The sequence below is a fragment of the Nocardiopsis sp. JB363 genome (assembly GCF_900143625.1).
In the GTDB taxonomy this organism is placed as follows: Bacteria; Actinomycetota; Actinomycetes; order Streptosporangiales; family Streptosporangiaceae; genus Nocardiopsis.
Genome location: NZ_FRFF01000045.1, coordinates 56,785 through 114,455, shown reverse-complemented (window position 1 = coordinate 114,455; position 57,671 = coordinate 56,785). Strand labels below are relative to the sequence as shown.

The 57,671-nt window shown below is 69.9% G+C and carries 49 protein-coding genes and 1 pseudogene (2 of these 50 only partly in view); 31 read left to right on the top strand and 19 right to left on the bottom strand.

Annotation, left to right across the window (positions count from 1 at the left end; translation table 11 throughout):
* Positions 1-790, bottom strand: the 5' portion of a protein-coding gene (locus tag BQ8420_RS07410) for a helix-turn-helix transcriptional regulator (protein ID WP_160049277.1). The gene continues 77 nt to the left of window position 1, outside the view; only the first 790 of its 867 coding nucleotides appear in the window; it begins with the start codon at positions 788-790; its stop codon lies beyond the left edge, outside the window.
* A 294-nt stretch (positions 791-1,084) separates the two neighbouring features.
* On the opposite strand from BQ8420_RS07410, the gene BQ8420_RS07405 reads away from it, so the two are divergent.
* From BQ8420_RS07405 to BQ8420_RS07395, 3 genes are all read left to right on the top strand, one after another.
* Complete coding sequence (locus BQ8420_RS07405) at positions 1,085-1,516, top strand: ATP-binding protein (RefSeq protein WP_235005979.1); 432 nt, start codon at positions 1,085-1,087, stop codon at positions 1,514-1,516.
* Between the two features lie 92 nt (positions 1,517-1,608).
* Positions 1,609-1,947 (top strand): hypothetical protein, encoded by a 339-nt coding sequence (locus BQ8420_RS07400; protein ID WP_143847135.1) that lies wholly within the window; start codon positions 1,609-1,611, stop codon positions 1,945-1,947.
* A 202-nt stretch (positions 1,948-2,149) separates the two neighbouring features.
* Positions 2,150-3,070, top strand: a complete 921-nt coding sequence (locus tag BQ8420_RS07395; RefSeq protein WP_087097069.1) for an alpha/beta fold hydrolase — start codon at positions 2,150-2,152, stop codon at positions 3,068-3,070.
* A 22-nt stretch (positions 3,071-3,092) separates the two neighbouring features.
* Here BQ8420_RS07395 and BQ8420_RS07390 read toward each other — a convergent pair whose 3' ends face one another.
* Complete coding sequence (locus BQ8420_RS07390) at positions 3,093-4,319, bottom strand: FAD-dependent oxidoreductase (protein WP_087097068.1); 1,227 nt, start codon at positions 4,317-4,319, stop codon at positions 3,093-3,095.
* A gap of 126 nt (positions 4,320-4,445) precedes the next feature.
* On the opposite strand from BQ8420_RS07390, the gene BQ8420_RS07385 reads away from it, so the two are divergent.
* The 8 genes from BQ8420_RS07385 to BQ8420_RS07350 all read left to right on the top strand — a co-directional run bounded on the left by BQ8420_RS07385 (position 4,446) and on the right by BQ8420_RS07350 (position 11,757).
* Positions 4,446-4,970: an NUDIX domain-containing protein gene (locus BQ8420_RS07385; RefSeq protein WP_087097067.1), complete on the top strand. Its 525-nt coding sequence runs from the start codon at positions 4,446-4,448 to the stop codon at positions 4,968-4,970.
* A gap of 52 nt (positions 4,971-5,022) precedes the next feature.
* Positions 5,023-5,856, top strand: coding sequence for a bifunctional 2-polyprenyl-6-hydroxyphenol methylase/3-demethylubiquinol 3-O-methyltransferase UbiG (locus BQ8420_RS07380; RefSeq protein ID WP_087097066.1), 834 nt, complete (start codon positions 5,023-5,025; stop codon positions 5,854-5,856).
* A 492-nt stretch (positions 5,857-6,348) separates the two neighbouring features.
* Positions 6,349-7,866, top strand: a complete 1,518-nt coding sequence (locus BQ8420_RS07375) for an ATP-binding protein (RefSeq protein WP_087097065.1) — start codon at positions 6,349-6,351, stop codon at positions 7,864-7,866.
* Entirely contained in the window at positions 7,866-8,276 is a 411-nt protein-coding gene (locus BQ8420_RS07370; RefSeq protein ID WP_087097064.1) for a roadblock/LC7 domain-containing protein, read from the top strand. The genes BQ8420_RS07375 and BQ8420_RS07370 overlap by 1 nt, the downstream gene beginning before the upstream one ends.
* Positions 8,276-8,641, top strand: coding sequence for a DUF742 domain-containing protein (locus tag BQ8420_RS07365; RefSeq protein WP_235005985.1), 366 nt, complete (start codon positions 8,276-8,278; stop codon positions 8,639-8,641). Before BQ8420_RS07370 ends, BQ8420_RS07365 begins: the two co-directional genes overlap by 1 nt.
* Before the next feature lie 28 nt (positions 8,642-8,669).
* Positions 8,670-9,221: an ATP/GTP-binding protein gene (locus tag BQ8420_RS07360; RefSeq protein WP_235005978.1), complete on the top strand. Its 552-nt coding sequence runs from the start codon at positions 8,670-8,672 to the stop codon at positions 9,219-9,221.
* On the top strand, positions 9,218-10,522 hold the full coding sequence (locus BQ8420_RS07355; RefSeq protein WP_087097061.1) for a cytochrome P450: 1,305 nt from the start codon (positions 9,218-9,220) through the stop codon (positions 10,520-10,522). Before BQ8420_RS07360 ends, BQ8420_RS07355 begins: the two co-directional genes overlap by 4 nt.
* Entirely contained in the window at positions 10,513-11,757 is a 1,245-nt protein-coding gene (locus tag BQ8420_RS07350) for a cytochrome P450 (RefSeq protein ID WP_087097060.1), read from the top strand. Before BQ8420_RS07355 ends, BQ8420_RS07350 begins: the two co-directional genes overlap by 10 nt.
* A 43-nt stretch (positions 11,758-11,800) precedes the next feature.
* Here the strand turns inward: BQ8420_RS07350 and BQ8420_RS07345 are convergent, their stop codons facing one another.
* Both BQ8420_RS07345 and BQ8420_RS07340 read right to left on the bottom strand, forming a co-directional pair.
* On the bottom strand, positions 11,801-12,280 hold the full coding sequence (locus BQ8420_RS07345; RefSeq protein ID WP_087097059.1) for a hypothetical protein: 480 nt from the start codon (positions 12,278-12,280) through the stop codon (positions 11,801-11,803).
* Between the two features lie 97 nt (positions 12,281-12,377).
* On the bottom strand, positions 12,378-12,572 hold the full coding sequence (locus BQ8420_RS07340; RefSeq protein ID WP_087097058.1) for a DUF1918 domain-containing protein: 195 nt from the start codon (positions 12,570-12,572) through the stop codon (positions 12,378-12,380).
* 115 nt (positions 12,573-12,687) lie between these two features.
* Here BQ8420_RS07340 and BQ8420_RS07335 point away from each other — a divergent pair, with 115 nt between their 5' ends.
* Complete coding sequence (locus tag BQ8420_RS07335; protein ID WP_087097057.1) at positions 12,688-12,891, top strand: hypothetical protein; 204 nt, start codon at positions 12,688-12,690, stop codon at positions 12,889-12,891.
* Positions 12,892-12,913: 22 nt separating this feature from the next.
* Here the strand turns inward: BQ8420_RS07335 and fdhA are convergent, their stop codons facing one another.
* On the bottom strand, positions 12,914-14,134 hold the full coding sequence (gene fdhA / locus BQ8420_RS07330) for a formaldehyde dehydrogenase, glutathione-independent (protein ID WP_087097056.1): 1,221 nt from the start codon (positions 14,132-14,134) through the stop codon (positions 12,914-12,916).
* 166 nt (positions 14,135-14,300) lie between these two features.
* On the opposite strand from fdhA, the gene BQ8420_RS07325 reads away from it, so the two are divergent.
* Entirely contained in the window at positions 14,301-14,879 is a 579-nt protein-coding gene (locus BQ8420_RS07325; protein WP_087097055.1) for a TetR family transcriptional regulator, read from the top strand.
* Positions 14,880-14,947: 68 nt separating this feature from the next.
* Here the strand turns inward: BQ8420_RS07325 and BQ8420_RS07320 are convergent.
* Positions 14,948-15,070 (bottom strand): annotated as a pseudogene (locus tag BQ8420_RS07320) (GTP-binding protein); the annotation flags it as partial.
* A gap of 519 nt (positions 15,071-15,589) precedes the next feature.
* Between BQ8420_RS07320 and leuE the strand changes: the two are divergent.
* From leuE to BQ8420_RS07305, 3 genes are all read left to right on the top strand, one after another.
* Positions 15,590-16,252 (top strand): leucine efflux protein LeuE, encoded by a 663-nt coding sequence (leuE, locus tag BQ8420_RS07315; RefSeq protein WP_087097054.1) that lies wholly within the window; start codon positions 15,590-15,592, stop codon positions 16,250-16,252.
* A gap of 101 nt (positions 16,253-16,353) precedes the next feature.
* A complete protein-coding gene (locus BQ8420_RS07310) occupies positions 16,354-17,274 on the top strand; it encodes an ATP-binding cassette domain-containing protein (protein ID WP_087097053.1) in 921 nt (306 codons plus the stop codon).
* Positions 17,271-18,092 carry an ABC transporter permease gene (locus BQ8420_RS07305; RefSeq protein ID WP_087097052.1) on the top strand — a complete coding sequence of 274 codons (822 nt, stop codon included), beginning with the start codon at positions 17,271-17,273 and terminating at the stop codon, positions 18,090-18,092. Before BQ8420_RS07310 ends, BQ8420_RS07305 begins: the two co-directional genes overlap by 4 nt.
* Before the next feature lie 49 nt (positions 18,093-18,141).
* Here BQ8420_RS07305 and BQ8420_RS07300 read toward each other — a convergent pair whose 3' ends face one another.
* The 4 genes from BQ8420_RS07300 to BQ8420_RS07285 form a co-directional block, all read right to left on the bottom strand.
* On the bottom strand, positions 18,142-19,401 hold the full coding sequence (locus BQ8420_RS07300; RefSeq protein WP_087097051.1) for an alpha/beta hydrolase: 1,260 nt from the start codon (positions 19,399-19,401) through the stop codon (positions 18,142-18,144).
* 96 nt (positions 19,402-19,497) lie between these two features.
* A complete protein-coding gene (locus BQ8420_RS07295; protein WP_087097050.1) occupies positions 19,498-20,184 on the bottom strand; it encodes a response regulator transcription factor in 687 nt (228 codons plus the stop codon).
* A 19-nt stretch (positions 20,185-20,203) separates the two neighbouring features.
* On the bottom strand, positions 20,204-21,832 hold the full coding sequence (locus tag BQ8420_RS07290) for an ATP-binding protein (RefSeq protein ID WP_087097049.1): 1,629 nt from the start codon (positions 21,830-21,832) through the stop codon (positions 20,204-20,206).
* A gap of 19 nt (positions 21,833-21,851) precedes the next feature.
* Positions 21,852-22,436, bottom strand: coding sequence for a TetR/AcrR family transcriptional regulator (locus BQ8420_RS07285; RefSeq protein WP_087097086.1), 585 nt, complete (start codon positions 22,434-22,436; stop codon positions 21,852-21,854).
* Between the two features lie 82 nt (positions 22,437-22,518).
* Between BQ8420_RS07285 and BQ8420_RS07280 the strand changes: the two genes are divergently transcribed.
* Positions 22,519-23,391 carry an oxidoreductase gene (locus BQ8420_RS07280; protein ID WP_087097048.1) on the top strand — a complete coding sequence of 291 codons (873 nt, stop codon included), beginning with the start codon at positions 22,519-22,521 and terminating at the stop codon, positions 23,389-23,391.
* Between the two features lie 54 nt (positions 23,392-23,445).
* Here BQ8420_RS07280 and BQ8420_RS07275 read toward each other — a convergent pair whose 3' ends face one another.
* Positions 23,446-25,872, bottom strand: coding sequence for a penicillin acylase family protein (locus BQ8420_RS07275; protein WP_235005983.1), 2,427 nt, complete (start codon positions 25,870-25,872; stop codon positions 23,446-23,448).
* Between the two features lie 331 nt (positions 25,873-26,203).
* Here BQ8420_RS07275 and BQ8420_RS07270 point away from each other — a divergent pair, with 331 nt between their 5' ends.
* The 5 genes from BQ8420_RS07270 (at position 26,204) to BQ8420_RS07250 (ending at position 39,274) form a co-directional block, all read left to right on the top strand.
* Complete coding sequence (locus tag BQ8420_RS07270) at positions 26,204-26,413, top strand: hypothetical protein (RefSeq protein WP_087097046.1); 210 nt, start codon at positions 26,204-26,206, stop codon at positions 26,411-26,413.
* A 323-nt stretch (positions 26,414-26,736) separates the two neighbouring features.
* Positions 26,737-37,092 (top strand): non-ribosomal peptide synthetase, encoded by a 10,356-nt coding sequence (locus tag BQ8420_RS07265; RefSeq protein WP_087097045.1) that lies wholly within the window; start codon positions 26,737-26,739, stop codon positions 37,090-37,092.
* A 128-nt stretch (positions 37,093-37,220) separates the two neighbouring features.
* A complete protein-coding gene (locus tag BQ8420_RS07260; protein ID WP_087097044.1) occupies positions 37,221-37,430 on the top strand; it encodes an MbtH family protein in 210 nt (69 codons plus the stop codon).
* Positions 37,431-37,490: 60 nt separating this feature from the next.
* Entirely contained in the window at positions 37,491-38,477 is a 987-nt protein-coding gene (locus BQ8420_RS07255; RefSeq protein ID WP_087097043.1) for an ATP-binding cassette domain-containing protein, read from the top strand.
* A complete protein-coding gene (locus BQ8420_RS07250; RefSeq protein ID WP_087097042.1) occupies positions 38,474-39,274 on the top strand; it encodes an ABC transporter permease in 801 nt (266 codons plus the stop codon). The genes BQ8420_RS07255 and BQ8420_RS07250 overlap by 4 nt, the downstream gene beginning before the upstream one ends.
* Before the next feature lie 89 nt (positions 39,275-39,363).
* Here BQ8420_RS07250 and BQ8420_RS07245 read toward each other — a convergent pair whose 3' ends face one another.
* Positions 39,364-40,536: an MFS transporter gene (locus BQ8420_RS07245; protein WP_235005977.1), complete on the bottom strand. Its 1,173-nt coding sequence runs from the start codon at positions 40,534-40,536 to the stop codon at positions 39,364-39,366.
* A gap of 145 nt (positions 40,537-40,681) precedes the next feature.
* Positions 40,682-41,683 (bottom strand): Fe2+-enterobactin ABC transporter substrate-binding protein, encoded by a 1,002-nt coding sequence (fepB, locus tag BQ8420_RS07240; protein ID WP_087097040.1) that lies wholly within the window; start codon positions 41,681-41,683, stop codon positions 40,682-40,684.
* A gap of 35 nt (positions 41,684-41,718) precedes the next feature.
* On the opposite strand from fepB, the gene fes reads away from it, so the two are divergent.
* On the top strand, positions 41,719-43,098 hold the full coding sequence (gene fes / locus BQ8420_RS07235; protein ID WP_235005976.1) for an enterochelin esterase: 1,380 nt from the start codon (positions 41,719-41,721) through the stop codon (positions 43,096-43,098).
* Between the two features lie 45 nt (positions 43,099-43,143).
* Here fes and BQ8420_RS07230 read toward each other — a convergent pair whose 3' ends face one another.
* The 4 genes from BQ8420_RS07230 to BQ8420_RS07215 form a co-directional block, all read right to left on the bottom strand.
* A complete protein-coding gene (locus BQ8420_RS07230) occupies positions 43,144-44,187 on the bottom strand; it encodes a nitronate monooxygenase (protein WP_087097084.1) in 1,044 nt (347 codons plus the stop codon).
* A gap of 68 nt (positions 44,188-44,255) precedes the next feature.
* Entirely contained in the window at positions 44,256-45,509 is a 1,254-nt protein-coding gene (locus BQ8420_RS07225) for an MFS transporter (RefSeq protein ID WP_255404849.1), read from the bottom strand.
* A gap of 109 nt (positions 45,510-45,618) precedes the next feature.
* Entirely contained in the window at positions 45,619-46,326 is a 708-nt protein-coding gene (locus BQ8420_RS07220) for a TetR/AcrR family transcriptional regulator (protein WP_087097039.1), read from the bottom strand.
* 9 nt (positions 46,327-46,335) lie between these two features.
* Positions 46,336-48,933 (bottom strand): PEP/pyruvate-binding domain-containing protein, encoded by a 2,598-nt coding sequence (locus tag BQ8420_RS07215; RefSeq protein ID WP_087097038.1) that lies wholly within the window; start codon positions 48,931-48,933, stop codon positions 46,336-46,338.
* A gap of 315 nt (positions 48,934-49,248) precedes the next feature.
* Between BQ8420_RS07215 and BQ8420_RS07210 the strand changes: the two genes are divergently transcribed.
* Positions 49,249-50,004, top strand: a complete 756-nt coding sequence (locus BQ8420_RS07210; protein WP_087097037.1) for an SDR family NAD(P)-dependent oxidoreductase — start codon at positions 49,249-49,251, stop codon at positions 50,002-50,004.
* A gap of 173 nt (positions 50,005-50,177) precedes the next feature.
* On the top strand, positions 50,178-51,806 hold the full coding sequence (locus tag BQ8420_RS07205; protein ID WP_087097036.1) for an AMP-binding protein: 1,629 nt from the start codon (positions 50,178-50,180) through the stop codon (positions 51,804-51,806).
* Positions 51,807-51,846: 40 nt separating this feature from the next.
* On the opposite strand, the gene BQ8420_RS07200 is transcribed toward BQ8420_RS07205, so the two are convergent.
* Both BQ8420_RS07200 and pfkB read right to left on the bottom strand, forming a co-directional pair.
* Positions 51,847-52,116, bottom strand: coding sequence for an HPr family phosphocarrier protein (locus BQ8420_RS07200; RefSeq protein WP_087097035.1), 270 nt, complete (start codon positions 52,114-52,116; stop codon positions 51,847-51,849).
* Between the two features lie 67 nt (positions 52,117-52,183).
* Positions 52,184-53,125 carry a 1-phosphofructokinase gene (gene pfkB, locus BQ8420_RS07195; RefSeq protein ID WP_087097034.1) on the bottom strand — a complete coding sequence of 314 codons (942 nt, stop codon included), beginning with the start codon at positions 53,123-53,125 and terminating at the stop codon, positions 52,184-52,186.
* A 284-nt stretch (positions 53,126-53,409) separates the two neighbouring features.
* Between pfkB and BQ8420_RS07190 the strand changes: the two genes are divergently transcribed.
* From BQ8420_RS07190 to ptsP, 6 genes are all read left to right on the top strand, one after another.
* Positions 53,410-54,171 (top strand): DeoR/GlpR family DNA-binding transcription regulator, encoded by a 762-nt coding sequence (locus tag BQ8420_RS07190; RefSeq protein WP_087097033.1) that lies wholly within the window; start codon positions 53,410-53,412, stop codon positions 54,169-54,171.
* Between the two features lie 60 nt (positions 54,172-54,231).
* Positions 54,232-55,311: a PTS mannitol transporter subunit IICB gene (gene mtlA / locus BQ8420_RS07185; protein WP_087097032.1), complete on the top strand. Its 1,080-nt coding sequence runs from the start codon at positions 54,232-54,234 to the stop codon at positions 55,309-55,311.
* A gap of 62 nt (positions 55,312-55,373) precedes the next feature.
* Positions 55,374-55,682, top strand: coding sequence for a PTS lactose transporter subunit IIB (locus BQ8420_RS07180; RefSeq protein ID WP_087097031.1), 309 nt, complete (start codon positions 55,374-55,376; stop codon positions 55,680-55,682).
* Positions 55,672-56,112: a PTS sugar transporter subunit IIA gene (locus tag BQ8420_RS07175; RefSeq protein WP_087097030.1), complete on the top strand. Its 441-nt coding sequence runs from the start codon at positions 55,672-55,674 to the stop codon at positions 56,110-56,112. Before BQ8420_RS07180 ends, BQ8420_RS07175 begins: the two co-directional genes overlap by 11 nt.
* A 90-nt stretch (positions 56,113-56,202) precedes the next feature.
* Positions 56,203-57,243, top strand: coding sequence for a zinc-dependent dehydrogenase (locus BQ8420_RS07170; protein WP_087097029.1), 1,041 nt, complete (start codon positions 56,203-56,205; stop codon positions 57,241-57,243).
* 165 nt (positions 57,244-57,408) lie between these two features.
* On the top strand, positions 57,409-57,671 hold the beginning of the coding sequence (ptsP, locus tag BQ8420_RS07165) for a phosphoenolpyruvate--protein phosphotransferase (protein WP_087097028.1). It continues 1,468 nt past the right edge of the window; only the first 263 of its 1,731 coding nucleotides appear in the window; it begins with the start codon at positions 57,409-57,411; its stop codon lies beyond the right edge, outside the window.

Sequence of the window (57,671 nt, the reverse complement as noted above, 5' to 3'; positions counted from 1 at the left end):
GATTGTCGTACAGGAGCTTACAACGGCGCAGATCTCGGGTTTTCTCCAAGGTCAGATTGCCGCCGTGGCTGTCGACATAGACGACCTCGGGAGCTGAAGGCTCGAACTCCAGAATGCTGAACGAACCGGCCAGGCCAGCGTGTGCGCCGACAGAGGTGGGGATGATCTGGACGGTGACATGCGGCAATTCCGTGGCGAGGGTCAGCAGGTGCTCAAGTTGTGTTGCCAGGACCTGGCTTCCTCCGACGGGCCGGTTCAGGGAGCTTTCCTCCTGAACTACCCAGAAGTGCAGGGGGTCCTGTTCGCGGGTGAGAAGTTCCTGTCGGCGCATACGCAGGTCGACGAGTAGCGCGATGTCGTCGGGGTGTTCGGCGGGGTTACCCGCGGTCAGAACCGCGTGGGCATAGTCCTTGGTCTGGAGCAGCCCGTGGATCAGGCTGGGCTCGTAGGCACGCAGGGAGGCCGCATCGGACTCCAACCCGACGTAGGTTTCGAACTTGGGCGGCAGCACACTCTCGTAGGACTCATACCAACCCTTGCGCCGAGCTTCCTCCGCGAGTTGGAGCAGGATCTGCTGGTGCTCGTTGTTGACCTGGAAGAGGTCCATCATCTTGGAGAGTTCGGCTTGGGTGGGGACGACCTTGCCGCCTTCGACCCGGTAGATCTTCGGTGATCTGATTCGGAGTGACTTGGCGGCCTCTTCTCCAGTGAGGTTGTTGTCCTCACGAAGTTGGCGGAGCAGTATTCCCAACTTGCGACGACTGGCTGCTGGGGCATGGCGTTCGGTCATGTTCGTACCCCTTTGTGTCAGCTTGGACCGGCTGCTCGGCTTGGCTTGTCGGTCATTGTTCCCCATTGCTGCCACATCTTCTCAGAAATATTTTCTGGAATCTTCTTAAGAAGGTTGCGAAGAAGCTTTCGCCAGCTCACTATGAAGCTACAGCCGCAGCTGGGTCCCTTCAGGGTCCGGTTGCAGGGCTTCGTCTCACCGGCTCGTGGCTGTAGACGGAGGCTTGTGAACCTTGAGGAGGACGTTATGGGTGCTGTTCGGATACCGGGGCCGCGGCGGCCTGATGGTGGTGGGGTGGGTTGGCCGTCCGCGCGCTGGGCCTACTTCGGAGGAACGCTCTCCGACGTGCGCCGTCTGCGGGACTGGTGTGGGAGTGAACCGGGGCTACAAAACCACCGCGGGGACTGGGTGCGGCTGGTGGCCAGCGAACTCGCCACCAACGCCGTCCTGCACACCGCGACCGGGGAGAAATACGGACGGATGGGCGCTTCCATCGAGGTCCTCGACGACCGCGCCATCCTCTGTGTGCTGGACCAGGGGGCCAAAGCAGGCAAGCCCGTGTCGGTGCCGCGAGTGCGAGAACAGGGATCGAACGACCTCTGCGCCGGCGGCAGGGGGCTGTGGCTGGTGGATCGGATCGCCGAGCACTGGTGGTGGGAGGGCCAACACGGCTTCCCACTGGAGCTCTGGGCGACCATTCCGCTGGATCGGGATCCGAGCGCGTAACCACAACCCCCAGAAAAACGAACACCCCGGGCGGTGGGTGCAACCACCGCGCCGGGGCTGATCAACCACCTGACAACACCAGGAGGATGACTGTGCAGCACCCTATCGGCCGACACCACCGACGATGCCGGAGTCTCACCGAACACCTCTGGGCCCTCTTCGCCCTCACGTTGGCGGCGGCGCTGGCCTACGTGTTCATCCCGAAGAAGCGCGTCCAGGCGGCGATCGCTCCCGCCCCGAAAAGGGCCGAGCTTCCTACCCCGGAGCCGAGCCTGCCGGACGAGGACGACCACCGCCACCCTGACGAGTACGCGGGCGCACTGGTCCGCCCCTACCTGACCCCGCTGATCCCTCGACCTCGCGTGCCGGTGGGGACCTACTGGCCGAACCCGAACCGCCCCCCGCGCCCGAAGACGACCTTGCCGACCTAGCGGAAGTCATCCGCACCTACCTGCGGGTATGCGGCTGACCCTTGACCAACGAGGGGGCGAGCGGGGGTTCGTCCCCCGGAGGAGCCACAAGCAGGTGTCCACCACATGGTGACGACCGGAAACCGCCGAGTCCGTAGCGTTTTCCTCAGTCGCGAAGTTCCGCGCTCTCTCTCGACCCCCGCACCCCTTCCTGGAGATCGACATGTTCCGCACCGTCCGGACCGCCACCGTCACCGCCCTGATCGCCACCGTGGGCGTCGGGCTCACCGGATGCGGAGCGCTGTCCGACGTGCAGGACGGCCTCCAGGAAGCGGAGGGCGACCTGGAGTCCGCCGCCGAGGAGATCGCCAACGATGGAGAACTCTTCACCGGCACGAAGACGCTCGACGTCGACGGCGCCTCGGTGCACCTCTCCTGCTCCGGGGAACCCGCCGTCGACAGCCCGGTCATCCTCCTCATGGCCGGGATGGGCGACGGCCTCGACACCATGGCCGACCTCCAGGAGACCCTGAGCGAGCAGGACCGGGTCTGCTCCTACGACCGTCTCGGCGAGGGCGAGAGCGACCAGCCGGAAGGACCGCAGAGCGTCGCCGACAGCGGCGAGATCCTGTCGGCGGTCCTCGACGACGTCTCCGACGGACCGGTCGTCCTGGCCGGCCACTCGCTGGGCGGTCTGATCGCCGCCCGCTACGCCCCCGACGACACCGAACGCGTCAAGGGCCTGGTCCTGATGGACGCCACCTCGCCGACGATGCTCGACGACATCACCGAGGTCATCCCCGAATCCGCGACGGGCGACGGCGCCGAGGTGCGCGCGCAGAACATCGCCATGTTCGAGGGCGAGAACCCGGAGATGATCACCGTCGAGAGCGACGCGGAGGTCCGCTCGGCCGGTGACATCCCGACGGAGGTCATCCAGCACGGCGTCCCCTACCTGGGTGAGATCCCCGAGTACGGCGACGAGCTGGAGCGCGTGTGGAGCGAGGGCCAGGAGAAGTGGCTGGCGGTCTCCGGCGCCAGTGAGCTGAGCACCGCCGAGGAGGCCGGCCACTACATCCACGTCGACCAGCCCGAGATCGCCATCGAGGCCATCCAACGGGTGACCGACCAGGCCGCCGAATAACATCGGGGACCGAGCGCGGGGCTCAGCGCAGGGCGGCCTTCGGGGGCTTCTCGCGCAGGGCCCCGTAAGCCAACAGGTACGGCGGAATCCGCCTGGCCCACGGCACCTGCTCGACCACCCGCAACGGCAACGGCGGGGTCTCACGCCCCAGATCGATACGTCCCTCCAACGCGGGCAGGATCGCGCGGCGGTGGGCCAGGCGCTGGAGGTTCTGGGTCAGCACCGTGACGGGCATCCGGCGCCGCTGCACGGCCGCGACGTCGGACAGGGTCACCCGCTCACGGCGGAGCGGCCCCTCCAGGTAACGGGCGGCGGCCACCGCGTCCTGCACCGCCAGGTTGATGCCGATCCCGCCCACGGGCGACATCGCGTGCGCCGCGTCTCCGATGCACAACAGCCCCGGCGTGTGCCATCGGCGCATTCGGTCCACCCGCACGTCCAGCAGCTTCACGTCGTCCCACTCGGTCACCAGACGACGTCCCTCGAACCACGGGAACTGTCGTACCAACGCCTCGTTGAACTCCTCCAGCGGCCGATCCCGGTTCCGGGAGTCCGCACCCTTGGGGATGATCGCCGCCGCCTGGTAGTAGTCCCCGCGGTCGAGCAGGATGCTGAACCTGCCGTCACCGATCCGCCCGATCCCGCCCTCGGGGTCCTCAAAAGCGCGAGGCAGCCGGAACCACTGCACGTCCATCGGTGCGGAGAAGTCCCTCAGACCCAACCGGGGCAGTGCACGGGCCAGCGAATCGCGACCGTCGCAGGCCACCGTGATCAGTGCTCGGACCTCACCGGTCTCCCCGTCCCGTGTCCGGTACCGCACTCCGTTGATCCGGCCGCCCTCCTCGATGAAGGAGGTCGCCTCGGTGTTCATCCGCAGGGTGAACCCGGGCTCCTCGGACGCGGAAGCGGTGAGCAGGTCCAAGAGGTCCCACTGGGGGACCATCGCGATGTAGTTGTAGTCGCTGCGCATCGGAGTGAAGTCCGCCAGGGTCACCATCCGCCCGTCCGGACCGGTGGGCAGTCGAACCCGGTCCACTCGGCGCTGAGGCAGCCGCGCGAACCGTTCCGCGAGGCCGAGGTCGTCCAGCAACTCCATGGTGGAGGGGTGCACGGTGTCGCCGCGGAAGTCCCGCAGGAAGTCACGGTGCTTCTCCAACACGGTGACCTCGACACCGCAGCGGGCGAGTAGGAGACCCAGCACGATGCCGGCCGGACCGCCTCCGATCACACAACACGTCGTGCGGGACATGTGACCACCTCCGTGATGGAACGGGTGTCCTCAACCTACAGAGAGCGCGAATCCCTGTACAGGAAGGGGACCGGGATCGTGTTGCATGGAATCCGGCCGTCCCCGTCCGTTCGAGGAGAAGTGCGCATGCGCTGGACCGTCCACTCGGAGAAACCGCTCTACACCGACCGTTGGCTCGACATCCGTGTGGCGGACGTGGAGGTCGGCGAGGGCAGGAGGTTGGAGCACCGGCTCATCCGTTCGGCGCCCGGGGCGGGGGCCGTCGTGCTGGACGGGCGGGGGAACGTGCTGCTGCTGTGGCGCCACCGCTTCATCACCGACAGCTGGGGATACGAGATCCCCATGGGTGCGGTGGAGGCGGGGGAGACCCCGGTGGAGGCCGCGGCGCGGGAGGTGGAGGAGGAGACCGGTTGGCGGCCCGGGCCGCTGCGACCACTGCTGTACACCCAACCGTCGGCGGGCATCTCCGACAGCGAGCACCACGTGTTCGTCGCCGAGGGGGCCGAACGCGTCGGTGAGCCCGTGGAGGACTGGGAGTCCGAACGGGTGGAGTGGGTGCCGATGGAGCGGGTTCCCGAGCTGGTGCGGGACCGGAGGGTGGTCAGCGGCAGCACCATGAACGCGCTCCTGTACGTGTACGCGACGGGGTGACCCGCGAAAACCGGTGGTGTCCGGTTCGGTGCGTTCGTTAGGTTGCTGCCTCATGGACACCTCCGAGCCGCAAGGCTGGCTTTCGACCAACCGGGCCAACTGGGACGAACGCGTTCCCCTGCACGTCGCGAGCGACTTCTACGACCTGGACGGCTTTCAGGCCGGGGACGAGGCGCTGCGCGACTTCGAACTGGCCGAGGTCGGCGACGTCACCGGTAAGTCGCTACTGCACCTGCAGTGCCACATCGGGCTGGACACCCTCGCGTGGGCGCGGCACGGGGCTCGGCGGGTGGTGGGGCTGGACTTCTCCGGTCCGGCGGTGGAGGCGGCCCGTGGGATCGCCGCGCGGATCGGGATGTCGGAGGAACGGGCGGGCTTCGTCGAGTCCGACGTGTACGCCGCCGCCGACGCGGTGCCGGAGGAGTCGTACGACATCGTCTACACGGGTGTGGGCGCGCTGTGTTGGCTCCCCGACATCCGGCGGTGGGCCGAGGTCGCCGCCTCGCTGGTGGCACCCGGCGGGTTCCTGTACCTGGCCGAGTTCCACCCGATCACGGACGCCCTCGACGACGAGACCGGGACGAAGGTCGTCCGGGACTACTTCGCACGCGAGGCCAACGTGTACGAGGCCGCTGGAACGTACGCGGACCCGGACGCCAGAACCGAGAACAACGGTGCCGTGGAGTGGCAGCACCCGATCGGGGACGTGGTGTCGGCGCTGGCCGCCGAGGGGCTACGGCTGGAGTTCCTGCACGAACACGACGTGTCGCTCTTCCCTCGGTTCGGTTCCTTCCAACGTGACGACAAGGGTTACCACCGCTTCCCCGAAGGGTCCCCGAGAGTTCCGCTGATGTACTCCCTGCGTGCGAGCAAACCAGAGCGCTAAGGGTCCGGCGTCGCAAGAATCGGGGTCCCCTTCTGCTTGGTATGCGAGGTTTCAGACCGAGGGATACTCGGCGAAAAGTCGACAAAAGGGACCTGCTGTTACCGAGTTCGGGACCTTCGGCGAAGAATTTTCAGGAACTTCCTCACATCTCCGATCAGATCGGAAACGCTGTGAACAGTACGAACGTCGAGGGTTGCCGGAGAGGGGAGGGGCCGAACCCCCTTCTGTCGGGTCGATTCGCTTCCCGAGCGGCCCCAGTGATGGCAAAATGACCAGCTGAAGGCGCCTCTCGGCCGGATCCGTTCATGGATCGCCGTGCCTGCGCCTCCCTCCATCACCCTGCTGACATCGAACACCGGTCGGCCCTCGCGGCGAGTCCGCACACCCATGGCGGATCTCCCACCGCGAAGTCCTCCTGGAATCCCCCGGACCAATACTCTGCGTCCTTCGACGTCTCCTCCCGGCCCGTTCCCGACGTGAATCGACCAAGGCATGCTGCTGACAGATACAGCGGTTCCAGTGGAGTCCGCCACCACACAGATCTGGCTGTGGGTATTGGCGGCGAGCACGATCGTGCTCCTGGCCGCGATGGTCCACACGACCCTGCGACTGAGAGAGGCCCGTCGGCGCGTGACCGAAGCGGCGCGCCGTGACGCCGGACTGATCGAAGAGGCCCGGGCCGCCGCCGCCCGCGCCGACGCCAGGGCCGACCGCCTACAGTCGGCTCTGGCCCAGCGAGACCACACCGCCCGTTCCGTGACCGAGGACCTGTTCCCCCAGGTGACACGACGGATCAGGGAAGGCGCCTCGACCGACACCGTCCTCGCCGAATTCGACTCCTCGGACGGCCTCGACTCCGCCACTCGACCACTGGTGGAAGCGGTCAGCCGATCGCTCTGGCGAGGACACCAACAGCGCCGAAGACTCCTCAGTGTGGTCAAGGGCTGCGCCGACCGGGCCCGCGCCGGTGTCGCACAGCTCCGCGCCGACGTGCAAAAACGCAGTGAGCCCTACTGGAAGTCCCTCGACGCCTCCGGGGCCAGTGAGCGGATGCGCGAGGACTTCATGGTCGTGGAGGCCGGTCTCTCCCGCCTGGAGATGCTCATCCAGCGCCTGCTCACCGTGGCCGAGGCCGACCGGATCGGCCGCAACTGGACCCAGCCCCTGCGCGTCGAACGACTGGTGCGCGCGGCGGTCGGCAGCGTGCCCGAGTACGCTCGCGTGCAAATGCACATGCCCACCACCCCTGTGGTGGTCGAGGGCCGCGCGGTCAACTCGATCATCCAGATCATGGCCGAACTGGTCGACAACGCCACCTCCTTCTCCGCGCCCTCCGAGGCCGTCGTGGTGCACTTCGAGAACACCGCGATGCGGCTCGGCGTGCACATCGACGACAGCGGTCTGGCCATGACCGAGGAACAACTGGCGGAGGTGCGCCGCCGTCTCGACCCGGCCCGGCCCCCGGACATCTCCGAGCTCTCCGCCAACCAGCTGGGTCTGCTCGTGGTCCGCCGGGCCGCCGACCCGTTGGGCATCCGGGTCGACGTGGCCCCGTCGCCTCGTGGAGGCACCCGCGCGACCGTGTGGATCCCGCGCAACGGGCTCCTGCGCACCGATGACGCGGCCGTGGCCGCTCCGGCTCTCGCCGCGGCCTCCTCCACGCCGGCGGTGGGCGCGAGCGCCCCGACGGTCCCGATCCAGTCCGCACCGGAACCGGTCGCCGACTCCGTCGCCACCACCTCGCTCCCCACCCTCCCGACTCGTGGCTCCGAGGCTCCGGCCGAGTCGCCCGTGAAGCCTCCGGCCGCACCCGCCGCGGAGGGCTCCGCCGAAAGCCCCCGGCACCTGCCCCGTCGGCGTCGCGGAGCCACCCTCCCCGAAGAGGCGGCCACGCCCAAGACCGTCGAGCCACCCCGGGACCGGGTGGCCACCAGCCTTCGGATCGCACAGTGGCACGCCCACACACGGCCGACACCGAATCCTGCCGCAGAGAATCGTGAGGACTCTTGATGCTGACCAACCTGACCTGGCTCATGGACAAGCTGCGCGAGCTTCCCGGAGTGCGTCACGTGCTCCTGCTGTCCACCGACGGTCTGGTCCGTTCGGCCGACAGCACCCTGGGGCGGGATGAGGCCGACGGCCTGGCCGCCTCCGCCTGTGGGCTTCTCGCCACGGGTGGTCAGGTCAACTCGGTGTTCGGCATCACCGACCCGGTCCGGACCGTCGCGGTGGATCTGGACCCCCACCACCTGTTGGTGATGGGGGCCGGTTCGGGGTCGGCGCTGGCGGTGCTCACCGACCTGACCAGTCCCTCCTCCGACCTGGGTGTGGTCGCCACGGAGATGGGTCGACTGGTGGAGCGTCTGCCGGAGCAGCTCGCCACGCCGAGCAGGCACAGTGGCGAGGTGGGCTCGTCGTGATGGACCCCGACGTGCCCGATGGCCTGTTCATGGTGGTCGGTGGGCGCAGCGGCACCACACTGAGGCTGGATCCCTTCGCGCTGGTGGTCACCGAACGCGCGGACACCGCGGGACTGTCCCTCGAACAGACCGACATCGTGCGGATATGCGATCGCCCGATCGCCCCCGCCGAGCTCGGTGCCCGCTTGGGGATCCCGTTGGGCGCGGTCACCATCCTGCTGGCCGACCTCGTCGACCGCGGACACATCGTGATCCGTTCCGCCGGCGGGTCCGCCGCCCGATCCGCTTCGGCGTACGCCTCCCCGGCCGACGACCGTCAACTCTTGGAGAAACTGCGTGTTGGGCTCATCAACCTCCCCCTATGAACCCCTGGCACCGTCCGCCGCGATTTCGATGAAGATCCTCGTCACCGGTGGTTTCGGGGTGGGCAAGACCACGATGGTGGGCGCGATCAGCGAGATCAAGCCGCTGACCACCGAAGCCGAGATGACCCAGGCCGGGGCCGGGGTGGACGAAGGTCTGGAACTGCGTCCGGACAAGACGACCACCACGGTCGCCTTCGACTTCGGTCGGATCAGCATCGACGAGCAGATCGTGCTGTACCTGTTCGGCGCCCCGGGACAGAAGCGGTTCCACTCCCTGTGGGAACGGCTCTGTCAGGGCGCGGTGGGCGCGATCGTGCTCGTCGACACCCGTGACGCGGAGGGTTCGTTCGCCGCGCTCGACCGGGTCGAACGAGCGGGCCTGCCCTACCTGGTGGTCCACAACCCCTTCGGAGACGAGGACGAGCGCTGGAGCCTGGAGGAGATCCGGACCAGCCTGGACATCGACCCGGATACGCCGCTGGTGCGCTGCGACGCCCGCGACCCGCAACAGGTGCGTACGGCCCTCGCCGAGCTGGTCGTGCACCGTCAGCAGATGCTGGAACAGGAGCCGGACCGATGAGTGAAGAGACCACCCAGCCCGAACACCCGCGCCTTCCGCCGCTTCCGGAAACGCACCGGAACGCGTTGAGCCTGCTCGACGAGCGGTACCAGCGGGACTCGCCCGGGCTGTTCGCCGAGATGCGTCGGCGGCACGGACCGGTGGTCCCCGTCCTGATGGCCTGGGACGTGCCGGCCTGGTTGGTGGTCGGTTACTCGGAGCTGCTCCAGGTGACCTCCGACTCCGAACTGTTCGCCCGGTCCTACCTTCGGTGGAACCTGGGGGAGTACCTGCCGCCCGAGTGGCCGATGTGGCCGCTGGTCGGTGGTGGTTTCGCCACGGAGTCGATGCTCTACACCGAGGGTGAGGAGCACCGGCGCCGTTCGGCGGTGTTGAGCGACGGGTTCGCCCGTGTCGACCAGTGGGAGTTCGAGGAGTTCTGCCGTAGGTCCTCGCAGCGATTGATTGACGAGTTCTCGCAGGCGGGTGAGGCCGAGTTGATCCTCGCCTACGCGCAACGGCTGCCGGTCATGGCCTTGGGCTGGGCGGTCGGCGCCCCGGAGGAGTTCCACGACGACCTGGTCACCGGTTTCCTCCTGCTCATGGGGGCGGTGGAGGGCGATCCCATCGAGGGGATGCGCATGGTCCAGGCCATCACCGAGGAACTGGCCGACCGCGCCATGCGCGAACCCGGGCCGCACATCGCGGCCCACCTGGCGCACAGTGGGCTGGGGCTGACCCGTGAGCAGCTCAGCGCGGACATCTTCGTGTCCATCATCGCCGGCCACCAGACCAGTGCGAACTGGATCGGCAACACCATCAGGTTGATGCTGACCGACCAGACGCACACCAACGCGCTCACCCGTGGTCGTCGTTCGGTGACCGACGCCGCCCGTGACGTCCTCAAGGACGACAGCCCCACCCAGATCTTCGCGGGACGTTGGGCGGTTCGGACCACCCAGTTGGCGGGTACGACCATCCAGGGCGGCGACCTGGTGCTGCTGGGTCTGGCCGCCACCCATCAGGACCCGCTGTTCCGTCCCCCCGGCCAGGAAAGGGAGCACCACCACAGTCGCGCCTACCTGTCCTTCTCCCACGGCTCCCACGGTTGCCCGCACACCGCCCGAACCCTGGCCGAGATCATCACGGTCACCGGTATCGAAACCCTCCTCACCCACCTCCCCGATCTGCATCTGGCCGTCCCCGCAGGCCAGTTGCGCTGGCAGCCCCAGGTCCTGATCCGGGCCCTGGAAGCACTGCCGGTCCGCTTCACCCCGCCTGTCACCTCCGTTGATCCCCTAGGAGACTCTCTGTGGCTCTGAGCCTGTCCAGACCGGTCCACCAGCTCGATCCCCTCAGCCCCGACCTGCACGAAGACGCCGTGAAAATGCGCGAGCACGGCCCCATCGTGCCGGTCTCTCTGCCCGGCGGCGTCCCCATGTGGGGTGTGGCCGGTGACGAAGCCGGGCGCAACCTCCTCAAGGACAACGTCCGCTTCACCAAGGACCCCGGGCACTGGAGAGCCCTCAACGAGGGGGAGATCCCCGAGGACTGGCCGATGATCAGCATCGCGGCCCCTTCCGGTCACTCGGTCGTGAACACCGACGGTGCCGACCACCGGAAGCTGCGCCGTCCCCTGGCACAGGCGTTGACCGCCCGACGTGTTGAGGCGCTGACCCCTCTGGTCACCTCCCTGGTGGAGCGCCTCCTGGAGGAGATGGGCAAGGCAGCGGAGGAGACCGAGGACGGGGTGATCGACTTCCGTGCGCGGCTCGCCTGGCCGCTGCCGATGGGCGTGATCGGATACCTGCTCGGCGTGGACGAGGCCGACCACGAGGAACTGGGCCGGCTGTACAGCGCCCTGTTCGACGACACCGCCAGTGAGGGGCGAAGCGCCGAGCTGGCCCTGCACGCCTGGCTGGACGCCCACGTGGCCAAGCTCGAACGCGAGCCCGGCGACGACCTGGTCAGCGCCATGTTGGCGCTGCCGGAGGAGGACCGCCTTCCTCGCGAGGACCTGGTCGTGACGCTGTACGTGGTGCTGGCGGCCGGCCACGAGACCACCACCCACCTGCTGCTCAACGCCGTGCGCGCGCTCAGTGCCCGCCCCGAGCAGCTCCGTCTCCTGTTGTCGGGCGAGGTGCCCTGGGTGAACGCGGTGGAGGAGACCATGCGCTGGGACTCGCCCACCGCCAACTTCTTCACCCGCTTCGCCACCGAGGACGTGGACGGGGCGGACATCCACCCGGACGCCGCGGGGGTGAAGATCGCCAAGGGCGACCCCGTGTTCGTCTCCTACATCTCGATGGGGCGCGACCCCGAGCGGTTCGGTCCCACCGCGGACGAGTTCGACATCCAGCGTGAGGGCGCGGCCCACAGCAACTTCGGGTACGGCGCGCACTTCTGCATCGGTGCGCCCCTGGCCCGCCTGGAGGCGGGTGTCGCCCTGAAGGCGCTCTTCGCCCGCTGGCCCGAGCTGTCGGTGGTCGGTGACGTGCCGCGCGCCCCCACGGTCGTGGTCAACTCGCATACGCATCTGAACGTGCGCCTGAAATAACATGCGCCTGAAGTAGGGCCGGTTCGATCGGGCCGCCGGTTCGTCATGGTCGATGACCATCGACGAGCGCGGCGGCCCACTCCTGGACACGTCGCAGTTGGCCCTCCTCCAAGGGCCCGGACCTGCCGTGGACGTGGAAACTCGGCCCCCGCGTGGGCCGGAACCCGCGCCGTTTCAGGGCCTTGGCGGCGGCACGGGCGGCGGAACCGCTGAGCCGCTTGGCGTGTGAGGTGTCGAAGGTGTGCACCGGCAGGTCCCGCGGGGTGAGCGAGGCGATCCACTCCCGCACACCGGGGCCCTGACCGTGTCCGCCCTTGTCCAGGGCCTGCTTTCGGGTGTTCGCGCTCGGTAGTGAGAAGTCGTGGGTGGGTGCTCCGACCAGGAGCAGATCCACGTCGATCGGGATCTCGGTGGGCGCCTCGGCGACCGGGACCACCCGGGCGGGTTCCAGGTGCTCGGCGAGGGTCCGGGCGACCTCGGTGGTGTTGCCGAAGTAGGACTCGACGACGATCAGTGTTCTCATGGGCCTTCCCGACAAAAAATGGGAGTCACTCTCAATAAATAGTGACTCCCACAGTGTTCGGGTGTCCAGGGACCCAGGTCCCTCGGGTGGTGGGTGCTCAGTCCCCGGGTTCCCGCTGTCGGACCACGGTCTCCGGGCCCGGGTAGATGACCCGTTCCTCACCATCGGCGAACCGCACCAGGTAGGGCGGGCCGTTCTGGGCTCCACGCACCTCGATGATCTCCGCCTCCTGCTCGCCGCGGGCACTGGCGACCCCGTGCGTGTGCAGAAGGTCCCCGACCGTCGCTCGCATGTGGTTCCTCCCGTCACGATGACTCGGGCACGACCACGACCTGGGACGCGTTCCGTGAATACCTGCCCTGCTGCGCGACGGGCAGCATCCACGGAACGCGCCTTAGGATGTTCGGGTGAACAAGGTCGCCCCTATCATCGCGTTCGTCGTCTTCATGTTGGTCTTCGTCGTCACGAGGACCCCCGTCCGGAACTTCCTGGAATCGTGGGTGGCCCTCGAAGGTGTCGTCCTCGGTCTGGCCTCGATGGTCGCCTCGGCGGCGCTGGCCGCCCTGGTCGCGGGCGCCATCCTGTACGTGAGCCGGATCTTCGAGCAGTGACCGAACGGCTGACGGCGATGGGTCAGCCGCTGCCGAGGTAGCCGTTCGGGTCGAGCACGTACTTGCTCGCCGCCCCCTTGTCGAACGCCTGGTAGCCCTCCGGGGCGTCCTCCAACGAGATCGCCACCGCGTTGACCGCCTTCGCGATCTGCACGCGGTCGTTGAGGATCGCCATCATCAGCTGCCGGTGGTACTTCATCACCGGGCACTGGCCCGTGAAGAAGGCGTGCGACTTCGACCAGCCCAGCCCGAAGCGGATCGACAGCGAACCCACCTTGGCGGCCTCGTCCGACGCGCCAGGGTCACCGGTCACGTACAGGCCCGGGATGCCGATGGAACCGCCGGCCCTGGTGACGTCCATGGCGTCGTTCAGGACGCTCGCGGGCGCCTCCTCGCCGGCCTTGTCCCCGCTTCCGTGCGCCTCGAAGCCGACCGCGTCCACCGCGCAGTCCACCTCCGGTGCGCCCAGGACCTGTTCGATGAGGTCGCCGGGGTCGCCCTCGGAGATGTCGATGGTCTCGCAGCCGAACCCGCGGGCCTGGGCCAGACGTTCCTTCTTGGAGTCGCCGACGATCACCACCGCCGCGCCCAGGAGCCGGGCGGAGGCCGCCGCGGCGAGACCGACCGGGCCGGCGCCCGCGATGTACACGGTCGACCCCACGGTGACCCCGGCGGTCACGCAGCCGTGGTAGCCGGTGGGGAAGATGTCGGAGAGCATCGTCAGGTCGAGCATCTTCTCCATGGCCTGGTCCCTGTCGGGGAACTTCAACAGGTTCCAGTCCGCGTAGGGCACCAGCGCGTACTGCGCCTGGCCACCGACCCATCCGCCCATGTCGACGTAGCCGTAGGCCGACCCCGGGCGGTCGGGGTTGACGTTCAGACAGATTTCGGTGCGCCTGGCCTTGCAGTTCACACATCGTCCACAGGAGATGTTGAACGGTACCGAGACCAGGTCGCCGACCTTGACGAACTCGACGTCGGGTCCGGTCTCGACCACCTCGCCGGTGATCTCGTGGCCGAGCACCATCCCCTCCGGGGCGGTGGTGCGGCCGCGGACCATGTGCTGGTCACTGCCGCAGATGTTGGTCGCGACGACCTTCAGGATCGCCCCGTGGGGAACCTTGCGCCCCACGTTCGCGGGGTTCACACCGGGGCCGTCCTTGAGCTCGAACTCCGGGTAGGCGATGTCCTGCACCTCGACCCGCCCGGGGCCTTGGTAGACCACTCCTCTGTTGCCGGTCATCTTCCCTTCCACCTCTCTGCCGCGTAGCGGCGAGGACCAACGTTCGTGGAACGCCCTCGTGTTCGGAGGGCGTCCTTGAGTCGTTTCCTGTGACGGGGGTCGCTAACCGGGACGGAAGGTCTGTTACGTGACGAGGAACCGGTGCCGGTTGCGTCATGATGTGTCGATGGGGTTACGAGAGCAGAAGAAGGCCGCCACACGCGCGGAGATCGGCCGCCAGGCGTTGCGACTCATCCGGGAACACGGGTACGAGGCCACCACGACCGAACAGATCGCCGCCGCCGCGAACGTTTCTCCGAGCACGTTTTTCCGGTACTTCCCCACCAAGGCCGAGGCGGTCCTGGTCGAGGACGTCTTCCCTCGGGTGTTCGCCCGCTTCATGGACCGGTCCGACGGGCCCCCGCTCACGGAGGCGCTACGGGCGGGGATCCGTGAGGTCTACGGCGGGATGGAGGAGGCCGAACGGGAACAGGACCGCGAGCGGCGACGACTCCTGTTCTCCGTCCCCGAACTGCGCGCGACGCTGATGGACCGGTACGCGACCGGGATCGAGGAACTGTGCGACGCCGCCGCGGCACGTACCGGCCGGGACCGGAACGAACCGCGGGTCCGGGTCTGGGCCGGGGCGATCATCGGCGCCCTGGCCTCGGTGTCCGCAGGCCTTGAGGACGGGGCCGAGGGGGCCGACTTCGCCGACCGACTGGACGAGGCGATCGGTCTGCTTGAGGAGGGCCTCCCGCTCTGAGCATCGGGCCCCGGGGCGTACCGCTACGCGGCCGCGGCGATCATGTCCACGCAGCGCGCGAAGTCCGCGCCCACCCGGTGGGAGACACCCGTGTAGCAAAGGATGCGCTCGGTGGTGGTCTTGCCCGCGTCGATGTGGGCCATGATCCCGATGTTGCGAACCTTGGCCAGGTCCAGATGTGTGGTGGCCATGGTGTACTTCCTTTCCTCGATCGTCGGGGCGACCATTTCGGGCGGTGCGCGCATGCCTGGTGGGCCGTGGGTGCGGCCTGCCGCCGAGACCCCGGTCATCGCGAGGCCCCGAGTGGGCGTAGAGCTTTCCTGCCCCGGGGCTCCACGGGTTTTCCGGGCTTCTTGGGGCCGAAGTGGTGGAAGTGATCAATGGCTCGGGGAGAAGGGAACGGCGGTGATCGAATTCCGGTGGCCGTGTTCGGCCAATGGTCGTCGAAAACGAGGAATTCGCCATTCCTGTGCGTAACATCTCTTTCCCACGGGAGGCCGGGTTCCAAGGGAAGACCCGCCCTCGTGGTGGACCGATCGGGCCACGCGCGGACCGGTCGGTGTGGGTGTGTACGGGCGCACCCGTGGTGAAGGGTGTCCGGCGGGGTGTGGGCCCGGCCGGACACCACTCCACGGCCGGCGCCCCGGGGTGGGGTTCACCACCTGGGACGGGGCCGGCGAAGCCCGATGGTCGGATGAAACACTTCCTTCATGCTCGGCGTCACCGACCTGCCCACCTACCTGGCAGGACTCATCCTCATCGTGCTCATCCCCGGGCCCAATTCGATCTACGTGCTCTCCGTCGCCGCGCGCGGCGGGACCAGGGCCGGCTACACGGCCGCCGCGGGGGTCTTCACCGGTGACGCCGTGCTGATGCTCCTCGCCGCCGCGGGCGCCGCCACGTTGTTGCGGACCAACCCGGTGGTCTTCGCGGTCATCAAGTTCGCGGGAGCCGCCTACCTGGTGTGGATGGCGATCGGTATGCTGCGCACCGCGTACGCCATGTGGACCTCAAGGCATCGGCGCGCCGAAGAACAGCGTGCCGCCGACGCGGCCCCGAGCCCCGCCATGGGGGAGCGCCCCTACCGCCGGGCCCTGGTGGTCTCGCTGTTCAACCCGAAGGTGATCCTGTTCCTGATCTCCTTCTTCGTGCAGTTCGTCGACCCGGCCTACGCCTACCCGGCGCTGTCCTTCCTGGTCCTGGGTCTGCTGATGCAACTGGTCAGCTTCGTGTACCTGTCCGCCCTGATCTTCGGCGGCACCCGCGTCTCCGCGGCCTTCGGACGCCGACGGCGTCTCTCCGCGGGCGCGACCTCGGCGGCGGGCGCGCTGTTCCTGGGGTTCGCGGTCAAGCTCTCCTTCAGCACCGTCTAGGTAGAAGTGGGTAGGCGGTGGCCGGCGAAACGGCGATGTGGCGGCGCCCCTCGTGTTCCTAGCGTGGTTCTCCCAATGGACGACCACGAAGGGACCCCATCGTGCTCACAGCACGCGATCTCACCAAACGCTACGGGCCGCACACCGCCGTCGACGCCCTGAGCGTCACCGTCGAGCCCGGACGGGTCACCGGATTCCTCGGCCCCAATGGTGCCGGGAAGTCCACCACCATGCGCATGTTCCTGGGATTGACCCGACCCACCTCCGGGCTGGCCTTGGTGAACGGTCATCGCTACGAGGACCTGAGGTGGCCCGCCCGTGAGGTGGGCGCGCTCCTGGACACGAGCGCCGCCCACCCCGGTCGGACCGCACGCGCCCACCTGAGGGCCAAGGCCCACGTGTGCGGACTTCCCCGTCGACGGGTCGACGAGGTCCTCGGTGAAGTCGGGTTGACCGGGGTCGCCGACCGCAGGGTCGGCGGCTACTCGCTCGGGATGCGGCAACGGCTGGGGGTGGCCGACGCCCTGCTCGCCGACCCCGGTGTGCTGCTCTTCGACGAGCCCGTCAACGGCCTGGACCTGGACGGGGTGCGCTGGATGCGAGACCTCACCCGCCGGCTCGCGGACGAGGGCCGGACCGTGTTGGTCTCCAGCCACCTGATGAGTGAGATGGAACAGGTCGCCGACCGACTGTTGGTGGTCGGCCGGGGCCGTTTGGTGTCCGACGCCTCCCTGGAGGAGGTGATCGCCACCTGGTCGCGCACCCACGTGGTGGCCCGTGTCCTCGGCGGCGCCCGGTTCCCCGAACGGTTGGCGCGCGAAGGCCGGGTCGAGGACCTCGGCGACGGGACCCTGCGGGTGTTCGGGGTTCCGGTGGAACGGGTCGGTGACCTCGCGCACGAGGTCGGTGCGCGAGTGCACGGTCTGTGGACGGAACGCGCCTCGCTCGAACAGGCCTATCTGGAACTGACCGGCGCCGACGTCGAGTACGAGGCCCGAACCCGCGAGGAGGTGCGCTCATGAGGTCGTCGAGCGAGAAGGCGTCACCGCCGAGGTCACCACGGTGGCGGTCGCTGCGCAGGGAGATCGCGGCCGAGTGGGTCCGCCGTTCCGCGCTGCGCTCCACGTGGTGGTGCCTGCTGGCGGCGGTGGTCGGGATGACCGCCTTCGCGGGGCTGATGGGCTGGTCCCAGCTCAGCCAGGCACTGGAGAACCCCATCGCCGGTGACGGGGTGGAGTTCGCCCGGCTCACCTCCCAGGGTTACTTCTACCTGGTGCAGTTCACCGTGCTGGTCCTGGCCGCGCTGGCCGCCACCGACGAGTTCGGCAACCGGAGCATCGTGGGGACCCTGACCTGGAATCCGGATCGGGTCGTGGTGCTCACCGCCCGCACCCTCGTCACCGCGGCGCTGGCGTTCGCCACGGCGATCGTCGCCGGGCTGGCCGGGACGGGGATCCTGGCGGCGCTGCTGGCCTCGTACGTGACCTTCCCGCTCGGGGACGTCCTGGCCACCGTGTTCGGCGCCGGGGTGTGCATGGCGCTGTTCGCCGCCCTGTTCGTCGGGATCGGAACCGCCCTGCGGGGGACCGCGAGCACCATCCTGGTGGGGTTCCTGCTGCTGTTGGGGCTGCCGCTGGTGATGCAGCTGTCGGGGGTCGACCTGGTCGACGACCTGGCCGCGTTCACCCCGGGCCTGGCCGGTATCGAGTTCTACGCCGCCGGTGACGTCGGGTTCTACACCGCGCCCTTCGACGGGCCGATCAACGTGGCCGTGGTGGTGGGTTGGACGGTCGCGGCGCTTCTGGTCGCCTGGTCCGAACTGCGGGCACGCGACGTGTGAGTCCTAGGGCGTGGCCCGCCTCCGTGGGGGCGGGCCACGCCCTATGAGGTCAGTCGATGACCTCCATCTCCGGGAACTCCGCAGACGGCCCGGACAGGAGCGGTTCCTCCGTGCCGCGCAGGTGGGCGTCGAAGAAGGCGAGCAGGTAGGCGCGCTGGGCGGCGATCGAGGTCTCGGGATCGATCGGTCCGATGTTTTCGAGCCTGCCCTCCCAGGACCGCCCGGACAGCCCGTGCCGGGCCTCCAACGCCGGCAGCGCCCACTGGTCGTCGCTGTAGGAGTTGTGCTCGCCGTCGGCCATGTACACCTCGAAGAAGGGCCCGGTGGAGGCGGACCGGAACAGTTCGAGGTCAGGGTGGTGTCGGCTGTGGTGCGGTAGGTCCGCCCCGGTCAGTCCGGCGCCGAAGTACGCGAACGGGCGATCCACCCCTTGGGTGGTCACGTCCGCCCATGCCTCGTCGCCCACGTGGTAGGCCATGCTCCCGTCCAGGTTCGCGCCGGCGGCGACCCGATCGTCCACCAACATGACCTCCCCGGTGGTCAGCCCGCCCGCCGAGTGCCCGAACATGCCCACCGTGTCGATGTCGGTGACCTCGTCCAGGTACGGGGGCAGGAGGTCGCCCTCCTCCAAGGCGTCGAGGACGAAACGAGAGTCCAGGGTCCGCGTGTCGATCGCCTCCCGGTAGGTGGGGGTCTCCCGGTCGGGGTAGCTCTGTCGCAGCACTCGGCCGTCGGGCAGGTCGACCGCGGCGGATTCGTAGGGGTGGTCCATGGCCACCACCAGGTATCCGTGCGAGGCGAGTTCCTCCAGGTTGGCGGCGTTGGTGTACCGCGACCCGCCGAACCCGTGCGAGTACAGTACGACGGGCATGTCCTCCGTCCCCTCGGCGACCGGCGCGTCCTGGAGGGCGTTCGCGGTGGCGGAGGCGGCGTCGACGGCGCCGCGCGGCACCCCGGCACCGTAGAGGGAACCGGTCAGCACGTCGCCCACGGAGGGGGACACGTAGGGCGCCGGTTCGGCGGCCGGGGTGTCCTCGGCCGGGTACCAGAGACCGACCATGAGGTCGCGTTCGGTCTCCCCCTCCACCCACGGGTGTCCCCGGGAGGTGTCGACCAGGTGGGCCTCGGTGCGTCCCACGGCGTAAGGGCCGGTGGGTTCGGGTGGAGAGGGGGCCAGCGGATCTCCGGTCGTGACGGCCGCGTGGGCGGCGGGCACGCAGAAGGACGCCACCAGGACCAGGGCGGCGGCGGAGTGGATGAACCCGCGTCGGAACGCGGACGGACTCGGAGCTGGATTCGTGTCGACCATGTCCGCATCCTGCGACGCGCACACCCTCGGGCGCATCGCCTGAGCGACAGCGCCCGACTAGTCACTAAGGGGTAGGTGACGGGGGCGGCCGACTCGTCAGTCGGGGTCGACCAGCCCGGCCTCGTGCGCCAGTACCGCGGCCTGCACGCGGTTGCGCAGGTCCAGGCGGGTGAGGATCGACCGGACGTGCACCTTGGCGGTGCCCGGCGCGATCGCCAACCGGCGCGCCACCTCGTCGTTGGAGCAGCCCTCGCCCAGCAACGCCAGCACGTCGCGTTCTCGATCGGTCAACGCGCTGACCCGTTCGCGGGCGGACGCGGCGCGCGACAGCCGGCCGTCACCCGCTCCCAGTTCGTCGATGACCCGACGGGCCACCTCGGGTGACAGGTAGGCGCCGCCCTCCACCACCGCGCGCACCCCGGACACCAGTTGGTTCGGGTCGCCCGACTTGAGTACGAACCCGGCCGCGCCCCCGGACAGCGCCCGGGCGATGTAGGCGTCCTCGGAGAAGGTGGTGAGGATGACCACGGACGTACCCGGGTACTCGGCGGTGATGGCCTCGGTGGCGGCGAGTCCGTCGGTGCCGGGCATCTGCACGTCCAGCAGGGCCACGTCCGGGGCCAGTTCGGCGACCAGGGACACCGCCTCCGCGCCGTCGGCGGCCTCGCCCACCACCTCGAACCCGGGGACGGTCGCCAGGATCGCCCGGATCCCCGCGCGCATCATGGCCTCGTCGTCGGCCAGTACCACCCGGATCGTCGCGTCACCGTTCGTCTCGCTCACCGGGCCAGGGTAGCGGTGGCTACTCGTGTCGTTCGATCCGTTCCTTGGCGATGAGCACCCCGTCGTCGAAGCACAGCCGGTACACGGGCGGCAGTCCGTTCACGTGTTCCACCAGGTAGAAGCGGCAGTCGTCCGCTTCGGGCGGGGGCGGCGGAGGGTCGTCGACCGAGCGTGCCGGGTACTCGAACCGGGGCAGCGTCGTCTCGACGTTCTCCACGGTGTCTCCCACGGCCAGACGCTCGTAGCCCGCCGGGGACACCACCGAGTTCTCGCTCACCCACCACAGTGTCAGGAAGCCGAACCCGATCAGGGCGATGGTCAGTGCTGCCGGCACGATCAGGGCGGTGCGCAGGCTTCGTCGGGCCTGTTCGTCGGCCTCCGAACGCAAGCGGTCCGTCTGCGACGCGGGTTCGTCCGAAGCGGTGTCCTCGGACCGTTCCGAGATGAGCGCCCGCACCTCGAAGCCGCCCCGCTCCCCGGGGCCCGTGGTGATCTCGCCACCGTTCTCCTTCACCAGGGCGCGCAGCTCGGCCAACCCGCCGGCGCCCTCGCCGCCGTCCCCCGTGCGGGCGGGGAGGATCGGAGCCTCCACCGGGCCGGTATCGGTGACCGTCACCCGGACGGCGTCCCCGCCCCGCACCACGTGCACCGACACCTCGCCGCCGGGCGCGTACTTGGCGGCGTTGGTCAGAGCCTCCCGCACCACCCGGTGGACCGTTCGACCCACCCTCGAACCGGCCACCGGGTCGGAGCCCTCCCGCAGCAACCGCACCGAGAGCCCGGCGTCCGAGGCACGTTCCACCAGTGTGGAGACGCTTTCCCCGGGTTCCTCGGAATCCTCGTCGGAGCCCTCGCGCAGCACCCCGATCACCTCGCGCAGTCGCAGGTTGGCCTCGTGCGCCGCCTCCCGCAGTTCCGAGGCGGCCCCACGCCGTTCGGGGTCGTCCCCGGCGGACATCTCCAGAGCCGCCGCGCGCACCGCGATCAGTGCCAGGTCGTGGCCCAGGGAGTCGTGCATGCGGGAGGCGATGCGGGCACGTTCGCGCAGGCGGGCGCGGTCGGCCTCCGCCGCGCGGGTCCGTTCCATCCGCTCGGCCAGTGCCCAGGCGCCCCGGGTCGCGCTCAGGCGTCGCCGTCGGTACCGGGCGAACAACCAGGGGGCCACCAACGCCAGCACCAGCGCCAGCGCGCCGCCGGTCCAGTCGACCAGCGACGACAGGAAGTCCCGGGTATCCAGATCGAACACCACGGCCGCGGCCGCGTTCGCCGTGAACGTGACCGCCACGGCCAGGATCGCGGGCACCACCACCGGACCGGGGCGGTCCGAGCGCAGGCCGTACCGGTAGGCCACGGCGGCCACCACCAGCACGGGCATGAACAGGTAGAGCGTGGTGAACAGCCCCAACCCCGTCGAGACCGTCTGCGCGGTGGCGTAGGCGGTCGCCACCGCGAGGGAGGCCGCCGGCAGCCGGCGGGACAGGCCGACCGCGATCGCCACCACGACCAGCGCGACCGCGCTCTCGGCGAACCCGGACCGACCTTCGTCCCCCGAGAGTTCGGCCACGGCGAGTCCACCGAGGACCGCCCAGAGCAGGAGGTCGACGGCGGGTGCGAGCCCGCGCCGGTGTGGACTCGCCGGTACGTTCATGGGTCCCAAAGTACGGGGATCAGCGGGGGGTGAGGCCGTGGAGAAGGTGGTGGACGACCGCCGGGAGAGCGCCGTCGAACTTCTCCTTGGAGTGGTCGGCGGTCAGGAAGGCGAAGCCGTGCAGGGTGGAGACGACGGTGTAGGCGATCGGCTTCGGGTCGCCTTGGACGATCTCGCCGTCGGCCTGGCCCTGGAGGATCGGGGCGAGGACGACGCCGAGCAGTTCGTCGAGGGCCGCGATGAGCTGATCGGTGGCGTCGCTGTCGTGCTTGCGCGTGTACATCAGGTCCAGCAGGGCGCCGTTGGCGATGGTGAAGTCCACGTAGGACCGGGCCAGGGCGAGGATACGGGCCCCGGCCCCGGCACCCTCGACGGTGGTCTCCTGGAGCGCGGACTTGAGGCGTTGGAAACCGCTGAGCGCGAGGGCGTCCAGCAGTGCCCCCTTGTCCTTGAAGTGTCGGCCCGGGGCGGCATGGCTCACGCCCGCATCACGGGCGAGCTCACGCAGGGAGATCGCGGCGGGACCGCGGTCGGCCAGGGTGCGTTCCGCACCGGCCAGGAGAACGGCGCGCAGATCTCCGTGGTGGTAGGGGCGTTCGGACATGTTCACCAGCATAGACGGATGTTGACGGCGACATCATCGTCGTCATGGACAGTTTTCCGGGGTCCGCCCTTACCGTGAGGGGATGACAGAGAAGAACGTCCACCTGCCCGACCTCGGAGGCAGGACCGCCGTCATCACCGGGGCCAACAGCGGCCTCGGCCTGGAGACCGCGAAGGTCCTGGCAAGACGCGGGGCCCGTGTGGTCCTGGCCGTCCGCGACACCGCCAAGGGGGACGAGGCCGCCCGGGGGATCCCGGGTGAGACCGAGGTCCGCCGTCTCGACCTCGCCGACCTCTCCTCGGTCCGCGCCTTCGCCGAGGACTGGAAGGGCGACCTCCACCTGTTGATCAACAACGCCGGGGTCATGGCCGTCCCCAGGTCCAGCACCGTGGACGGTTTCGAGACCCAGTTCGGCGTCAACCACCTGGGCCACTTCGCCCTCACCAACCTGCTCCTGGAACACGTCACCGGACGCGTGGTCACCGTGTCCTCGGGGCTGCACGCCTCCGTGCGCGGCATCCACTTCGAAGACGTGAACTTCGAGAAGGGGTACACCCCCTACCGGGCGTACGGTCAGTCGAAGCTGGCCAACCTGCTCTTCACCCTGGAATTGCAGCGCAGGCTGGAGGAGGCGGGCTCCTCGGTGCTCGCCACCGCTGCCCACCCCGGCTACGCCGACACCAACCTTCAGGGCCGCACCGGGAAGGCGCTGGAGGACAAGTTCATGCGGGTACTGAACAAGGTCATCGGGCAGAGCGCCGCGGCCGGCGCCCTGCCCACGGTCTACGCCGCCACCCAGGACGTGCCCGGGGCGGCCTACGCCGGTCCCGCTGGGACGTTCGGTACCGGCGCTCCGGGTCTGGCCAAGCGAAGCGGCGCCGCCCAGGACACCGACGCCGCCCGCCGGCTGTGGGAGTTCTCCGAGGAGATGACCGGCACCTCGTTCCCGCTGTGACTCCATGCGACGGGGCGGGGACCTGAGGCCCCCGCCCCGTATATCGAGTGGTTCCTAGGGAGTGAGGGTGAGCTCGTCCGTGCTCGCCTCGCGTACGGCCTCCTCCGTCACCGCCCACGGCAGCGACGTTCCCTCGGACCACGGCTCCAACTGGTCGTCGTAGTTGGGGTGGAAGGCGTGCCCCGAGTTGCCGGTCAGGTTGATCCAGGTGGAAGAGTCCCGGTCGGACAGGTCGACGACCATCCGCATGGACGGGACCGTGGTGATGCCGTACCCCTCGGCCGGGTTCCATCCGGTCGCGTTGACGATGCTCGAACCACCCGGGCTCTCCACCGGGCCGCGGTTGAACAACCACTCCACCGGGCCGATCCCCGAAGTGCCGAACGACTCGTGCGTGGCCGTGAGGGTGTGCAGATCGCCCCAGCGCCAGGCGGTCGGATCGTCGCCGAGCAGTTCGGTGAGCTCCTCGGTGGCCTCGTCCATGGCGGCGGCCAGTACCTCGTCACGGCCGCTGACCTCCCGGCCCTCCCACCACGGGGAGTCGGGGTCCTTCAACAGCTCGGTCACCACGTACATGCCGCGCGAGTTGCTGTTCATGTCCACCTCGCCCAACTCGTCGAAGAGCAGGGGGAGCAGGTGACGCCAGGTCGCGTTGTAGAAGGCCGCACCCGCGGAGTCGGGTTCGTTGAAGTGGTCCCAGTCCTCCAGTTCGGCCCGCGCCTCGGCGGTGGTCCCGTCGACGTCCACGTCCAACAGGTGGGGCGTGATGTCGACGGCGGCGCCGTGGTGTGAGTCCATCAGGACGCTTTCCATGTCCTCGATGCTCACCGGGCCGTCGGCGACCGCCTCGGCCAGCAGGTCGTTGATCCGCTGGCTGCGGTAGCCGTAGTCCCAGTCGGTGGTGAGGAAGTGTTCGTAGTCCTCGTCGACCACCGACTGGTTGGCGGTGACGATGATCCCCGACTCGGGGTTGAGCACGCTGGGCAGTTCGTCGAAGGGCAGGTACTCCTCCTCCCAGTCGTAGTCGGAGTCCCAGCCGGGGGCGGGCCAACGGCCATCGCCCTCGCCGCGCACCGGCACCAGACCGGGGGACTGGTAACCGATGTTGCCCTCGTTGTCCGCGTAGACGAGGTTCTGCGCGGGCACCTCGAACTGTGCGGCGGCGCCGCGGAAGTCCTCCCAGCCGCGTGCGCGGTTCAGGGCGAAGATGGAGTCGGCGGTGGTCCCCGGCTGGAGGGCGGTCCACCGCATGGAGACCGCGTAGGGGGAGTCGTCGCCCTCGGACGGGGCCGCGCCGATCTCGCGCAGGCCCTCGCCGGCGGCGGTCGTGGACAGGATCGGGCCGTGGTGGGTCGAGCGGATGGTGATGTCCTGGTCCTGGCCACCGGAGACCTTGATGGTGTCCTCGATGATCTCCAGGGGACGTTCCTCGCCGTCGACGACGTAGTTGTCGCCCTCGACCTGTTCCAGGTAGAGGTCCATCACGTCCGGGTTGAGGTTGGTGAAGCCCCACGTGATCGACTCGTTCTGGCCGATGACCACGCCGGGCAGCCCGGAGAAGCTGAAGCCGCTGACGTCGAAGGGGCACTCCTCGGACAGTTCCGTGCAGTGCAGACCCATCTGGTACCAGGTGGACGGCATGGAGGCGCCCAGGTGGGGGTCGTTGGTCAGCAGGGGAGAACCGGTGTCGGTGTGCTCTCCGGAGACCACCCAGGAGTTGGAGCCCATGTCGGGGCTGTCCGAGGGGCCGAGGAGGTCGGGCACGGCCTCGTGGATCGCGGGCAGGCCGCCGAGGGCGTCCAGGGCCTCTTCGGGGAGTTCGGGCCCCCGGGACAGGTCGGCCTCCGGCTCGGCGCCGTGGTGCTCTTCGGTCTCGGTGATGGGTTCGTGCAGCTCGGTCGGGTACTCCGGGTAGAGCTCCTCGATCCGTTCCCGGTCGAGGCCGTTGGCGAGCAGCAGAGCGCGGTTCGTTTCCTCTTGGAGGTTGCCGCCCAGGTCCCAGGCCATGGCCTTGAGCCAGGCGAGGCTGTCGGTGGGCGTCCAGGGCTCGACGGTGTAGTCGTCAGCGGTGACGCCCAGCAGCCCGTACTCCAGGCTCGCGGAAAGTCCGTCGTTGTCGTCGATCCAGGCGTTCACCCCGGCGGCGTAGGCGTCCAGGTACCCCTGCGCGTCCTCGGAGAGCAGGTCGTACTCCTGCTCGGCGACCCGGCGCCAACCCATGGTGCGCAGGTAGACGTCGGTCTCGACCTGGTCCGGGCCGAACAGTTCCGCGGTGCGGCCCGCGGTGACGTGACGGCGGAAGTCCATCTCCCAGAAGCGGTCCTGGGCGTGGGTGAACCCCTGGGCGACGAAGAGGTCCTCGGAGTTGTCGGCGTACACGTGCGCGACCCCGTACTCGTCCCGAAGGACGTTCACCGGTGCGTTCAGCTCCGGCAGGGAGAGCTCCCCGTCGGTGGTGGGGAAGGAGCTTCGCACCGCCATCACGCCGAGGAGGGCGGTGATCAGGGCGAGCGACGCGACGACCGCGACAAACCCCAAACCGACACGAACAAGGACACGCTTACGCAATACACCCATGACCGGAACTTTAGAGTGCCGCTAGTCACACTCTCTATGGTTCCCGGGGGTTCTGTTCCCAATTGTTACCAACTGGTAGGAAGTGCGGCTCTCGTGCTGATCGGCGGCTTTCGGGAAATCGGTCGCGAATCCGACCAATACCCGGGCGCTTCGGTCACGAATCCCGGGTGGGTCGCTTCGCGCGCACCGCGTAGGGCCCACGTCGGTCCGTCCGCCTCCTGAAGGGAATCCCGCCATGAGAATCATCCGTCGCCGCGGCGCCGCGCTCCTGCTCTCCGCGTTCGCCACCTCGGCCCTGCTCGGCCTGGCCGCCTCGCCCGCGCAGGCCGCCTCGGCCGGGGCCACGTCCACCGAGTCCTCCTCCACGCCGGGCCTGCTCCACGGCCTCGTCGGAGATGGTGGCTTGGTCAGCATCTTCATCGGCAACTACCAGGTCAGGAACTAGCGCCGCGTCAGTCGACGCGCCTCTGCGGCCGGGAGCGGGAGCATTCCGGCCGCATCGCCAGATCTGAAGCGCGTCGCACTGTGAGCGTCCCGCGGCCCTGGAGGTGACGTGGATCACGCCATCCTCACGGCTTGTCGCTCCGAATCCCCCATGATCCGGGCCAAGCGAGTGAAAGCGGTCGACCTTCGTTTCGGGGGCGATCGCTCTGGAGGCGGAGCACGTCACCTCCGGGCCGGGGAACCCGGCTCTCCCGCGAGCCCGACACCCGCGGCTCATCCGCCGGCATCACCACAGCACGTGCCGAAGCGATTGGAAGGTTTTCGATGACGAACACCGGCCACCCCCACCGCCTGCCGCTCACGGCCGCCCAGAAGGGGCTGTGGTACGCCCAGCAGATGGATCCGGGAAACCCGGTGTACGCGATCGCCGAGTACCTGGAGCTCAACGGGCCCCTGGACGTACCGACCCTCTGCACGGCACTCCGCCAGGCCGTCCTGGAGACCGAAGCGCTCCACCTGCGTTTCGGGGAGGACGACGGGTTCCCCTGGCAGGAGGTCCGCCGTCCCGAGGACTGGTGGCCCACCTTCATCGACCTCTCCGCGGAGGAGGACCCCGACGAGACGGCGCGGCGGTGGATGCGCGACGATCTCGCGCGCTCGCTCGACGTACACGGGGACGCGCTGTTCGCCGAGGTCGTCTTCCGGCTCGGAACCGAACGCCACTTCGTCTACCAGCGGGTCCACCACCTGCTCATGGACGGCTACGGGGCGATGCTGGTCCTGGGTCGGATCACCGAGGTCAACGACGCCCTCGTCGCCGGTACCGAGCCCGGCCCCAGCCCTTTCGGGTCGCTGAGCCGGCTCTTGGAAGAAGAGGCCCTCTACCGGGAGGACGGCACCGCCGAGGAGGACGAACGCTTCTGGGCGGAGCGGATGGCCGACGCCCCCGACGCCGTGGGGCTGGCGGGACAGCCCGCGCGTATGCCCACCAGCCTGAACCGGGCCACCGCCCACCTGCCGCGCACGGTCGCGGCCGGGCTCCAGGCCGTCGCCCGCGAGCAGCGGACCAGCCTGCCCGCCGCGGTGCTCACCGCCACCGCCGTCTACCTCCACCGTTTTACCGGTGCCCGGGACGTCGTCCTGGGCCTGCCGGTCACCACGCGCCGCAGCGCGCACGCCAGGTCGGTTCCGGTCGCGGTCTCCAACATCGTCCCGCTGCGCGTGCGGGTTCGCCCGGATCGGCCCGTGGCCGAGCTCATGGGACAGATCGCGAGGGAGACCCGTCAGGTCCTGCGACACCAGCGGTACCGCTACGAGGAGATGCGGTGGGGTGGTGGATCCGGCACCACCGGACGCAGACTCACCGGACCGTCCGTGAACATCATCCCTCCCTTGGGCGAGCTGGTCTTCGCGGGACTCCCGGCCACCACGCACAACCTCTCGGTCGGGCCGATCGAGGACCTGTCCGTCATCTTCCACGGGCTCACCGCCACGAACGACATCCGTGTGGACTTCGACGGCAACCCCGACCTCTACACCACCACCGAACTCGAAGACCACCAGCAGCGCCTCTTCCACGTCATGCGGTCCATCGCGGAGGACGCCACGACCCCGGTGGGTGTGCTCGACGTCCAGTCCGCGAAGGACGAGCGGCGAACCCTGGAACAGGGCAGCGCGGCCACCCGCACACCGTCGGACCTGACCGTGGCGACGGAGTTCGAGCTCACCGCCGCGCACACGCCCCAGAGCACCGCGGTCGTCGCCCCCGACGGGCGGTTGACCTTCGCCGAACTCGACTCCCGTTCCGACCGCTGGGCGGACCGGCTCGCCGAGCTCGGCGCGGGCCCGGGCAGCGTGGTCGGTGTCCGCCTGGGGCGGCACACCGACCTGCCCGTGGCCCAGCTGGCGGTGCTCAAGGTCGGTGCCGCCTGCCTGCCGCTCGATCCCGAGTACCCAGAGGGCCGGTTGGCCGCGATGGTCGATGACGCACGGCCGGACATCGTCCTCGCCCACCGCGCGACCGTCCCGGACGGGGACCGGGACGACGCCGGGCAGGGCGCCCCGCGGAACGTCCTCATGGACGACCCGGCCACGCGCGCCGCCGTCGACGAGGACCACCGCCCTCGAACCCATCGCCGGACGCGGGACGCCACCGGCGACGACCTCGCGTACGTCATCCACACCTCCGGCTCCACGGGCACCCCCAAGGGTGTGGCCGTGGAACACCGATCCCTGCTGAACCTGCTCCACTCGCATCGCGGGCGCGTCTTCGGTCCCGCACGGGAGCGACTGGGCAGACCACTCAGGGTGGCGCACACCGCGGGACTCTCCTTCGACGCCTCGTGGGACCCCTTCCTGTGGATGGTGGACGGCCACGAACTGCACCTGGTCGAGGACGAGCTCCGCCGCGATCCGCAACGCCTGGTCGACCACCTGCGCGAGCGCGGGCTGGACGCCGTCGAGACCACGCCCTCCTTCGCCCGCGCGCTCCTGGACGAAGGGATGGCCGAGCCCGGCGGGCCCACGGTCCTCGCCCTGGGAGGGGAGGCCGTGGACACCGACCTGTGGAACACCCTCGCCGCCCTGGAGCACGTCAGCGCCCACAACCTGTACGGGCCCACCGAGACCACGGTCGACAGCCTCACCGCGCCCATCACGTCCGACACCGAGCCCGTGATCGGCGCGGCGGTCGCGGGCTCACGCGCCTACGTCCTGGACTCGGGGCTCAGACCCGTGCCCCAGGGGGCCACCGGTGAGCTGTACGTGGCGGGCGAGTCCGTCGCCCGCGGCTACCTGGGCCGTCCCGTCCGCACCGCCGAGCGGTTCGTGGCGGACCCCTTCACCGCCGACGGCGGCCGGATGTACCGCACCGGTGACCTGGTGTCTCCGGGGCCCGACCACACCCTGCGTTTCCTGGGACGGGCCGACGACCAGGTCAAGGTACGAGGCGTACGGGTCGAACCGGCCGAGGTGGAGGCGGTCGTGCGGGACGCCCCCGGTGTGCGTCGGGCGGCGGTGGTCCCGGTCGGTGTCGGGACCGACACACGCCTGGTGGCCTACGTGGTGGTCGAGGACCCCTCCGGTGCCGAGGAGGTCCGTACGCACGCGGCCGACCGGCTGCCTTCCTACATGGTCCCCGCGCAGGTCGTGGAGGTTCCCGAACTGCCGCTCACCCCCAGTGGCAAGCTCGACCGCGACGCGCTGCCCGAGCCCACCGCCGAGGCCTCCGCCTCCCGGCACCCGCGTACGGAGCGCGAGCGGGTGCTCTGCCGGCTCTTCGAGGAGACCGTCGGTGTGGCCGACGTCGGGGTCGACGACGACTTCTTCGCGCTGGGCGGTCATTCCCTGCTCGCCACCCGACTGATCGGCCGCATCCGCACCGAGTTCGGTGCCGCCCCCGCCATTCGGGAGCTCTTCGAGAACCCGACCGTCGTCGACCTGGCCCGGATCCTGCCGGAGACGGCCGACGAGGGACCACGCCTGGAGCCGCGTGAGCGCCCCGAGGCGCTGCCATTGTCGCACGCCCAGCGCAGACTCTGGTTCCTCAACCGATACGCGCCCGGGTCGGGCGCCTACAACATCCCGGCGGCGTTGCGCCTGCGCGGAGATTTGGACACCGTCGCCCTGCGCCAGGCCCTGGACGACCTCGTGGAACGCCACGAGACCCTGCGCACCGTCTTCCCCATGCACGGGGAGGAGCCCGAGCAGCGGGTTCTGGCACCGCACGAGAACCGGCTCGACTTCGCCTCGGTCTCCTGCCCCGAGCACGCCCTGGACCGAGTCTTGTCCGCCGAGGCCGGGCGCGGGCTGGACACCTCCGCCGACGCCCCGTTCCGGGTCCGGCTCCTGCGGGTCGGCGAGCACGACCACGTCCTCCTGCTCGTCCTGCACCACATCGCCGGTGACGGCTGGTCCCTGGGACCGCTCGCCCAAGACCTGGCCGACGCCTACGCGGCGCGTTCCGAGGGTCGGGCGCCGGACCAGGAGCCCCTCCCCGTCCAGTACGCCGACTACACCCTCTGGCACAACGAGGTGCTCGGCTCCGACGACGACCCCGACAGCGAGATGTCGAGGCAGCTGGGTTTTTGGCGCGAGGCCTTGCGCGGGGCACCGGAGGAGATGGTGCTCCCCGCGGACCACCCACGTCCGGAGCGGTCCAGCGGCCGGGGCGGGTCGGTCCCGCTGACCCTGTCGACCGACCTCCACGAGCGCCTGAACGGTCTGGGCAACAAGCACGGCGCGAGCCTGTTCATGGTGCTCAACGCGGGGCTGGCCGCACTTTTGTCCCGCCTGGGCGCGGGCACCGACCTGACCGTGGGCACACCCACCGCCGGGCGCACCGAAGCCGAACTCGACGCGCTCGTCGGCTTCTTCGTCAACACCGTCGTCATCCGCACCCGCACATCCGGTAACCCGACCTTCGATGACCTGATCATCAGGTCACGGGACGCCGGCAGGGCCGCGTTCTCGCACCAGGACGCGCCCTTCGACCGCGTGGTGGAGGAGTTGCGGCCGGCGCGCCGGGGTTCGCGGCACCCCCTCTTCCAGGTCATGCTCGCCCTCCAGAACCTTCCGGTCGCACGGCCCTCTCTGAGAGGGCTGGAGACCAGCGTCCACGAGGGCGCCGGTACCGATCAGGCCAAGTTCGACCTCACCCTGAACCTGACCGAGCACCTGGGCGCGGACGGTGCTCCGGACGGGCTCTCGGGTGACCTGGAGTACGACGCGGACCTCTTCGACGGGGAGACCGTCGCGTCGATCGCCGCGCGCTTCACGCACCTGCTGTCGATCCTGGCCGAGGCGCCGGACACCGTCGTGGAGGAGGCCGAACTCCTGCTGCCCGGGGAACGGGCCGTCCTGGCCGAGGGCGCCACCGGGCCGATCCGCCCCCATGGTCCGGAGACGATCCTGGGCGTCTTCGCGAAGCAGGTCGCGCGCACCCCCGACCGCACCGCCGTGGTCGCGGGCGAGCGCAGCCTCACCTTCGCGGAGCTGGACGCCCGTGCCGAACGGTTGTCCCGTCTCCTCGCCGACCGGGGAGCGGGCCCGGGCACGATCGTGGCGGCGGCGCTGCCGCGCTCGGTCGAGCTCGCGGTCGCGCTCCTGGGCGTGCTACGAAGCGGCGCCGCGTACATGCCGGTCGACACCTCGTACCCGCAGGAGCGGATCGACCACATGCTGGCCGACGCCGCCCCCGCGCACGTCCTCACCACCACGCACCACCGGACGCGGGCCCCCGCCGACAGCACGGTGCTGCACCTGGACGCCCTGCCGCTGGACACGTCGGTGAACGCGTCCCCCGCCGATCCGGGACCGCGCGACGCCGCCTACGTCGTCTACACCTCCGGCTCCACGGGCCGCCCCAAGGGCGTGGTCGTCGAGCACCGTTCGCTGGCCAACCTGTTCCGCTCCCACCAGGAACGCCTGTTCGAGCCCGCCAGTGCCGCCGCCGACCGGTACCTGCGGGTCGCGCACACCGCCGGTGTCTCCTTCGACGCCTCGTGGGACCCCTTCCTGTGGATGGTGGACGGCCACGAACTGCACATCGTCCAGGACCCGGTCAGGGGCGACGCCGAACGGCTCGTCGCGCTCCTGCGCGACCTGGGCGTCGACATGATCGAGACCACCCCCTCCTACGCCCGCCAGCTCCTGGCGCTCGGCCTGACCGACGGCGGCTCCGGGCCGAGCGTGGTCGCCCTCGGAGGTGAACCCGTCGACCCCCGGCTCTGGCGCGAGCTGGGCCGAACCCCCGGCCTCGTCGCCCACAATCTCTACGGACCGACCGAGTGCACCGTCGACAGCGTCACCTCCCGCTCCGACGAGGAGGACACCCCGGCGATCGGCCGACCGATCGCCAACACCGGAGCCCGGGTTCTGGACGGCCTACTGCGCCCGGTCCCCGCCGGTGTGGTCGGCGAGCTGTATCTCAGCGGGAGCGGGGTCGCCCGTGGTTACCTCGGCCGCCCCGGGCTGACCGCCGACCGCTTCGTGGCGGACCCGTTCGCCGCTGACGGATCACGCATGTACCGCACCGGTGACCTGGTCACCCGGCGTTCGGACGGGGTCCTGCGCTATGTCGGGCGTGCCGACGGCCAGGTCAAGATCCGGGGCCATCGGATCGAGCTCGCGGAGGTGGAGGCCGTCGTGGCCGAACACCCCGCCGTCGCCCAGGCCGGGGTGGCGCTCACCCGAACCAGGGACGGTGACGCCCGTCTCGCCGCCTACGTCACCGCCCGGCCGGGCGAGCGCCCGGACACCCGTGGGGTCCGCGACCACGCGGCCCGCAGGCTCCCCGCGGCCATGCTGCCCGGGGTGGTCATGGTGCTGCCCGAACTCCCGCTCACGCCCAACGGCAAACTGGACCGGTCCGCGCTGCCCGAGCCGGAGGCCGTCGCGGGCGGCGGCCGGGGCCCGCGCGACCGCGACGAGACCGTGCTGTGCGAGCTGTTCGCGAAGGTCCTGGACGTGCCCGAGGTGGGCATCGACGACGACTTCTTCGAGCTCGGCGGCCACTCGCTCCTCGCGGTGCGCCTGGTCGCCCGCATCCGCCGGGTGGTGGGCGCCGAGGTCGCGGTCCGCACCCTCTTCGAGGCGCCGACCGTCGCCGGCCTGGCCGCCGCGCTCGGCAGCGGGCGCCACTCCCGGCCCCCGCTGCGGCCGGTGCCGCGGCCCGAACACGTCCCGCTCTCCTTCGCCCAGCGCAGGCTCTGGTTCCTCAATCGGATGGACACTTCGGCGGCCGACTACAACCTGCCCATGGCGGTGCGGATCACCGGTGAACCCGACACCGACGCCCTGCGCGGGTCCCTCGGCGACGTGACCGCTCGCCACGAGAGTCTGCGCACGGTCTTCCCCGACGTCGACGGAGAGCCCTACCAGCACGTGCTCCCCGCCGAGTCCGCGGTATCGGAGGCCGACTACACCGAGGTCGACTCCGAGGAGGAACTGCGGGCGGCCCTGGCCCGCGAGGCCGGAAGAGGCTTCGACCTGGCGGTCGAGGCACCCCTGCGCGGCCATCTGTTCAAGGTCGGAGGGGACCACGTGCTGTTGCTGGTCCTGCACCACATCGCCGGCGACGGCTGGTCGACCGCACCACTGGCACGCGACCTCTCCATGGCCTACACCGCCCGCGTGCACGGCACCGCGCCGCTCAACCGGGAACTGCCGGTCCAGTACGTGGACTACACGCTCTGGCAGCACGAGGTGTTGGGCGACGACAGTGACCCCGACAGCGCCATCCGGCACAGTCTCGACGACTGGGAGCGCCGTCTGTCCGGTGCCCCCGACGAGCTTCGGATGCCCTACGACCGACCCCGACCCAACACCGCCTCCCAGCCCTCCGCCGGCGTGTCGGTGGACATCGGCACCGACCTGCACGAGCGGTTGCTGCGCCTGGCACGGTCCACCTCCACGAGCCTGTTCATGGTCCTCCAAGCCGGGCTCGCGGCCCTGCACACGCGCCTGGGCGCGGGTGAGGACATCGTCATCGGCACCCCGGTCGCGGGGCGCACCGACCCGGCTTTGGACGAGCTGGTCGGGTTCTTCGTCAACACGCTCCCGTTGCGCACGGACACCTCCGGCAACCCGGACTTCGCCGAGATCCTCGCCCGGGTGCGCGACGCGGACCTGGACGCCTTCGATGACCAGGAAGTGCCCTTCGAGCAGATCGTGGAGAGGCTGAACCCCTCCCGTGCGCTGGGACGGCACCCCCTGTTCCAGACCGTCCTCACCCTCCAGAACAACGAGACGCCCACCCTGGAACTGCCGGGGCTGGACGTGCGCCCCGAACCGGGCGCCGCCGCGCTGGGCGCCAAGTTCGACCTCTCGTTCGACCTCGCCGAACAGACCTGTGCGCTGGGCGGTGCCGGGGGCATCGCCGGCACGCTGGAGTACAACAGCGCGATGTTCGACCCGAACACCGCGCACCTGTTCGTCGAGCGGTACGTGCGGCTGTTGGACGCGGCCACCCGGGCACCGCGGACCCCGATGCGGCGACTGGACATCCTCTCCGGCGACGAGCGGGCGGGGCTGCTCTCCGACGGTCACGGGCCGCGTCGGGAACTTCCGGCCGAGACCGTCGTGGAGTTGTTCGAGGACCGGGCCCGGAACACCCCCGAAGCGATCGCCCTGGTCTGCGGTGGGGAGCGGCTCAGCTTCGCCACACTCGAACGGCGAGCCAACTGCTTGGCGCGCTCGCTGATCAAGCTCGGGAACGGCCCCGGCGACGTGGTCGCCGTACTCCTTCCGAGATCGGTCGAGACGGTGGTCTGCCTCCTGGCCGTGCTCAAGAGCGGGGCCGCCTACCTGCCGTTGGACGTGGACCACCCCGACGAGCGGCTGGCCGCCATGGTCGACGACGCCGAACCGCGGATCGTGCTCACCGAAGCCTCACTCGCGCACCGGGTCGAGAACACCCCCGAGGTCCTGGAAGTGGACACCCTCACGGACCGGCACGGGGACTGTCACTGCGCCACCGCGGGTGCCCTGACCGACGCCGAACGGCTCCGCCCGCTCTCCTCCTCCGACGTGGTGTACGTCGTCTACACCTCCGGCTCCACCGGTCGCCCCAAGGGCGTGGAGGTCGAGCACGGGTCCCTGGTCAACCTGTTCCTGAGCCACCGCGAAGAGCTCTTCACCCCGGTGAGCGAGGAACTGGGCCGCAGACTCCGCGTCGCGCACACGGCGGGCGTGGCCTTCGACGCCTCCTGGGACCCGATCCTCTGGCTGGTCGACGGACACGAACTGCACATGATCGAGGACGACGTGCGGCGGAACCCCGCCGGGCTCGCCGACTACCTCGTCGGCAACGGTGTGGACTCCATCGAGACCACACCGAGCCACGCCCGCCGTCTCATCGCCGAGGGCGTGCTCGACCACGCGGACGGACTCTCGGTCGTGGCGCTGGGCGGCGAGGCGGTGGACGCCGACCTCTGGGAGAGCCTGAGCGAGCGCCTGAACGTGCGCGCCTACAACTTCTACGGCCCCACCGAGGCCACGGTGGACGCCGTCGTCGCCGGGATCGGTGGTGAGGCGGGGCCGACCATCGGCCGGCCGGTCGGCAACATCCGGGTCTACGTCCTGGACAGCGGACTTCAGCCCGCGCCCGTGGGCGCCCTGGGCGAGCTGTACATCGCCGGGGCCGGACTGGCGCGCGGCTACCGAAGCCGACCGGGGATGACGGGGGAGCGGTTCGTCGCCGACCCGTTCACCGCCACCGGCGGGCGCATGTACCGCACCGGCGACCTGGTGCGGTGGCGATCCGACGGAACCCTGGACTTCGTCGGCCGCGTCGACGACCAGGTCAAGCTCCGCGGCTTCCGCGTCGAACCCGGGGAGATCAGGGCCCATCTGCTCGACCACCCCGACGTCGCCGAGGCCGCTGTCCTGGTGCGCCGCACCGCTCACGGGGACGCCAGACTCGTCGCCTACCTGGTGCCGCGAGGACGGCCCGGCCCCACCGACGCGGAACTGCGCCGACGCCTCGGCGCCCAGTTGCCCGACTACATGGTCCCCGCCGTGTTCGTCCGGCTGGAGGCCCTGCCGCTGACCGTGAACGGCAAGGTCGACCACGCGGCCCTGCCCGATCCGGCGGAGCACGCACCCCAGGTGAGCGGGGTTCCCGGAACCCGCCTTGAGGCCCGGATGTGCGCGCTGTTCGCGCAGGTCCTGGACCTGCCGAAGGTCGGCGTCCACGACGGGTTCTTCGAGCTGGGCGGCCATTCCCTGCTGGCGGCGCGCCTCGTGCGCAGGGCCACCGTGGCCTTGGGCCAGGAGGTCACCGTCCCCATGCTCTTCCAGAACCCCACCGTCGCCGGGCTCATCGAGGCCGCCCACACCGTGGACGGCGCCGAGGGCGGGGCTTCGGAGAGCGGGCTCGGCCGGGTCCTGCCGATCCGGCCCACGGGGGAGGGCGCACCGCTGTTCTGCGTGCACCCCGCAGGGGGGTTGGCCTGGGCCTACTCGGGGCTGGCCCAGCACGTCGACGCCGACCACCCCGTCTACGGGCTCCAAGCAGCCGGGATCGCACCCGGCGAGCCGGTGGGCCAGGCGGACGACCTGCGGGAACTCGTCGAGGACTACGCCGCCCGTATCCGTGAGACCCGGCCAGAGGGGCCCTACCACCTGCTGGGCTGGTCGCTCGGTGGCAACATCGCGCACGCACTCGCCTGCCACCTCCAGGAGAGTGGTGACGAGGTGGCCACACTCACCCTGTTGGACGCACACCCTTTCGACCAGGACGCCGGCACGGGCTTCGCCGACGATGGCGAGGCACTCACCGCGCTGCTCCGGGCGCAGGGCTACGCCGAGGACACCGAGGACCTGCCCCGTGCCCCGCGGGCCCGGGACGCCCTGGAGGTCTTCCGACGCAACGGCGATCCCCGCGGAGAGCTTTCGGAACAGGCGGTCAACGCCATGCTCCAAGCCTTCGAACAGCAGGTGTCCCTGCTGAACCGAAGCCGACCCCCGGTCTTCGACGGAGACGTCCTCTTCTTCACCGCGAGCCTGGACAGGGTTCCGGGCGTCTCGCTCCCGGAGCGGTGGCTCCCCTTCGTCGACGGCCGGATCGACAACCACGACGTGGACTGCGCCCACGCGCTCATGGCCAGGCCGGAGCCGCTGTCGGTGATCGGCCCCTTGGTGGCCGACCGGCTGGCCCGGCCGCTCACCCGTCGGCCCTGAGACACCGGACGCCGGATGCCGGATGCCGGACGCCGGATGCCGGACACCGGGCGCCGAACGCCGAGCGCCGAAGGACGGCCCCGAACCACCTTCCCGAGAACACCAGCCACCGACAGAGGGAACCAGACATGCAGAACCCGTTCGACGACACCGACACCTCGTTCCTCGTCCTGGTCAACGACGAGGACCAGCACTCCCTGTGGCCCGCCTTCGTTCCGGTCCCGGCCGGTTGGGTCGTGCGCCACGGACCGGACAAGCGAGAGGAGTGCCTGTCCTACATCGACGCCAACTGGACTGACATGCGGCCCCTCCGGGTCCGCCGGCTCGACACCGTCTGAGACCCCGGGCCCGGTCGGCCGAGCCGGCCGACCGGGCCCACCGACCACGAAGGGAGTGGCGTGAACCCCGAAGACCATGTCATCGATGTCGAGGGCCTGAGTAAGTCCTTCGGCAAGCACCAGGCGCTCCAGGGCATCGATCTGCGAGTGCCGCGCGGGCACGTCCTCGGCCTGCTGGGCCCCAACGGGGCCGGCAAGACCACCGCGGTACGAGTTCTGACCACCCTGCTCCGGCCCGACAGCGGACGGGTCCGCGTCGCCGGGCACGATGTCGTGACCGACCCCGGGGCCGTCCGCCGCAGCATCGGGCTCTCCGGCCAGTACGCGGCCGTGGACGAGAAACTCACCGGCTTCGAGAACCTGCGCATGGTGGGCCGCCTGTACGGGATGAACCGTAGGCAGGCCACCGAGCGCGCCCGCGAGCTGTTGCGTCGGTTCCGGCTCTCGGACGCGGCCGATCAGCGTTCGGTCGCCTACTCGGGCGGTATGCGCCGCCGCCTGGACCTGGCCGGGGCCCTGGTGGCCCGGCCGGAGGTGGTCGTCCTCGACGAACCCACCACCGGCCTGGACCCGCGCGGGCGGATGGACACCTGGGAGGTCGTCTCCGCCCTGGTGGAGGACGGCACCACCGTCCTGCTGACCACGCAGTACCTGGAGGAAGCCGACCAGCTTTCGGACACGATCGTGGTCATCGACAAGGGGGTCGTGATCGCCCGGGGCAGCGCGGACGCGCTCAAGGAACACATCGGGGGTTCGAGGATGGACTTCGTCCTCGCCGACGCCGCGGACCTGGACTCGGCGGCGGGGATCGTCGCCGACCACGGCAGCGGCCGACCCGAGACGGACCGGGGCGCCCGCCGGCTGTCCGTGGCGACCTCAGGGGGTCAGACGTCGCTGACCCACGCGCTCGCCGCGCTGGAACGCGGCGGGGTCCCCGTCGTGGAGGTGGCGCTGCGCCGCCCCACCCTGGACGAGGTCTTCCTGGAACTCACCGGGCAGGACGAGAAGGCGGCCGTGCCCGCACCAGCGGCCGGAGGCCCGAGGTGAACACGCTCATCCGATCGGTGTCCGACAGTGGCGTGGTCGCCCACCGCAATCTGCTCAACGTCCTCAGGACACCGGGTTCCATGGTCTCCGGGGTGATCCAGCCGGTGATGTTCGTCCTGCTGCTCGCCTTCGTCTTCGGGGGCAGCCTGGGGGGACCGGAGTACCGTGAGTTCCTGATCGGGGGGATCTTCGCGCAGACCCTGCTGTTCAACTCGTCCTTCACCGCGGTCGGGCTCGCCAACGACCTCCAGAAGGGCCTCGTCGACCGTTACCGGTCACTGCCCATGTCGCGCATCGCGGTCATCCTGGGCCGTACCATCTCCGACCTGTCCACCAGCTCCCTGTCGCTCCTGGTCACCGCGGTGTGCGGTCTGCTCATCGGCTGGCGCGTCACCACGGGTCCGAGCGAGGCGCTCCTCGGTATCGCGGTGCTGCTGTTCTTCGCCTTCGCGACCTCCTGGATCGGCGTCTTCATCGCACTCACCGCCCGCAGCGTGGAGGTGGCCCAGAGCCTGGGCCTGGTCTGGCTCTTCCCGGTCGCCTTCGTCTCGGGCGCCTTCGTCTCCATCGAGGCCATGCCCGCCCCACTGCGCGTGTTCGCGGAGTGGAACCCGGTCACGGCCGTGGCCTCGGCCGCCCGGGAGCTGTTCGGAAACGCGCCGCCGGCAGGGCTGGCCCAGCCCACCGGATGGCCCGCGGAGAACCCGGTGCTCTACGCGGTGCTGTCCTCAGCGGCCATCATCGCCGTCTTCGCGCCCCTCGCCCTCAACCGCTACATCCGCATCAGCGCCCGCTGAGCGGAGGCCGTGGTCTCGCGGGCCGTGTCGAAGTGATCGATGCCAGTCCTCATGGCCTGGTGTTTCCCATCGTCGCCAAGTGGTGGGTTCTACCTCGCGGTGCGCGAGAGGAGCGGTACGCAGAGGAAGATCGCCAGGGCCATGCCGGTGAAGTAGACCGGGGCGGACAGGTCCAGAAGCACCCCGCCCAGGACGGGGCCGGCGAAGAACCCGAGGTAACGAAGCTCGGACAGGCCGAAGTAGGTGCCCTTGCGATCGTCGGTGGCGATGGCGTGCACCGCGATGTCCGGCAACGGCAGCAGGATCGCCTCACCCAGGGTCCAGAACACGATGGCCACGTACAGCGCCACCACATTGCTCGTCCCCAGCCACACGAAGGCGAACGCCACCGCGAAGCACGCACAGCCCGACGTCACCAATGGGCCATGGGGCAGACGTTCGGACAGTCGGATCACCAGAGGCTGCACCAACAACGCCAGCACGGCGTTGACCACCAGCAACGACGCGAACAGGTACTCCGTCCGATCCCCGTAGGTCCCCTTCATGTACAGCGGGATCGCCGTGTCCATCTGGGAGAACACCAGGAAGACCACCGCGCCGGCGCCGATCGCGGCCAAGAGCAGCGGATCACGTAGGGCCGCGGTCCAAGCGGCGTCGGCACCACCGGAGGCCGGGGAGTCCAGGCGTGCCAACTCGCCGCCACGAACGACCATCACCGCCAGGTACAGGGCGAAGAAGGCGGCGGGCACCAGGAAGAACGCCGTCGGGCTCGCGTGGTAGAGCAGCCCGCCCACGGCGGGGCCGACGATCGCGCCCAGGCACAGGGTGATGTAGCGGACCCGGAAGATCCGCCCATCGCCGGTGTCGGCCAGCGACAGCAGCTTCTTCATGCTGGGTTCGACCATCGTGCGCCCCACTCCCAGGCACAGGAACAGGGCGATGATGGCGACCGGCGCGGTGACGAAGGCCAGCGCGACGTAGACCAGGACGTTCGAGAGCAGTCCCAGCCGCATCAGCCGGACCGTGCCGAAACGGTCGGCGAGCATCCCGCCGGCCAGGCCGCCCAGCGCCGCGATCAGGGGGATGCCACCGACCACCGCCCCGATGCCCGCGGTCGGTAGATCCGTGCGATCGGCGAGGTAGAGCGCAGCGAACGGCAGGGCGGCGAAGAACGCCATCGAGTTGAGCAGGGCGCCCAGCACGAGGGTGCGTTCGTCGCGGCTGAACCGCCAAGGGGACTCGCGGGTGTTCGTCGGGGGCACCGCGCCGCCTTCCGGAAGTGGGGGAGGCGGCGACCGTACCCCGCCCCACCGACAATTCGTCCGGTGAAGGCCGGTGAAGCGCGGACCCGGGGCCGTCGGGAGGCGGCTCCGGGTCATGGAAGGAATCGTGGCAGGAGGGGAGGGATCAGCCCAGGTGCTCGACCAGACGCTCGCTGATCAGGCGGGAGCTGTAGTAGTCCAGCCGGAACCCCTCCGCGCCCACGGTGAAGACGCGGTCGTCCTCGTAGGCCGGGACGTTTTCCAGGGTCGGGTAGCTCTCGACGTAGTCGGTGATCTCCTCGCCCTGCATGTTGACGAACAGCAGGGTGCTGTCGTCGAAGTCGGAGGCGCGCTCGGGGGAGAGCTGGACGATGTCGGTGCGGCCCGCCCCGCCCTGGGCGCCGTCGGCCGTGAGGTCCTCGGGCATCTCGTGCTGGGTCAGGCCCAGGTCGGCGAGCAGCTTGCCCTGCGCCGACGCGGGGGTGAAGACGTTGAAGCCGTCCGGTGTGCCGGTGAGCATCACCACGTCGTTCTCGTGCGACAGGGCCTCGGAGGACTCGGTGACGAGTTCCTCGTACGCCTGCGCGATCTCGGCGGCGAGGTCCTGCCGGTCGAAGGCGTCCCCGTACTGCTCGGTGAGTTCGGTCCACGGGACGTCACCCTCGCCGAGGACCACGGTGGGCGCGATCTCCGACAACTGTTCGTAGGTGCTCTCGTCGACGGAGTCGGCGCCGAAGCCGTTGCCGACGATGAGGTCGGGTCCGGCGGCACCGACCGCTTCCAGGGAGACCTCGGGGCCGGGGAGGGGCTCGACCTCACGCTCGACGGCGAGGTCGGCCCATTGGGAGAAGAAGCCGTTGTCGTCGGTGAGCGGACCGGGGGAGGTGGTGGAGGAAGCCGTGACCGGAACGTCGAGACTGAGCAGGGTGGCGGTGCTGGTGACGCTCACCGAGACCACGCTGGTCGGGTCCGCGGGGATTTCGGTCTCGCCGTACACGTGGCTCACGGTCCGGGTTCCGCCATCACCCGCCGTGTCGGTGGGATCGTCGGACGAGGAGTCGGTTCCGCAGGCGGTGAGCAGTAGCAGGGCGGCCGCCGCTGTGGCGACACTGGTCACCAGGGTGGGGTGAGAGGGAATACGCTTCATGGAAGCAATGGTTAGGCAAGGCTATCCTTATGTCAATGTCACACAGTGTGAAAACCAACGCCCTCATGACCGTGCCGCCGCGCCTCAAGCGCGCTACCCGGCCCCCACGCGGCACCTCGCCGCTGATCGAGGAACTCGAACGGGTCGCCGCCACGGGGAAGGCCGACCTCGGCGCCTTCTGGCGCGGGGTCGAGGAGACCGGTACCCCGATCGTCGGTGAGCTCGACGACGACGGTCATCGCACCGCCACCTTCCTGTGGCGAGGAGGAGACGAACTCGCCGACGTCGTCCTGGTGGCGAACAAGATCGCCGACGCCGACTCCTACGACGAGAACCGTATGGACCGTGTCCCCGGCACCGATGTGTGGCACCTCACCTACCGGATGCGTTCGGACTGGCGAGCCTCCTACACGGTCGCACCCGTCCCCGCGGACGGTTCGCGGCCCCCGGAGAACGCGCTGTCCGCCATGACCCGCCTGCGCCGGGAACGGGCGCTCGCCGTCGCCGAACCCGACGACCGGTCCTCCGTCGCCCGCTGGTTCGACGCGCTCACCCACGCCCGGCCCGACCCACGCTCCCGGGAACGGCTGGACGAACACCACTCGGTGGTCTCCCTACCCGAGGCCCCGGCCGAGCTCCGACACCGGGTGCGCGGCGACGCCCGGGCGGGGGAGGTCACCGAGCACCGCGTCGCCTCACGGCACCTGGACAACACCCGCACGGTCTGGGTCCACCGACCCGCGGTCGCGCCGGCCGAGAGAGAGCCCTGGCCGGTCGTCGTGCTCCTCGACGGCCGGACCTGGCACGACCTGCCCTTGGCGCCCCTGCTCGACGGGTTGATCGCCGAGGGCGCACTGCCACCGATGCTCACCGTCATGGTCGACAGCCTCGATCCGGGCACCCGCATGCGCGAACTCGCCTGCCACGACCCCTTCGTGTCCTTCCTCGACACTGAACTCCCGGCCTGGCTGCGGAACCTGCACCCGATCACCGACGACCCCGAGCGCACGCTCGTGGCGGGACAGAGCCTGGGCGGACTCACCTCCCTGTACGCGGCGCTGCGGGCGCCCGAACGGTTCGGCCGGGTCCTCTCGCAGTCGGGCTCCTACTGGTGGCCCAACGTCGCCGGGACCGGAGGGGAGTCCGAACACATGGTCCACTTGTCCACCGAGGCCGACACCCTCCCGGGGCGCGTCCACCTCAGCGCCGGCCTGCACGAGTGGGCCCTCATCGGCGCCAACCGGCGGGTCCACGAAGCCCTCTGCGAGCGGGGGACGGAGCTGGGGCGACCGAATGGCTTCGCCACTCTCACCGAGTACAACGGAGGCCACGACCGTGCCTGCTGGCGCGTGGACCTGCCGGACGGGCTGGTGGCGCTCACCGATGACTGGCCCCGTCCCACCGGCCGGGCCTGAACCGGGCCTGAACCGGAATCGGGACCGGGACCGGGGCCGGGGCCCTCAGAGGGAGGCGCCCGCCTGGATCGCCTCATCACGCAGCACCGCCACCAGTTCACCCGCCGGCAACTCCCGTGCCCGCCGGAACCCGGTCCCCGCCCACAACGCCATCCCCTCGGGGTCGGCGGCCCGGGACGCTGCGGCGCGCAGTGGCTTGGTCATGTGGTGCACCTGCGGGTAGGCGCGAGGGGCGTCACGGTGGTCGAGGATGAAGCGGTTGGTCAGCCCCCGCGCCGGTCGGCCGGTGAACGCACACGTCAGTGAGGTCTCGGTGAAGTCGGGGTCGGCGAGCGCGGCCTTGTGGACCGGCTGCGCGCCGCTCTCCGGGCAACGTAGGAACGCCGTGCCCGACTGGGCAGCGGCCGCTCCGGAGGACAGGACCGCGGCGACATCGGCACCGTCCATGATCCCGCCGGCGGCGATCACCGGGACGTCCACCGCACGCACCACGTCCCGCAACAGCTCGGCCAGCGGGCGGTCCTCACCATGGTCGGGGTCGAAGACGGCGCGGTGGCCGCCCGCCTCCACGCCCTGGGCGCACACTCCGTCCGCGCCCCGGGCCACGGCGGTGAGGGCCTCCGCCACGGTGGTGACGGTGACGACGGTCGCCGATCCCACCGCGCGCAGCCGGGTCAGGACCTCCTCGGAAGGGCAACCGAAGGTGAAGCTCACGACGGGCACCCGGGCCTCGACCAGCAGGTCGACCTTGGCGTCCCAGTCATCGTCGTCGTACCGGGCCGGCCCCACCTCCACACCCAGGCGATCGGACTCCTCCGCCAGCTCGGAGCGGTAGGCGGCCAGTTCGTCGTCGCATTCAGGGGACCGGGAGGGGGAGGGGACGAACAGATTGACCGCGAACGTCCGGGTTCCCAGCCCACGCACCTCGGCGATCCGAGCGCCGAACGCGTCGGCGGTCAGGTATCCGGCCGGCAGTGACCCCAGGCCACCGGCGGCGCTCACCGCCGCCACCAGGTCCGGGGTGGTGGCGCCCCCGGCCAACGGCGCCTGGACGATCGGACGTTCCCCGCACAACCGCGACAGATCCATCATCACTCACTTCCCTCACGTCGATCGCCCGAAGATTATCAAGGTGGCGAATGGGAGGGGCGTTCGGGTCATGAACTCTCGGGTTCACTATTTCTAGCGGAATCATCCCTTTCCGGTTCGGCGAATTCGGTGGACTCCGGGAAAAGGTGGGTCAGGACGAGCGAGATGGCCCCACCGATGACGGCACCCGATGCCATGACGGTAACCGCGACAGGAATCCCCCAAAGATCCCACAGCCAGCCGAAACTGAAACTGGTCGCGACACCGGCCAACATGGCCAGGGTCGATATCGTGGAGAACATGGTGTTGCGGTTGGCGTCGGTGAACATCAGTTGGTACCAGACCCCCGCCACCACGCCCGCGAGGCCGATGAGGAACTCGGCCGCGACCAGGCCGACGATCAACGGGATCACGTCGTGCGCGGCCAACACCACGGGCACCCCGATCGCCATGACCGATAGTGGGCCCCACACGTGAGGTCGGCGTGGGTGCACCCAACGCGCGGCGGCCGCCCCCGCCGCCAGGGACAACGTCATCACCAGCAGGAACAGACCGTTGAGGCGGACGTCCTGCCCGAAACGCTCCAGCAGCATCGGCTGCCACGAGGCCACCAACAGCACCGTCGCCGACATGGCACCCATGGCCAACGCCACCATCGGGGCGAAGCGCCGGCTGAGCACCTGGGAGACCGACTCCAGCACGAGCACACCGATCCGCCGGTCCGGTCGCCCTTGGACGTGGGGAAAACTCAACGGTGTCAGGGCGGCGAGGGACAACAGGAGCAGGCCACCGCAGGCCACCAGTGGCCCCGGTGACAGCCATGTGCCCGCCACCATGACCAGAGCGGCGCCGAGCGCCGAACCGATCCGACCGGACAGGGCGCCCACACGAACGATCCGCGCGATTCGGGTGGTCCGGTCCCGGGAACCGACCCGGTTGATCAGGATCGCGCTCATGGTGCCCGAGTGCAGCGCGAAACCGACGGTGCCGAAACACATGCCCACCAGGGTCAGGGGCAGGGTCGGCGCCGCGCCGACGAACAGGAAACCGGCGCCCCAGCTCAGCAGGCCGACGAACAGCAGCCTCCGGTGTCCGTAGCGGTCGCCCAGCGCCCCGCTCGGCGCCTCCATGAGGAGGCCGACCAGGTTGGCGCCGGCCATGATCGATCCCACCATCCATGGTTCCGCTCCGCGCCCCAGGAAAATCGTGACGAAAACCGCGCCGTAAACGAAGTCGGCGAGGGATGTGCCGAGTGAGTACGCGGTGAATCGTCGAAGCAGCGACCGTTCTCCGGGAGGTGTGGGACATTCGGTTTCGGCCATGGTCATTCTTTCAGGGCGGTGGATTTTCGGCGGAGGATGAATTCCGCCGAAAATACCATGCTGTTTCTCCCGGGGCCACGGGTTATTCCGTGCTCTCGGCCCGGAAGGATCAGCCCCGGTACGCCGGTCGTTCCGCCCTCGCCCGCTCACCTTCGGACGATGCGTCCTCCCGAGGTTCGTTCGTCACCTCGTCCCCTCGCACCGGGACGAAGGTCCAAGCGGGGGCGTGGAACAGCGGGAGCAGGACCGTGTCGACGATCTCCACCACCAGTTCGTCGTCGAGCGGGGAACCCTGGAAGAGGAAGTGGTTGCGCAGCAGGGCCTGCCCCACATCCAGGCGTGGGCCGATCACCGCCTCGGGCCGGATCTCCCCGCGAGCCACCGCCCGCCGGGCCGCCTCGGCCATCATCCGCCTGCCCCGTCCCTGGGAACGCGCCCGGATCTCCCGACCGTGCTCCGGGTCGGGCAGAGCCTCGGCCAGGAGCCCGCGCAGGGCCGAACCCGCGGGGCCGTCGAGCATCGCGGCGTTCTGCCGGAGCAACGCCAACAGGTCGCCGCGCAGCTCTCCGGTGTCGGGGACCTGCTCCGGGTCGGGCAACAGGTGGTAGACGGCGTCCATCACCAATGCGGACCGTGTGTTCCACCTGCGGTACAGGGAAGCCTTGCTCGCCCGGGCCCGCTCGGCCACCCGTTCCATGGTCAGCCCCGCGTATCCGTGCTCGTCCAGTTCGGTGATGGTCGCCTCGAAGATGGCGATGAGCAGGGCATCGCCCCGTCTGCGGGGGCGCTTGCGGTGGTCGTTGCTCTCGACGGACATGACCGCATCCTACGAAGCGGCCGTGACCAGGCCGCGTGCCCCGTCGACGGTCACCGACCGCCCGTCGGTGAGCACGGAGGTCCCGGTACCGGTGCCCATCACCGCGGGGATCCCGTACTCACGGGCCACGATCGCCGCGTGTGAGCCGACCGCCCCCGAGTCCACCACCACGGCCGCCGCCCGTCGGAACAGTGGGGTCCACGTCGGATTGGTGTAGGGGCACACCAGCACGTCGCCGTCCCGGAGCCGGTCGAAGTCCGCGGCTCCACGGATGACCCGGACCGGCCCGGTGACCGTTCCCGCGCCGGCCGGGGAGCCTATGACCAGGGCGTCCACCGGCTTCTGATGGGGGAAGACCCGCGCCGGGTCGATCATCGGCACCCCGGACATCTCCGCCCGCTTGGCCGCGCGTGCCCGCACCAGTGCGCGCAAGCGTTCGGCCTGGTGCGAGGGGAGCGCTTCGACGTCCTCGACCTCCAGTACCTCCGCCAAACGCAGGTGGAAGACGTCGAAGGCCTCCTCCACCACCCCGGCCCGGCGCAGGCGCTCACCGATCTCCAACAGGGAACGGCGCAGGGCCGGCAACATGGCCGTGAAGTAGAAGTGGGTGTCCTCACGGAAGGCCACCCCCTCCTGTGCGGTCCGCAACCATCGCCCGACCCGGGCCCGGGCGCGATGCCCGCGCAGCAAGGGGTGTTCGAGCAGCCGGTCCAGCGCCCGCGCGGATCGGGACGCGCTGTCTTCCGGTTCCGCGGTGTCCGCCGCCATGGTCCCCGGCTCCTCGGCCCGGTCGATCAGGGAACGCACCAGGCCCAGGACGACCTCGGGGGACTCCGCCAGGGTCGGTGGGCTGACCAGCAGCGGCGAGGTGGTCTCCCGCCGTCCGTACTCGCGCAGGAAGGAATCGAGTTCAGTACGGAACTCCGAGATCTCGGACGCGGAGATCCCAGGTCCCTCGGAACCCGCGCCTGTCTCCTCCGTCAGCGCGACCAGGATCCCGGCCGGTTCCCGCTCGGTGAACAATCGGCGCAGTTCTGGCGCGGCGTGGACCCGGTCGGCCAGTGCCCGCAGCGCCCTGTTCGAGTCCTCGGTCCGGGTGCGGGCCCCGCCCAGCAGGTCGGCGAGCAGGTTCCGACGGCCCAGGAACCCGGTGGCCAGCGCCGCCCGGAGGAGGGCCAGGCCGGCGCCGGGCAGGTAGTCGATCCTCAGGTCACGGCAGGGGGCCATCAGCCTCAGCGCCCGCTCGGGCACCTCGACCAGCTGGACCCAGGGCAGGGCGGACAGGTCCAGGGCGTCCAACGCGTCGGCCTCGGAGAGGAACGCCTTCTGCCTCGGGTCCTCGGCCCAGTCCACGGGTCGGAACTCGCGGGCTTTGCGGGCCAGCCTCACCGGGGTGGACAGGGCCCGTGGGGACGGGTGCGGGTTCGGTGGCACCAGTTGGACCACCACCCCGTCCTCCTCCCTCAGGTAGTCCTGGAAGGTGCCCTCCATCCCGTAGTACTCGGCGATCTCGCGCATCATCTCCGCGGGGCCCCGGCCCAGGAAGGTGCTCACGTCCATCGGGTAGGGCCGCACCGGCAGGTACTCGGTGAGAATCGCTGCTTGGAGTCGTTGGCGCCGGTTGAGCGGGACCGAGGGAGGTGGCAGTGCCGTCATCGGTCGGGCCTGCACGATTCGGAAACGTCCGTCCGAGAGCGCCCACTCGATGTCCTGGGGAGAACCGAAGTGCTCCGTGATGGTGCGCGCGTGCGCCGCCAGGATCCTCAGCTGCTCCCGGGTCAGCAGTGCCTGGTCCGACACCGGATCGGTCGCCTCGGTGGCGGTACCGATCTCCTCGTGGTGGACCCCACCGCCGGCCACCGAACGGATCACCCTCTCCCCGCGCCCCGGGGTCCACTCCAGTAGTTCCCCGACCCGGTCCAGCAGGTAGTGGTCGGGGGTGACCAGCCCGGAGACCACGGCCTCACCCAGCCCCGCCCCGGCGTCCACGACGATCCGGTCGCGGTTCCCACTCACCGGGTCGGCGGTGAACATCACCCCGGCGACCTCGGAGTCGACCATCTCCTGCACGACCACCGCGATCCGCATCCGGTCCTGGTCGATCGCGCGCTCGCGGCGGTAGGCCACCGCCCGGTCGGTCCACAGTGAGGCCCAGCAGCGGCGGACCGATTCGAGCACCGCTTCGGTGCCCACCACGTTGAGGTAGGTGTCCTGTTGTCCGGCGAAGGCCGACCCGGGCAGGTCCTCGGCGGTGGCGCTGGAACGCACCGCCACCGGGACGTCCTCACCCAGCCCTCGGTAGGCGACGGAGATCGCCTCGCGCAGGTGTTCGGGGATCTCGGCTCGCGCCAGCGCGGAGCGCAGGTCGGCGGGCGCCGGTCCATCGCCTTCCTCACCAGGCCCGATGAGCGACATGGACGCTCCGGCGCCTTCCGTGACGGTGGTGTAGGCGCGGGTGGTGACCACGAATCCCCGTGGCACCGGCAGACCGGCCCGGATCAGCTCACCCAGGTTGGCGGCCTTGCCGCCCACGGTCTCCAGGTCCGCGGCCCCGAAGACGTCCAACGGAGCGACGGAACGGGTGCGAGTGGTCGCTGTGGGGTTCATGCGCGCTCTCCGGTGGTCAGGTGATCGGGTGGTTCGAGCGGGCCGGTGTGGCCGATCGGTCCGCACAAGGCGCGGGGGCGGCAGTGGTCTTCCGCGCGGTCGGCGTCGCCGCCCGCATCGACATGCCGATCCTCCCCTCGATCCGATAGAGAACGTTACGTTCCCTAAAAAGGCTAACCCGGGGAGATAGAAAACACAACGTTCCCTAAGGAGGGATTTCCCGTGGCACCCGAGGCCGGCCGGGGCCCGTCCGGATCTCGGCCCACCCGCCCGGATACGCTCGGCGCGACAACGTCAGTCCTGGGGAGGAACAACATGACAGCGACCGCGGTCGTCACCGGAGCCAGTAGCGGGATCGGCGCGGCCACCGCGCGCGGACTCGCCGCCGAGGGCTACGAGGTGGTCCTGGTCGCCCGCCGCGCCGACCGGATCGAGGCCCTGGCCGAAGAGATCACCGAGGCCGGTCAGGTCGCGCGGACACAGGTCCTCGACGTCACCGACCGGGCCGCCGTCGACGCCTTCGCCGAGGCTCTGGGCTCCTGCGACGTGCTCGTCAACAACGCGGGCGGCGCGATCGGCACGGAGACGGTGGCCACCGGCGACCCCGCCGACTGGCGGCGGATGTACGAGGTCAACGTCCTGGGCGTGCTCAACATGACCCAGGCCCTGCTGCCCAAGCTCATCGCGAGCGGGGACGGTACCGTCCTCCTGGTCTCCTCGGTGGCCGGGCACGTCGTCTACGAGGGCGGCGGCGGTTACGTGGCGGCCAAGCACGGCGCCCACACGCTGGCCGCCACTCTGCGCCTGGAACTGGTCGGGGAACCGGTCCGAGTGCTGGAAGTGGCCCCCGGCATGGTCAAGACCGAGGAGTTCTCGCTCAACCGCCTGCGCGGCGACAAGGAGAGCGCCGAGGCCGTCTACGAGGGCGTCCCCGACCCGCTGTCCGCGGAGGACGTCGCCGACACCATCGTGTGGGCGGTCACCCGCCCCTCGCACGTCAACATCGACCTGCTGGTGGTCCGCCCCCGCGCCCAGGCCGCGCAGCACAAGGTCCACCGCGTCAAGGAGTAGCCCGGCGCCCCGGTGACGAGGGCCTTCCCGACGGCGTCCGGCGGGAAGGCCCTCGACGTGCTTCACAGGTACCCGACCCTCGTGATACGTGTGATTCGGCACACATGGCCATAAAGGTGACGACGAGTCCCCTGGCCATGGCGCCCCCGTCTCGCACGGCTAGGAGCCCGGACTTGAGCACGACCGACCCTCTTCCCAGTTACGCCTCCGGAACGTCGACCACACCCTTGCTCGGCGACACGATCGGCGTGAACCTGGCGCGTACCGTCGCCGCACACCCCGACCAGGACGCGCTGATCGACCGGCCCGCAGGGCTCCGGCTCACCTATCGGGAGTTCGACGCCGAGGTCGACCGCGTCGCCCTCGGACTGCTCGACCTCGGGGTGACCAAGGGCGACCGCGTGGGGATCTGGTCCCCGAACCGCGCGGAGTGGGTCCTCGTCCAGTACGCCACGGCGCGCATCGGCTCGGTACTGGTCAACATCAACCCCGCCTACCGCACCCACGAACTGGAGTACGTCCTCCAGCAGTCGGGGATCTCCGTCCTGGTCGCCGCTCCCTCCTTCAAGACCTCCGACTACGCGGGCATGATCGAGGAGGTGCGCGGCAAGTGCCCGGACCTGCGCGAGGTCGTGCTCTTCGGCGGGTCCGCATGGGACTCCCTGCTCGAAGCGGGCGGGCGCGGTGACCGGTCGCGGCTGGCCGAGGTGGCGGCGACCCTGTCCCCGGACGACCCGGTCAACATCCAGTACACGTCCGGCACCACCGGGTTCCCCAAGGGCGCGACCCTGTCCCACCACAACATCCTCAACAACGGATTCTCGGTGGGGGAGCTGCTGGGGTACACCGAGCAGGATCGGATCGCGATTCCGGTGCCGTTCTACCACTGCTTCGGCATGGTGATGGCGAATCTCGCGGCCACCAGCCACGGGTCCTGCATGGTCATCCCCGGACCCGGATTCGACCCGGCGGCCTCGCTGGAGGCGGTCCAGGCCGAACGCTGCACCTCGCTGTACGGCGTCCCCGCCATGTTCATCGCCGAACTCGCCCTGCCCGACTTCGACGACTACGACCTGTCCTCGCTGCGCACCGGCATCATGGCCGGTTCGCCCTGCCCGGCGGAGATCATGCGCCAGGTCATCGACCGGATGGGCATGTCCGAGGTCTCCATCTGTTACGGCATGACCGAGACCTCTCCGGTGAGCACCCAGACCCGCCGGGACGACTCGTTGGAGCGTCGCGTGTCCACGGTGGGACGCGTCGGCCCGCACCTGGAGGTCAAGGTGATCGACCCGGGTTCCGGGGTCACCGTTGCGCGCGGCGTATCGGGAGAACTGTGCACCCGCGGCTACTCGGTGATGCTCGGGTACTGGAACGAACCGGAGAAGACCGCCGAGGCCATCGACACGGGACGTTGGATGCACACCGGCGACCTCGCCGTCATGGACGAGGACGGTTACGTGAGCATCACCGGCCGGATCAAGGACATGGTGATCCGCGGCGGGGAGAACGTCTACCCGCGCGAGATCGAGGAACTGCTCTACACGCACCCCGACCTGCTGGACGCCCAGGTCATCGGGGTCCCGGACGAGCGGTACGGCGAGGAACTCATGGTGTGGGTCCGGATGCGGGAGGGGGTCGACCCGTTGACCGTCGAGTCCCTGCGCACCTTCTGTGAGGGCCGCATCGCCCACTACAAGATCCCGCGCTACGTCCACGTGGTGGAGGAGTTCCCGATGACGGTGACCGGCAAGGTCCGCAAGGTGCAGATGCGCGAGGAGGCCATCCACCTCCTCGGGTGACGCGGCCGGCCCCTCACCGCCGGGTGAGGGGCCCACGCGCCTACTTCGGGTCGAGTTCCCTGCCGAGCAGCTCCACGAGGCCGTCCAGCGCCTCGTCGGCGCCCTCGGCGTCGCAGGTCAGGGTGACGGTCTCCTCATGGGCGGCGCCCATGGCCATCACGGCGAGGACGCTGCGCGCGTCCACCTCCTTGTGGCCCTCACGGGAGATCATCACGGGCAGGCCGGTCTCGTTGACGGCCTGCACGAACAGGGCCGCGGGCCGGGCGTGCAGGCCCAGCCGGGAGGCGATGGCTACGGTGCGTTCGGGCATGTCGTTCCTCGGGGTCTCGTGGTTCGTGGCCGGTGGTCGGGTGTTCGTGGGCCGCCGCGATGGGCGGTCAGAGCTCGTCGATCCGCCACAGGGGGTCGGGGACGGTCGTCGATGTGACGCCGTCGTCGGTCACGTCTTCGGGGCGGGGGACGGTGGTCCCCGGCAGGGACACGGCGGCGGTGCCCCAGGCGACGGCCCGACGCAGCCGTTCCTCGGGGGTGCCCTCGTGGGCGAGGAAACCGGCCAGCGCGCTGTCACCCGCGCCCACGGTACTCCGGGTGCGTACCCGGGGACCCCGCGCCCACAACACGTCCTCGGCGCTCACGTACAGGGCCCCGTGCCCGCCGAGGGTGACCAGGGCCGCGCCGTTCCCTTTGGCGAGGACCTCACGGGCGGCGTCGGTGACCTCCCCGACGGTCGTCGGCGCGCGGCCGACCAGGTCGGACAGTTCTTCGAGGTTGGGCTTGAGCAGTTCCACCGAACCCGCCTCCGCCGCGGATCTGAGCGGGGCGCCCGAGGCGTCCAGCGCGAGCGGCACTCCGTGGTCCGCGGCGAGTTCGGCCACGCGCACGTAGAGGTCGTCGGGGGCTCCGGCGGGCAGGCTACCGCTGGCCACCACCCAGTCGGGTCCCTTGGCGATTTCGTCCGTCAGGGCCCGGAGTAGGGCCTGGATCTCCGCGGGGGAGAGGGTGGGGCCGGCGGCGTTGAGCTTGGTGGTGGTGCCGTCGGGCTCGGTGACGGCGACGTTGCCGCGGGTCTCGCCCCCGATGGGCACGGTGACCCGGGGCAGGTCACCGAGGAGGGTGGTGAGCTCGGCTCCGCCGCCCCCGCCGACGGGAAGGATCGCGCGGGTGTCGACACCCGCTCTGAGCAGGGCACTGGCGACGTTGACGCCTTTACCGCCGGCCTGGGCGCGTGTGGCGCGAATCCGCAGGACCTCGCCTCGGACGAGGTCGTCGACCTCCAGGGTGTGGTCGACGCTCGGGTTCGGGGTGAGGGTCAGGATCATGGGAGCTCTTTTCGAGGGGTGTGGCGCCCGGCCTGCGTGTGTGGATGTCTTTGATTATGTGTGTTTGCTTGTGTGTGTCAACAGTGTGCCGTGCGGGGTGGGAAGTGTACGGGTCGGATGGCCCTACCGTTTCCTGTCCTGGTCGCCGGCGTGGTGGGTCGGAGTCTTCCAAGGCTGGCGCGGTGGTCGGAGGTGCTGGGATATTGGGTGGGGATACCCCTTGTGTGTCCCACGCAACACGATTAAACTCACCGAAAACCACACCGAAACACAGGTGATCCCACATGTACGCGGAAGAGCGCCAGAAGGTGATCCTCGAACGCGCCCGCCGTGACGGCCGGGTCGACGTCACGGGGCTCGCCTCGGAGTTCGACGTCACCTACGAGACCATCCGCCGCGACCTCACCGCCCTCGAACGGCACGGGGTCCTGCGCAGGGTCCACGGTGGCGCGATTCCCGTCGAGCGACTGGGTTTCGAACCCGCGCTCAACGTGCGCGACTCCGTCATGACCGAGGAGAAGGAACGGATCGCCAAGGCGGCGCTGGCCGAACTCCCCGAGGAGGGCGCGGTCCTCCTCGACGCGGGCTCCACCACCGGCCGCATGGCCGAACAGCTGCCCACGGACCGGGAACTCATCGTCGTCACCAACTCCCTCTCCATCGCCCTCACACTCACCACCCGACCCAACATCAACCTCATGCTGCTCGGCGGCCGGCTACGAAACCGGACCCAGGCCAGCGTCGACGCCTGGGCACTGCGCTCCCTCGCCGAGTCCTACGTCGACGTCGCCTTCATGGCCTCCAACGGAGTATCCGTCGAGCGCGGGCTCACCACCCCCGACCCGGCCGAGGCCGAGGTCAAGCGGGCCATGATCGCCTCCGCTCGACGCGCAGTCCTGCTCGCCGACCACACCAAGGTCGGCAATGACCACTTCGCCCGTTTCGCCAACGTCGAGGACCTCGATCTGATCGTCACCGACAACGGACTCGCCGACGGCCTGGCCGACGAACTCGAATCCGCGGGCCCGGCGGTCCAAGTGGTCTGACCCCACACCGTCCACTCCCTCGGCGGGACACTCCGCCGTACCTCCCAGGAGGACCCCCCAATGTCCACCCAGCAGAGCGAGAGCCGATTCTCCTCGGTCCGCTCCGGAGTCCAACGCTTCGGCGGCTTCCTCGCGAGCATGGTCATGCCCAACATCGGCGCCTTCATCGCCTGGGGGCTGATCACCGCGCTGTTCATCCCCGACGGCTGGTGGCCCAACGAACACCTGGCCCAGCTCGTCGACCCGATGATCGCCTACCTGCTGCCGCTGCTCATCGGCTACACCGGTGGCCACCTGGTCTACGACAAGCGCGGTGGTGTCGTCGGCGCGATCGCCACCATCGGCGTGATCGTCTCCGCGGACATCCCGATGTTCCTCGGCGCCATGGTGGTCGGTCCGCTCGCCGCCTACCTGTTGAAGGCGTTCGACCGCCTCGTCCAGCCGCGTACCCCGGCCGGCTTCGAGATGCTCGTCAACAACTTCAGCGCCGGCATCCTCGGCGGCATCATGGCGGGTCTGGGCCTGTACGCCATCGGCCCGATCGTGACCACCGTCGCCGGCTGGTTGGGCTCCGGGGTCCAGTTCCTCATCGACATGTCACTGCTGCCGCTGGTGTCGTTGATCGTGGAACCCGCCAAGATCCTCTTCCTGAACAACGCCATCAACCATGGCGTCCTCGGTCCCTTGGGCGTGGCCCGGGTGGCCGAGCAGGGCAAGGCGATCGAGTTCCTCATCGAGACCAGCCCCGGCCCCGGCCTGGGCATCCTGCTGGCCTGCATGCTCTTCGGCCCCAAACTCAGCCGCGCCACCGCCCCGGGCGCGATCATCATCCACTTCCTCGGCGGCATCCACGAGATCTACTTCCCGTACGTCCTCGCCCAGCCGAAGCTCCTCCTGGCCGTGATCGGCGGCGGCATGTCCGGCGTCACCACCTTCATGCTCCTCGACGCCGGTCTCGTCGCCACCCCGGCGCCCGGCAGCATCATCGCCCTCATGGCGGTCACCCCGCGCGGCGACCACATCGCGGTCCTCGCCGGTGTCGTCATCGGAACAGCCGTCTCGTTCCTCATCGCCTCCGCCCTCCTCGGCTTCGGACGCGCCGAACGCAAGGCCGAACGAGCAGCCGCAGAGGCCAAGTAGCCACCCAGGTCCCAGCGAGGCCTGAGACCACCCCCAGCGCAGGTTCAGTACAGGAGGGCCACATGGCCACCATCGAAGGTTCCGCCGTCAAGAAGGTCGTCGTCGCCTGTGACGCCGGCATGGGCAGCAGCGTCCTGCTCACCACCCAGCTGAAGAAGACCCTCGCCCCCTACGACGTCACCGTGGAGCACGCCCCGGTGGACCGTGTCCCCGCCGACGCCGACCTGGTGCTCTGCCACGCCGGTCTGGTCGGCCGGGCCCGTACCCGGGTGCCCGACACCGTCGTCATCGGCTTCCAGATGTTCCTCGGCGACCCAGTGTTCGCCAAGGTGGAGGCGGCCATCCGGGACGGGGGGACCCTTGGCGACTGACCTCGTCCTCAGTGCGGACGCCGTCCGGCTCGGTCGCACCGCACGCGACCGCGCCGACGCCATCGACCAGTGCGGCGCCCTGCTGGTGGAGCTGGGGGCGGTCGAGCCGGGATACGTGACCGCCATGCACGAACGGGAGGCCTCCATCCCCACCTTCGTGGGCGAGGGCGTGGCCATCCCGCACGGCACCGACGCCTCCCGCGTCCTCGTGCACAAGGCCGCGCTCGCCGTCGTCCAGTTCCCCGAAGGGGTCGACTGGGGCGGGCCCACCGTGCACGTCGCCATCGGCATCGCCTCGTCGGGCGAGGAACACCTCCGGGTGCTGTCCTCCCTGGCCGGGGTGCTCACCGACCCCGAACGGGCGGCCCGACTCCGATCGGCCGACGACCCCGACGAGGTCCTCGAACTGCTCGCACCCGCCGCGGGCTGATCCCCACGTATCCGCGGTGGATCCGGTCCACCACTTCCTCGAACGGTCGGGGCGGCGACCCCGCCCCGACCCCACAAGAAAGGCCCCACCATGCTCGTCGCCCGTTTCTACGCCCCCGGGGACATCCGTCTGGAAGAGGCGCCCGAGCCCACGCCGGGCGCCGGGCAGCTCAAGATCGCGGTCGTCAACTGCTCCACCTGCGGTACCGACGTCAAGATCTCCCGACACGGACACCACCACATCCGTCCGCCCCGGGTGATCGGACACGAGATCGCCGGTCGGATCGTGGAGGTCGGAGAGGGCGTCACCGGCTGGTCCGAGGGCGACCGGGTACAGGTCATCGCCGCGATCCCCTGCGGTACCTGCGTGGAGTGCGCCGACGGTCGGTTCACGGTGTGCTCGCGCCAGGAGTCCATGGGCTACCACTACGACGGCGGGTTCGCCGAGTACATGATCATCCCCGAAGCGGTCCTCGCCGTGGACGGCGTCAACCGGGTGCCCGACAACGTCTCCCTCGCCGAGGCGTCCGTGGCCGAACCCCTCGCCTGCGTGCTCAACGGCCAGGAGATCGCCGGGGTCGGAGAGGGCGACAAGGTGGTGGTGATGGGCGCTGGACCCATCGGCTGCCTGCACGTTCGTCTGGCCCGGGCCAAGGGCGCCTCCGAGGTGTACCTGGTGGACCTGAACCGGGGTCGACTGGACATGTCCGCCGCACTGGTGCGCCCCGACGCCGCGATCTGCGGGTCGGAGACCGACGCGGTCGCCGAGGTGCTGAAGCTGACCGGTGACCGGGGCGCGGACCTGGTCATCACCGCGGCCGCTTCGGGCAAGGCACAGGAGGACGGGTTGCGAATGGTGGCCCGCAGTGGCCGGATCAGTTTCTTCGGCGGGCTGCCCAAGGACGCCCCGATCATCCAGCTGGACGCCAACGCGGTCCACTACCGGGAGATCTCGATCTTCGGAGCCAACGGTTCCAGCCCCGAACACAACAAGCGCGCCCTCGACCTCATCTCCACCGGGGCGGTGCCGGTCGCCGACCTCATCACCGAGCGGATGCCGCTGTCCGACGTGCACAAGGCGATCGAGACGGTCGCGGCGGGCACCGCGGTCAAGGTGACCATCGAGCCCTGACCGTTCCGAGAAGGCGCGCGCCCGGCCCCGGAGACGGATTCGGTCCGGTTGTCCACAGATTCGGAATCGGGGCCGGCGCCGGCGCCGTTTTCGCGGTTGGCTGGACCTGACGGACCATCGCCCCCACCATCACAGTCGGACCCCACCAGCCGCAGGAGAGCACACATGGCGCAGACGGAACCCGCCCCGAACCCGACGTCCGGCCCCGCCCCCGCAGGTCTGCTCAAGGGCATCGCCGCCGGACCGGGCGCCGCGGTGGCGCCCGTCGCCCGGATGGCCGACCCGCCCGCGCTGCCCGAACACGAACCGGTGGTCGACGATCCGGCGGCGGAGGAGGACGCGGCCCTCGCCGCCCTGGACGAGGTGGGCGCGGAACTGGACGCGCGGGCGGCCGACGTGGAGGGTGAGGCCGCCGCGGTGCTGACCAC

Bases quoted from the DNA above. Each gene is read 5' to 3' on its own strand.
- BQ8420_RS07395 (WP_087097069.1), top strand. From the start codon at position 2,150: ATGTTCCGCACCGTCCGGACCGCCACCGTCACCGCCCTGATCGCCACC.
- BQ8420_RS07390 (WP_087097068.1), bottom strand. From the start codon at position 4,319: ATGTCCCGCACGACGTGTTGTGTGATCGGAGGCGGTCCGGCCGGCATC.
- BQ8420_RS07385 (WP_087097067.1), top strand. From the start codon at position 4,446: ATGCGCTGGACCGTCCACTCGGAGAAACCGCTCTACACCGACCGTTGG.
- BQ8420_RS07380 (WP_087097066.1), top strand. From the start codon at position 5,023: ATGGACACCTCCGAGCCGCAAGGCTGGCTTTCGACCAACCGGGCCAAC.
- BQ8420_RS07375 (WP_087097065.1), top strand. From the start codon at position 6,349: ATGCTGCTGACAGATACAGCGGTTCCAGTGGAGTCCGCCACCACACAG.
- BQ8420_RS07370 (WP_087097064.1), top strand. From the start codon at position 7,866: ATGCTGACCAACCTGACCTGGCTCATGGACAAGCTGCGCGAGCTTCCC.
- BQ8420_RS07365 (WP_235005985.1), top strand. From the start codon at position 8,276: ATGGACCCCGACGTGCCCGATGGCCTGTTCATGGTGGTCGGTGGGCGC.
- BQ8420_RS07360 (WP_235005978.1), top strand. From the start codon at position 8,670: ATGAAGATCCTCGTCACCGGTGGTTTCGGGGTGGGCAAGACCACGATG.
- BQ8420_RS07355 (WP_087097061.1), top strand. From the start codon at position 9,218: ATGAGTGAAGAGACCACCCAGCCCGAACACCCGCGCCTTCCGCCGCTT.
- BQ8420_RS07345 (WP_087097059.1), bottom strand. From the start codon at position 12,280: ATGAGAACACTGATCGTCGTCGAGTCCTACTTCGGCAACACCACCGAG.
- BQ8420_RS07340 (WP_087097058.1), bottom strand. From the start codon at position 12,572: ATGCGAGCGACGGTCGGGGACCTTCTGCACACGCACGGGGTCGCCAGT.
- fdhA (WP_087097056.1), bottom strand. From the start codon at position 14,134: ATGACCGGCAACAGAGGAGTGGTCTACCAAGGCCCCGGGCGGGTCGAG.
- BQ8420_RS07325 (WP_087097055.1), top strand. From the start codon at position 14,301: ATGGGGTTACGAGAGCAGAAGAAGGCCGCCACACGCGCGGAGATCGGC.
- leuE (WP_087097054.1), top strand. From the start codon at position 15,590: ATGCTCGGCGTCACCGACCTGCCCACCTACCTGGCAGGACTCATCCTC.
- BQ8420_RS07305 (WP_087097052.1), top strand. From the start codon at position 17,271: ATGAGGTCGTCGAGCGAGAAGGCGTCACCGCCGAGGTCACCACGGTGG.
- BQ8420_RS07300 (WP_087097051.1), bottom strand. From the start codon at position 19,401: ATGGTCGACACGAATCCAGCTCCGAGTCCGTCCGCGTTCCGACGCGGG.
- BQ8420_RS07290 (WP_087097049.1), bottom strand. From the start codon at position 21,832: ATGAACGTACCGGCGAGTCCACACCGGCGCGGGCTCGCACCCGCCGTC.
- BQ8420_RS07285 (WP_087097086.1), bottom strand. From the start codon at position 22,436: ATGTCCGAACGCCCCTACCACCACGGAGATCTGCGCGCCGTTCTCCTG.
- BQ8420_RS07280 (WP_087097048.1), top strand. From the start codon at position 22,519: ATGACAGAGAAGAACGTCCACCTGCCCGACCTCGGAGGCAGGACCGCC.
- BQ8420_RS07275 (WP_235005983.1), bottom strand. From the start codon at position 25,872: ATGGCGGTGCGAAGCTCCTTCCCCACCACCGACGGGGAGCTCTCCCTG.
- BQ8420_RS07270 (WP_087097046.1), top strand. From the start codon at position 26,204: ATGAGAATCATCCGTCGCCGCGGCGCCGCGCTCCTGCTCTCCGCGTTC.
- BQ8420_RS07265 (WP_087097045.1), top strand. From the start codon at position 26,737: ATGACGAACACCGGCCACCCCCACCGCCTGCCGCTCACGGCCGCCCAG.
- BQ8420_RS07260 (WP_087097044.1), top strand. From the start codon at position 37,221: ATGCAGAACCCGTTCGACGACACCGACACCTCGTTCCTCGTCCTGGTC.
- fepB (WP_087097040.1), bottom strand. From the start codon at position 41,683: ATGAAGCGTATTCCCTCTCACCCCACCCTGGTGACCAGTGTCGCCACA.
- fes (WP_235005976.1), top strand. From the start codon at position 41,719: ATGTCACACAGTGTGAAAACCAACGCCCTCATGACCGTGCCGCCGCGC.
- BQ8420_RS07230 (WP_087097084.1), bottom strand. From the start codon at position 44,187: ATGGATCTGTCGCGGTTGTGCGGGGAACGTCCGATCGTCCAGGCGCCG.
- BQ8420_RS07225 (WP_255404849.1), bottom strand. From the start codon at position 45,509: ATGGCCGAAACCGAATGTCCCACACCTCCCGGAGAACGGTCGCTGCTT.
- BQ8420_RS07220 (WP_087097039.1), bottom strand. From the start codon at position 46,326: ATGTCCGTCGAGAGCAACGACCACCGCAAGCGCCCCCGCAGACGGGGC.
- BQ8420_RS07215 (WP_087097038.1), bottom strand. From the start codon at position 48,933: ATGAACCCCACAGCGACCACTCGCACCCGTTCCGTCGCTCCGTTGGAC.
- BQ8420_RS07210 (WP_087097037.1), top strand. From the start codon at position 49,249: ATGACAGCGACCGCGGTCGTCACCGGAGCCAGTAGCGGGATCGGCGCG.
- BQ8420_RS07200 (WP_087097035.1), bottom strand. From the start codon at position 52,116: ATGCCCGAACGCACCGTAGCCATCGCCTCCCGGCTGGGCCTGCACGCC.
- pfkB (WP_087097034.1), bottom strand. From the start codon at position 53,125: ATGATCCTGACCCTCACCCCGAACCCGAGCGTCGACCACACCCTGGAG.
- BQ8420_RS07190 (WP_087097033.1), top strand. From the start codon at position 53,410: ATGTACGCGGAAGAGCGCCAGAAGGTGATCCTCGAACGCGCCCGCCGT.
- mtlA (WP_087097032.1), top strand. From the start codon at position 54,232: ATGTCCACCCAGCAGAGCGAGAGCCGATTCTCCTCGGTCCGCTCCGGA.
- BQ8420_RS07180 (WP_087097031.1), top strand. From the start codon at position 55,374: ATGGCCACCATCGAAGGTTCCGCCGTCAAGAAGGTCGTCGTCGCCTGT.
- BQ8420_RS07170 (WP_087097029.1), top strand. From the start codon at position 56,203: ATGCTCGTCGCCCGTTTCTACGCCCCCGGGGACATCCGTCTGGAAGAG.